Origin of the sequence: Pseudanabaena sp. CCNP1317, from assembly GCF_034931345.1 — a bacterium.
In the GTDB taxonomy this organism is placed as follows: Bacteria; Cyanobacteriota; Cyanobacteriia; order Pseudanabaenales; family Pseudanabaenaceae; genus Pseudanabaena; species Pseudanabaena galeata.
Window position 1 is genome coordinate 1 of record NZ_JAYGIF010000108.1, and the last position, 47,784, is coordinate 47,784.

The following is a 47,784-nucleotide window of genomic DNA, read 5'->3' on the forward strand; positions in this document are numbered from 1 at the left end:
TCACAGAAGATTCGCGTGATATCCAAGTGCGATACGATACTGTTCATATTGCTGAGGCTTTTAGTTTGTCAAACCTAGTCTCAGCTTTTCTTTTGCTTTTGTCTACTCCGTCGAACTGACGTTAATTATAGTGAGCTACTTAAACCAAAAACAGACCCTTATCTGCTAAAAAAAATCTGGTTGTGCTGTTAGTGATTTCGCTATAGCAATCAAAGGTTTACTTGAGACATAAAACCCAAAATATAAGTAGCGGCGCAAAGGTGATTTCGCTATAGCAATCAAAGGTTTACTTGAGACATAAAACCCAAAATATAAGTAGCGGCGCAAAGCGCCGCTACTTATATTTTGGGTTTTGTTTGTTCTATCTAACTGGAGAATTATTTAAGAGTGTCAGGATCGACTCCAATCGATCTTAAATAATTTGCTAGTTTTTCTTTTTGTTGACGTTCTTGATCGGCGATCGCCTCGGCTTGTTGTTGGGCTAAAGCTGCTTGCTCAGCGATCGCCTTTTGCTGATCGGCGATCGCTTCAGCATTTAATCGCGCCTGTTTTTCCGCGATCGCCCTTTCATCGCCTGTTAGTAATAAATTGCCAGACTCATCCCACCAGCGCAACCAAGATACACCATTCTCTAAGATCATCCCCAGTTCTACACCCATTGGCAAAATAGAGTAATGCCCGCGTTGATTAGGTTGCATCTTGGCATAGCGACCATTAATCAATTGATATGCCTCAATATTGTCTCTAAATCCGTCAAAAATCACATAAAAGGGAATCCGAATTGCTTGTTCGTAAACCCAGAATTTACCTGCTTTTTCAGTTTCACTGGGCGGTGTTGTATCTCTTTCTTCGGCTCCATTTCCAGACACAAATTCAATGGCAATCAATGGCGCGACATACTCTTTCCATAAAACATAAGAACGGCGATATTCACCATCCAACATCGGCAGCACATTCGGCACATAAAACCAGTCAGGGGCTTCGGCTCCCTTTTCAGGTGGTTCCATGAGCCGCCAATAAATGCCGCTATCTTGACCGATGCAATAGCGTCCATCGGGATGCAATTTTTCGAGAATTGGAGTGATCGAGCTAGTTAAAACAATACTTTGTGGGTGTTCCTGAAAGTTTTTCACAAAGGTTCCGTCTGAGTCTGGTAGTTGCTTATGATCGGGGAGGGTAAGGGTTGCAGGGGGGACTGTTGGGGAATCAGTGGCTTTAATCGGTGCTTCTATGATTTGCATAGTAACTCCCTAGAGATATGCTGGGTTGATTTTAGCATGAGGTGCTATGGGTAATAGGCGATCGCACACCTAGCAACCTGTTAAAATCGATATGGAATTGAAAGCAGCCTCATCCATCAGTCGGGAAAAACTGTTGGGATTTAATCACTTTACGCAAACTGCTAGTTATACCAATTCACAAAAGTGTTGCAATACTTTTGTGAATTAAAAACTAAACCCAGTAAGGTTTTTAAAAACAAAAAATGGCTACACGCCATTTTTTGTTTTGGTATTAGCCTACTTATTGACCTTAGATTATGTGAGATTATTAATTTTTCACGACTCAAAAAGCCTTGCAAAGCAAGGCTTTTTGAGTCGTGAAAAACAAAAATAAGCCGATGATGAGATTTGAACTCACGGCCTGCTGATTACGAATCAGCTGCACTACCCCTGTGCTACATCGGCGAGTTATTAAAAAAGCAAGTTAAACACAGGTTTTTTGCGAAACTTATTATACCATCATCACACACTTTGCTGAGCCTAAAAATTTGCTACACATAGTAGTAGCAATTCTCATTATAAGACTGATTTTAATGTTTCCAGCGCCAAAGGCACTGGAAACATTAAAATCAGTCCTTTGAAAAACCGCCAACGACGGACTTTTAAAAATTTTTCTGGTTTTTACAGCAATTGCTGATCAAACGAGCCACAAGAAAAAAATTGAAAGCGTTGCAAGACAACGCTTTCAATTTTTTTCTTGGTTTGGGTTTGAGCGCAAAGCGCTGTACTACAGATGCTATTTCTGCAATCGTTTTAGTTCATCCTGTAAAGCTTGAACTTTGCTCTTAAGAGAATCCACATCGTTGACAGGTTGGCTAGAATTAACTTCTTCCTCATCATCAATGGAAATTGTGCGGGGGGTATCTTTGCCACTAGGATTTGGTGAGTTTTGTGATTCGCTGATCGGCTTTTGAGAATTACGCACCAGATCATCTACAAATTTTCTTGCTTCTTCGGTAGTCATTTCACCGCGTTCAACTAGCTCATCGGCTAACTTGCTAGCCTGTGTGCGGAGTTCCCCCAGAGTTTCTCCTGCTTTCTCACCTGCGACAGTCGCCAAGCCTAGACCTAGATAAAATGCTTTTTGGACGATGCCACCAAATGGATTCATTGCCATTACTCCATAAAATTTTATAGTGTAGAAGTTTTAATTTTACCGTAAGCAGAATTAAAACTCAAAACCTTTACTGTGCTTGTTTTGTTGTTTTGCGAACGAGTATGTACGCATTTGCAAAACGCTATAGTTATACCAATTCATAAAAGAGTCTTCACGCTTTTATGAATTGAGAACCAAAACCAGTAAGGGTTTTAAAAACACAAAATGGCTAAACCATTTTGGTATGAGTATGCACTTGGTAAAGTGCTGCCTATGCTAACTATCATATCGCGATATTATGAAATTCCCCAATTGGCTATCACAACGCTCAGTGCAGAAAAAAAGTGAGATCGCCTTAATTTTTAAATCTACGATCAGCCAAAAATCAGAGTATTGGACTTACTCTCAACTAGAAGAGGATGTTAATTACTGGGTAGATTACTTGCAAACCTTGGGGATAAAAGCAGGCGATCGCGTTGGTTTGTTACTAACTAATCAACCTAGATATATCATGCTTGTTCATGCCTTAGTTAGGTGTGAAGCCATAGCTGTTTTTCTGAATATTCGCCTCACTACTGAGGAAATACGCTGGCAAATAGAAAATAGTCAGACCAAATATTTAGTTTGCGATGAATTTACTCAACTGACTGCTAATCATTTAGGAAGTCAACTCAAGGAGTTAGTAGTTGAGAATTGCCCTCACCCCCCAGCCCCCTCTCCCAGAGGGAGAGGGGGAAGAGACATGTTCCCCTCTCCCTCTGGGAGAGGGGTTAGGGGTGAGGGCTTAATTAATCTAGAAAAAATACAAGGTATCTTCTATACATCTGGAACAACGGGCAAGCCTAAGGGAGTGACCTTAACTTATAGCAATCACTTCCATAGCGCGATCGCCTCAGCTTTGCAGTTAGGTATTAATCCAGATGATAACTGGTTGCTGTGTATGCCTCTATTTCATGTAGGAGGTTTGGCGATCGCTTGGCGCAGTGTAATTAATGGAACGACGATTACGCTGTTGCCCAAATTTGAAGAGCAGGAAGTACTGGAGGCGATCGCTTTTGAGAAGGTGACAATCATTTCCCTTGTGCCAACGATGCTAACTCGTTTACTGCAACATCCCAACTGGCAAAATTTGCAGAAATTACGAGCAATCCTATTGGGGGGCGCACCTACGAGTTCAGAACTGATTGATCGCTGCTTGCAATCGAATTTGCCGATAATGCCGACCTATGGCATGACGGAGACAGCTTCCCAGATTACGACACTATTACCCCATGAAGTTGCTATAAAGCGAGGCTCATCGGGGTTACCACTTTTCGGAAATCGTCTGCGAATTGTGGATGAACATCAACAGGATCTTGAGGTTGGGGTGATCGGTCAAATTCTAGTTCAAGGATTAAGCGTGATGGGTGGCTATCTCCATCATGCTGATGATAAGGCAATTCGAGATGGTTGGTTTTATACAGGAGATTTGGGCTATCTCGATCGCGATGGATATCTGTATGTCGTCAGTCGTCGTTCTGATTTGATTATTAGTGGTGGTGAAAATGTTTATCCAACTGAAATTGAGTCGATTTTATTAGCACACCCTGCAATCGCCGAGGTCTGTGTGGTGGGCTTAGGCGATCGCGAATGGGGGGAAATAGTTGTGGCGGTAATTGTTACTGAATCTCAATTATCACTGGCAGAAATTAGAAGCTTTTGTGAGCAGAGGTCTCTAGCTAGATATAAGTTACCCAAATCAATCTACATTTGGGAATCTTTGCCAAAAGCAGCCTCTGGCAAGTTATTGCGCCAAGAAATTCGCGATCGCATAGCAAAATCATAACTGTTGTGCGATCCATTTGGTGTAACCTTCAAATGCGCCTTCCAAATCTCTAAAACCTTCTCTAATAAGTAGCTCACCATCATTAAAACCTAATACCAGAAGTTGCCCCGCCTGCATAGCGAGTGGGGTAGCTTCTGGTATTAGGTTTGAGCGCAAAGCGCTTTAGAAACCATTTAAGAATTGTCTAGATCCCCACCAGCCCCCCTTTTTAAGGGGGATTGAGGGGGATCTTTTAGAGCTTTTAACCGCAGAAAGTAATTCTTAAATGGGTTCTTAAACTAACGTCAGTTCGACGAAAGCGAAAAATGGTAAGAATCGCTAAGCGATTCTTACCATTTTTCGCCATTTGCGGCGTGCGAAGCACGCCGCAAATGGCTATATCGAACTCACGTTAAACTAAAAACCTACTTTGCTATACCAAACCCTATACTTTTTGATGGTATAGCAACGCAAAAGATAAATAGGACAAATCAAAACCAAAAAGACGAGTGGCGGCGCTTCGCGCCGCCACTCGTCTTTTTGGTTTTATGTCCTAAGCAAAACTTACATTGCTATATATAGAAAGCTTGGTCAGGGCTTAGTTATTAGCCATTGGATCACAGGTCTCATCGGCTTCCAACCTAGAAAAGAACCGATCGCTTCAGCACGACTGATCGAAATCTGGGTAAGTGTGCCACCATATTTTTGCTGCCACTGGAATAATTTCTGCTCACCCTCAAGGGTGACTACATTTGCTACCAAACGCCCCTGCGATCGCAGATTTTCCCAGCAAGTCTCAAACAATTCGGGAACAGTCGCACCACCACCGATAAAAATAGCGTCAGGAGTTGGTAAACCTTGTAAAACTTCAGGAGCTTTGCCCTTAATAATTTTGAGATTTGGCGTGCCGAGGGCAATCGCATTTTCAGCGATGAAATGGGTACGAGATTTTTCGATAGCGATCGCTTGACAACGAGGATGGCTTCGCATCCATTCAATCCCGATAGAACCGCACCCAGCACCGACATCCCAGAGTAATTCGCCAGCATTAGGCGCAAGCGTAGATAGGGTGATTGCTCTAACTTCCTGCTTAGTTAACTGTCCATCATGGTAAAAAGCATCATCGGAAAGCCCTACCATTCGCGATAGAATTTTTGCATTAGGACTAGGAATACATTCCACGGCGATCGCATTAAGATCGGCTAATTCAGGCAAGTTCTCAAATTGACTAGCGACTGTAGAAATAATGCGTTCTTTACTTCCGTTGAGATGTTCTAAGATCGTAATTTTGCTATTGCTGAAATGGCGATCGCAGAGTGTTTTTACTACAGTTTGAGGAGTTTCTTTATCTGAACTAAGGATTAGAAGTTTTGCATTTGGATAAATATAGGCTTGCAAAAGTGAGGCGCGACGACCGCACAGGCTCAGAGTTTCAACTTCATTTAGCGACCATCCTAATCGCGCACATATGAAACTAAAGGTGGAAGGGGAGGGAATAATTACAATTTCCTCAATGGGAATTCTTTTTAACAAAGTAGTGCCAATGCCAAACCAAAGGGGATCGCCACTGGCTAGGACACATACAGATTTACCGCGCAAATTAATAATTTGCTCAATGGTAGACTCAATGGGCGAAGACCAAACTATACGCGATCTCTGATCCTCTAGTAATTCAGGCAACATTGCTAAATGGCGATCGCCACCTACTAAAATCTCAGCAGCATCAATTAGCGATCGTGTCACGGAGCTTAGTCCTAATACACCATCTTCACCAATACCAATAACCGTAATCCATCTCTTGTAAGTCATGTGAATTATATTTCATTAAAGTCAGTTCGACGACAGCGAAAAATGGTAAGAATCGCTAAGCGATTCTTACCATTTTTCGCCATTTGCGGCGTGCGAAGCACGCCGCAAATGGCTATATCGAACTCACGTTTCATTAGGGTTAGGCAGAGCTAAATAGGTGGGGAAAAGAGCAATTTGAATGATGTTACGTGGAAAGCTGAAATTGGGGGTTGGAGACCAAGCCCCTACTTTTACATATATGTAGGGATTTGATCTCCAAAATCTCTTTTAAGATGTCATGGAAACATGATGACGATCTTTTCTACGTAATACCAAATCACAAAATAGCTACATCATTTTGTGATTCTATTTTTATTCTAAAGTCTTTACTGGGTCTAGCTTTTAATCCATAAAAGTGTTGCCACACTTTTACGGATTGGTATAACATCAGTATTTGAGTTTGACTTCTGATGATTGATGAAATGGTAATTGCGTGGTTACGGAAGTTCCATCGGTATTAAACAAGTCACAGGAAATGGGAAGGCGGCTAATGTTTTTGTTACTACCAATCACCACGATCGCCGATCCTTTGAAGAGCTTTTGGTTGGGATCGGGGTTAATTTCAAACTTTTGGTCATGACTAACCGCGATCACATTTACGCCATAGTGTCCACGTAGCTTGAGTTCGAGAATCGTTTTACCGTCAAATTCTTCAGGAACCATCACTTCGACAATACTATTATCTGGATCGAGTTCAAAGCGTTCTAGAATTCCTCGCTGCGTGAGCGATCGCGCCAAAGCCCTTCCCATTTCCGCTTCAGGATACACAACAAGATCGGCTCCCACTTTTTTGAGCAATGTACCATGAATTTCTGATGAAGCCTTGGCAATTACATGTTTTACCCCTGCTTCTTTGACATTGAGGGTAGTAATAATACTCTCTTCTAGAAAATTACCGATCGCTACAATTACCGTATCAATTTCAAGAATGCCCGATTCTTTGAGAGCAAGTGGATTAGTAGAATCTAACTGAATACAATGGGCTGCTAGGTTATTGGCTCGAACGTTACAAACACTCTCTTCATCTTTATCAGCAGCTAATACTTCATGCCCCAATCGATCAAGAGTAGAACATACCGATCTTCCAAATCGACCTAAGCCAATCACAGCAAATTGCTTATTCTCGTGGCGCAGACTGCGAAAAAAACTCAAAGAAGATATATCCACAAAATTTTCCTGTATTCTGCATTGTGATTTAAGTTTGGATTTTGTTAATAGCATTGCTACGCAATGCTATTAACAAAATCCAATTTTACATATTACTCAAGGGATTGCTTAGAGATTGTTTGAGAAGTCAATATAAAATTTTTGAGCTAGAGCCAATGTTTACGCCCCCTAAATCCCCAAATTCTGGGGAGCTTTAATCTGGTCTCCTCCAGAATTTGGGGGGCTAGGTGGGCTAAAGCAAAACTTCTCAAACGCGCTCTTAGCTAAGCTTTTTGCAAGTCAACCTACTAACATTGACTCTTGAGGATATTTGATCAGACTCGGACGAGTATCCGTAAAGATCGCCGCCATTAGCAACAATACGCCAACTCTCCCAATATACATGGTTGCAATTATTATCAGTTGCCCAGACCAAGACAAAGAGGATGTAATCCCTGTTGATAAGCCCACTGTCGCAAAAGCTGAAGTTGATTCAAACAGGATATTAATAAAGCTAATATTGCGATCGGTCAGCGATAGCAACCCTGTTGAACAGATCACGGTAAATAATGAACCTACAGCTACGCCCACAGCCTTTAAAATTAGACCATTAGGAACTTGGAGCTTGTACATCGTTACCTCGTCTCGCCCCTGCAAAGCCGCTCTTGTGCAGCTAGCTAAAATTCTTGCCGTCGTGGTTTTAATGCCGCCACCCGTACCACCGGGGCTTGCCCCAATAAACATCAGGGCGATCGTGATAAATAGCCCAGTGACTGTCATTTTGCCATTATCAATCGTATTAAACCCAGCCGTGCGCGTAGTTACCGACTGAAACCAAGCACCAATAATCTGATCAAATAATGGCAATTTACCTAAGGTTTCACTATTACTAAACTCCGTTAACCAGAAAAATAAAGTTCCAAACAACATCAAGGCGATCGTAGTAGTAGTAACTACACAAAAAGTTAGGCTAAAGGAGATATATTCGCGATCGCGTGAAAATTTGGGTCTTAACCATAGATATCCTTCTAAAATTACTTGATAGCCAATGCCACCAAAAATAATCAGCAGCCCGATAATAATGTTGACACTAGGGATGTTTACATAGCCCATGAGGCTATCGGAAAAGAGGCTAAATCCTGCATTGTTAAAAGCACTAACGCTATGAAAAAGCGCTTGCCAAACGCTCTCCTGAAAACTCATGCGCTGATTAAAAATGGGGATTAAGGCGATCGCACCCGTTAGTTCTAGGAGGAAGGTAACGGCAATAATTGACTTAACAAGTTGCCTTGCCCCACGAATTCCCTTTGTATCCAAAGACTGTTGTAAGGTAATTTTATCGCGCAAACTAAATTTGCGTCCGATTAGGATTAACAGAATTGAAGTAGCTGTCATATAGCCCAAGCCACCAATCTGAAATAACAGCATTAGGAATATCTGTCCCCATAGTGAATAAAATTTACCCACATCGACCACTGATAAACCTGTGACACAGACCGCCGAAGTGGATGTAAACAGGGAGGTTATGGGATTAGACCAAGTACCACTGCTAGAGGATATGGGCAACATCAATAAAAATGCCCCGAAAATGATTACAGCGACGAAGCCAAGACAAATTGTTCTAGCAGGGTTCACGTTGATTCCGCAAATAGATCCAGAATTTACAAAATTAATTCTATAGCGTTCAGACCTATGGCAATGCAAGTTTTCACAACCCAACTAAGAATGGCGACTCTAAGAGCCGCCATTCTTAGTTAACGTCAGTTCGACGAAAGCGAAAAATGGTAAGAATCGCTAAGCGATTCTTACCATTTTTCGCCATTTGCAGCGTGCAAAGCACGCCGCAAATGGCTATATCGAACTCACGCTTAGTTATAGCAATGTAAGAGATAGCTCGGACAAAAATCAAAACCCAAAAGATGAGTGGCGGCGCGAAGCGCCGCCACTCATCTTTTGGGTTTAATTTCCTAAGCAAAACTTACATTGCTATAGGTTGTGATTTTAGGGTTGTAAAAGCACAAAAGTGTACCCACACTTTTGTGAATTGGTATTAACCATACTCAGTAACCGAAGGGCAAGATCAGATAAGAGTGTTACGATCGCTACATGCAAATAAAGGGTAAATACAGGGACTGAAACTCATGAAATACTACACATTTGGCAATAATTTTCCCAATGGCGGTGGTGGAGGCGATCGCTGGTCAGGTGTGCGCTTTTGGCTGACAACTATGCTTGTTTTTTGGGCATTTAGTGCGATCGGGCTAGGCTGGTTGGTTAACTCCTTCTTCATCTTGATTGGTCTAGTTACAGTTGTCCCTATAGTTGCCTTTTTTGGTTTGCAATGGTGGATTAAGCGCAGCATCATTACCGCAGATTGTCCTGTATGTGCTGCAACTTTTAATGCATCGAAGTCCAGTCAGTTTCAATGCCCTAGCTGCGGCGAGCCCTTGCAAGAACAGCAAAATAAATTTGTGCGGCTTACCCCACCTGGCACGATTGATATTGATGTCCAAGTCATTGACTAATCAGTGTTTTACACTGAACAAATTTTTAAAAAGCAAAAGGATGCGCGAAGCGCATCCTTTTGCTTTCTATAGCGCTCGTTGTGAGAGTGCTATAGGTATGGATTAAAAACCAAACCCAGTAAGGGTTTTAAAAACACAAAATGGTGTAGTCATTTTGTGTTTTGGTATAAAATACTGTTAGCTGTATATTTAGCATTTAGCCTAGGATGTCACCATGCCCTTGATTGCAACCGATAAAATTGTAAAAGACCTAGAGAAAGCAGGTGCTTTAGCAATGCGCGTTCCTCCAGAAGGTGGTTATGAAGGTCGCTACCAACTGCGCTTGAAGAATGCAGGTTATGAAATTCTCTTTATTACGGCGCGTGGTTTAGGCGATATAAGTAGTTATCTGACGGATGTTCATGGTGTGCGTCCTTCTCACCTTGGCAAAACTGAAATACGCACATATTTCATCCCTCCTGCAATCCAATTTCGCCTCAATGCTTTACCCGCAAAATCTAAGGGGCTAGTTGTGTGGCTGATCGAAGGTAAGTATCTCTCCAAGGAAGAGCTAGAGACCCTCAGCCAGATTCCCGATCGCGATCCGCGTGTAAAAATCGTGATTGAAACCGCAAGCGATCGCCAAGTCACTTGGCAACCGCTTAAGCAAGCAGTTGCTGCCTAGCTTTTTAGTCAAAAAAACAATAGAGAGTTGCGGCGCTTTACGCCGCAACTCTCTATTAAGCGATTATCCAAAAATCATGAACTGGTTCACATCAATTAGCAAAGGTTTAAGGATTGATCGCTTAGCAAATGTCGTTACAGATTCCCTTTGGCAAGCCAATTGTCCATTATGCAAACGTCCCGCCGATCGCATTTTATGTAAAGACTGCGATCGGCAAATTACTGCTTATCAATCACCAGACTTCTTTCAAAAAGATCATCCTATCGCTCCAGAGATTCCACTTTATAGCTGGGGAATTTATGACGGCACATTGAAGCGGGGCATCGCTGCTAGCAAATATGAAAATCATCCTGAAATTATGGAACTGATCGCCGAAAAGATCGCCGAAAGATGGAAGCGATCTCCAGATGCTAGGAAATTTTCCCAAAACTTTAAAAACCTTGCAGTGATTCCGATTCCCCTGCATGACAACAAATTAAAATCGCGAGGATTTAACCAAGCTGAAATTCTTGCCCGTCGTTTTTGTGATCTGACTGCAATGCCATGCGCTCCCCAACTGTTGCAACGGGTCAAGGATACTAAGGCGCAGATGCAAACCAAGACTATCCAAGAGCGTGAGCAAAATTTATCTAAAGCCTTTACAGTTCCCTCAGCCCAAGTTTCTAAGCAGACAAACTCGCGATCGGTCATCCTATTTGATGATATTTACACCACTGGCGCAACTATCCGCGAAGCGATCGCCACCCTTGCCATCAGTAAAATGACAGTGCGCGGTGTAATAGTAATTGCACGCCCACAATTTAAAAGCTAAAAGCTAAAAGCTAAGCGCTAAAAGCTAAAAGCTAAGCGCTAAAAGCTAATTATGAAGTTCCAGTTCAGATTTCATCTTCTCAAGAGTGATGTTCATCTGATCAAACATCTGCTGAGGCGTAATCCCAAAATTACCTAACTGGTTTTCCAATTGCTTGAGGGTCATCTGCGCCATAAAGTCATCGGACAATTCAAACCTCTTCATGAAAATTTTATAGCGATCCATCATCTCTTCCATTTTTTCAATAAAGAGAATTTTGCCTTCGCGATCAAACTTGCCATAACTACCACCAAGCTGAGTTAAGGCTTGATAGTCTTGAAAGAGATTGCGGGCTTCATGTTGAACAATTTCAGAATCAAAAAATGCCATTTTAATGCTCTGCTTTATTTACATCTATTCTAATTTTACAAGCTAGGTCAACTTTACAGAAATTAACCAAAGTGGGGATATCACTATAAAAAGCCGAAAGAGTACGACAGTGCAAAGCAACGTCATACTCTTTCGGCTTTTTTGTTATGGTCAGCACCTGCGGCGCTGGGCATAAAGTTGTTGTTTTGCAAGAACTTTATGGCTCAAGTCATAATTGGCACTGCTCGCTCGCGTTTTCGCGGCAAAAATCTAACTGAAACTCGCTTTAAGTCAAATTTGTCTTCTAGCTCGTGAACATAGTCTACGGCTTCGCCCTCATGTTCGCGATTGTCAAGGGTTTCTAATAGGGTAAGAATTTCGTTGTCTAGTCCGGGTTTACCGATGAATAAGTGCATCAGAGTTTCGCAATTATCATCATCAGGGTAAATCGGAATGTAGTAAATGTAAGGGGTATCCATAAGCTCCATAATAATGCGTGGATTCAGTCACACTTTAATTTTTTGCAATCTAAACTTTTGTAAATCTTAGATCGTAGTTATGGCGGTTAAACCAACTGCAACAAAGATACAACATTGCATTAAGTAGCTGGGCATAATTAAAAACCAGAGTCAAAAACTATGGCACACGCGCAACGTGCGCCGTAGTTTTTGGGTTTTTATATTTAATTGCGCCTAGCTACTTAAAGCGTAAACTAGGAAACTACAATAGAAATACAAAAACACGCCAAATCAGCGTAGGCGATCGCTTACGCATTCAAAGTGCGATTTATTTAATCATGCTCAACCCAGACCCAAATTCGATTCAACTCACCCAAGATGACTATGAGCGCTACTCACGCCACCTGATCTTGCCTGAGGTTGGCGTAGAAGGACAAAAGCGCCTCAAGGCTGCCAGCGTACTGTGTATCGGTACGGGTGGCTTGGGTGCGCCCTTGTTGTTATACCTTGCTGCCGCAGGGATCGGACGTATTGGCATCGTGGACTTCGATGTGGTGGATACCTCCAATCTTCAGCGTCAAGTCATTCATGGCACTAGCTGGGTCGGTAAACCCAAGATCGAATCGGCAAAAGCGAGGATCTTGGAAATTAACCCCCATTGTCAAATTGATTTGTACAATACGCAGCTATCTTCAGCTAATGCATTGGAGATCATGGCTCCCTATGACATTGTTGTGGATGGTACGGATAACTTTCCGACGCGCTATCTCGTCAATGATGCCTGTGTATTGCTAAATAAGCCTAATGTCTACGGCTCAATTTTCCGCTTTGAAGGACAGGCTACTGTCTTCAATTATGAAGGTGGTCCCAACTATCGCGATCTCTATCCAGAACCACCTCCTCCCGGATTGGTTCCCTCCTGCGCTGAAGGTGGCGTTTTAGGGATTCTCCCTGGAATCATTGGGGTGATCCAAGCTACTGAAACTGTCAAGATCATTCTAAGACAAGGAAATACTCTGAGTGGGCGTTTGTTGCTTTACGATGCCTTAAAGATGACTTTCCGCGAACTCAAGCTGCGTCCTAACCCAGTCCGTCCTGTAATCGAAGAATTGATTGATTACCAGATGTTCTGTGGTATTCCTCAACAAAAAGAGACTGAAATGGAATCACAAAAAGCGATCGCTGAAATTACAGTTAAAGAACTCAAGGACATCATTGATGCTGGTGCATCAGATTATGTGATTATTGATGTCCGTAACCCTAATGAATGGGAAATTGGCAGAATTCCGAACACTGTATTAGTACCTTTGCCAGAAATCGAAAATGGTAATGGTGTAGAGAAGGTTAAGGCTCTGCTAAATGGTCATAAGCTGATTGCCCATTGCAAGATGGGTGGGCGATCGATGAAGGCTCTTGGCATTCTCAAGCAGGCTGGCATTGATGGTATCAATGTGCAGGGTGGTATTAATGCATGGAGTGAGCAGATCGATCCTTCCATTCCGAAATACTAACTGTCTAGGTAGATATAGCGCTCCTAAATGAGTTGTAAGATCTGGCTATGAGATTGCGCCCCAAAGGGACTCAATCTCATAGCCTATTGAGGATTGCTATAGGTGCAAGTAACTCATGTTACGTAGAAGTTTTTTTTATTGGGAGAAGAGAAAGGCTTATTGGGGCTTGGAGACCAAGCCCCTACCTTTCAAATATGTAGGGATTTGGTCTCCAAATCCTCTTTGACCCTACCTTTCAAATATGTAGGGATTTGGTCTCCAAATCCTCTTTTAGGGTGATGTTGTCAGGTTTAGGGCAAAGCATTACCGAATTAAAATGGTCTAAAAATTTCTAAATTGTTGCGGTAATGCTTTGCCCCTTCAGGATTTTGTCCATTCGCCAATTTATCAATATAGATATTTCTGGTAAAGGTGAGTCAGCCAACCTTTCGGCTTCCCTACTAAAATAGCTGACTCGGTTTGATATTTGGATGCTTCCGCACCACAGGCATAGATCTGGACTTCCATAACGTACACTTGATGCATTCCCACGTATAGCTAAATGTGGGTAAGTAAAAGGAAACTATAGCAATACAAGAGATGGCAGGACTAATCAAAACCCAAAAGATGAGTGGCGGCGCGAAGCGCCGCCACTCATCTTTTGGGTTTTATGTCCTAAGCAAAACTTACATTGCTATATAGGCTAAGATCTTCGACTTTTGTGTGACAAGCAAAACTAATTTATGATTACAAAGAAAAAGCAAAGGAGACTAACTGTTGCGTATTAATTTTGATGTTTAACTATTTAGGCTTCAGCCGCTAACTATGCCAAGTCGTTCCATAAATTTTGAACAAGGGCGTTATTACCATGTTTACAATCGGGGCAATAACTGCCAACCAATATTTTTTGACAAGGAAAACTACCTATATTTTTTGAGGTTGTCTCGTTACTATTTGGTTGATGAGCATATCTCAATTTTGGCTTATTGCCTGATGCCTAATCACTATCATTTCTTGGTGCAATGTAATGGAGGTAATCTATCGGAAGCCATGAAACTATTGTCCCTTACCTATACCAAGAGCATAAATAAGCGTTTTAATCGTGTTGGCTCACTCTTTCAGGGAAGGTTTAAGGCGATTTTGGTTGATTCTGATGAGTATTTGGTACATTTAGTTCGTTATATTCACCTTAATCCAGTTAAGGCTGATTTGGTGAAGTCTGCTTCGGAATGGGAGTTTTCTAGTTTTTGTGAATATGCAGGCATTAGAAGAGGAAGTTTGCCTTCAATAGAGTTCGTTCGTTCAATGATTGGTTCAGATGAGGAGTATTTTTCTTTCCTAAATGAATGTAATCTTCCTTCAATTCCTCAGTTGATGGCTTTGATGTTAGATGAATAAATAGGATATCGATAGATAACTGTGGGGGATTCAGATCCCCGACTTCTTTTGTAAACTTGCAAGCTATCTTTGATGATGTAGAAGAAGTCGGGGATCTTGGCTTTAGGTGGGCGCTTTGTGGATGGTAGTGGGGTTTCAGATCCCCGACTTCTTTTGTAAACTTGCAAGCTATCTTTGATGATGTAGAAGAAGTCGGGGATCTTGGCTTTAGGTGGGCGCTTTGTGGATGGTAGTGGGGGATTCAGATCCCCGACTTCTTTTGTGAACTTGAAAGCTATCTTTGATGATGTAGAAGAAGTCGGGGATCTTGGCTTTAGGTGGGCGCTTTGTGGATGGTAGTGGGGATTCAGATCCCCGACTTCTTTTGTGAACTTGAAAGGTGTTTGTGATAGCGTAGAAGAAGTCGGGGATCTTGGCTTTAGGTGGGCGCTTTGTAGATGGTAGTGGAGATTTAGATCCCCGACTTCTTTTGTAAACTTGCAAGCTATCTTTGGTGAAGTAGAAGAAGTCGGGGATCTTGGCTTTAGGTAGCCGATTTGTGGATGGTAGGGGAGATTTAGATCCCCGACTTCTTTTGTGAACTTGCAAGCTATCTTTGATGATGTAGAAGAAGTCGGGGATCTTGGCTTTAAATGAGAGCTTGGTGGATGGTAGTGGAGATTCAGATTCCCGACTTCTTTTGTAAACTTGCAAGCTATCTTTGATGATGTAGAAGAAGTCGGGGATCTTGGCTTTAGGTGGGCGCTTTGTGGATGGTAGTGGGGTTTCAGATCCCCGACTTCTTTTGTGAACTTGAAAGGTGTTTGTGAAAGCGTAGAAGAAGTCGGGGATCTTGGCTTTAGGTGGGCGCTTTGTAGATGGTAGTGGAGATTTAGATCCCCGACTTCTTTTGTGAACTTGAAAGGTGTTTGTGAAAGCGTAGAAGAAGTCGGGGATCTTGGCTTTAGGTGGGCGCTTTGTGGATGGTAGGGGGGATTCAGATCCCCGACTTCTTTTGTAAACTTGCAAGCTATCTTTGATGATGTAGAAGAAGTCGGGGATCTTGGCTTTAAATGGGAGCTTGGTGGATGGTAGTGGAGATTCAGATCCCCGACTTCTTTTGTAATTTTGAAAGTTGTCTGTGATAGCGTAGAAGAAGTCGGGGATCTTGGCTTTAGGTAGCCGATTTGTGGATGGTAGGGGGGATTCAGATCCCCGACTTCTTTTGTAAACTTGCAAGCTATCTTTGATGATGTAGAAGAAGTCGGGGATCTTGGCTTTAGGTGGGCGCTTTGTAGATGGTAGTGGGGGATTCAGATCCCCGACTTCTTTTGTGAACTTGAAAGGTGTTTGTGAAAGCGTAGAAGAAGTCGGGGATCTTGGACTCAAAGGGCAAAAAAACAAAGGAGAAGTCCTCACGAACGCGAGAAAGAAAAGAACGGAACTCAAGCAACAACAACCCGAAAACCGATATTGAAGTCGCTATAGTCCGCATTGACCCCGCTGCGATACGCTGAACGACAAATGAAAGCATTGCCGTCCCACGAGCCACCCCGCAGAGCGCGTTTATTTTGTTCGCCGCCAGTTAGCCATACAGAGCCATCAGTGGGCGCACCGTTATAGTTTTCATGCCATATATCTTCGCACCATTCCCAAACATTGCCATGCATTTGATATAAGCCCCATGCATTCGGGCTAAAACTCTGCACATCAACTGTCTTTTCGCGATATTCTCCCTTTGGTGCATCACCGTATGGATAATTACCGTCATAGTTGACAAGTTCGGGGGTAATGGTTTCTCCAAAATGAAAGGCGGTAGTGGTTCCAGCGCGACAAGCATACTCCCATTCTGCTTCGCTAGGCAACCTGACATTCTTTTTTATTTTCTCAGACAGCTTTTTACAAAACTCCTTAGCATCATCCCACGAAACTTTGATTACTGGTTGGTTTTCGCCTTGAAACTTAACATCAGAACTTTCCGAAGGCTTTGTTCCCATTATGGCTTTCCACTGAGCATTGGTTACAGCATATTTCCCCAATAAAAAAGCAGGAACTTTTACTTCATGTTGGGGCGTTGACCAATCCAAATATTCTTCTAACCCAGTCCAATTATATTTCTTGGCATTCTCAAGAGCAATTTTGCGCTCCGATGCTGGCATTCCCATCATAAATCCCCCCGCAGGAATCCTCACCAAATCGAGATTTACCCCATTGCCTAAATCAAGTCTTTCTTGCTGCAATTCTTGTTTTTGTGATTCTCTTACTTGTACTTCTTTAACTCGCAAATTTCGTTCGTATTCATCTAGTTTTGGCTTAATAATTCGAGGGACAATTGCGTCTATATCTTCTTCTCTCAATCCTAAATGATTTTCATATTCTCGTAATTCTTCCTGCGTAATTTCGCTAAAAGGAAACTCTTCTGCAATCATTTCTATTAATGTAGTTTCATACTCTTCAATTTTTTTAGCATATTCGACATAGGGAAGCAAAACCTGATTAATAATTTCTTCAGCCTCTAATGAAGCAATTTGTAGCTCTCGACTTTTTCCACGTAATAAATTCTTAGCAATAACAGAAATCCTGCCATTACTCCGCTTAACAAACTTCTCAACCTCCTTCCGAAACCTCAACTTAGGATCATCCTGCGCCGCCCTTGCCAACACAATCCGATGCCCCTCCTTTTGCCCAAAAAACTTCGGCGACATACTGTTATTAACACTCTTAACCTTCCCCTCCACATAGAGATGCAACTCATCCACCGACACATCCCCATCCTCATCACGATCCGCCGCCCCCGTCTTCAGCCCCTCCACCAAGAAATGCGTATAAAGCGACAACTCAAACCCCTCCTGCTCAAAGGCATATTGACTCGAATCAGCCGCCGTCAAAATCGCCTGACCCTCCCCACCCAACTTAATATCCACCGTACCGACATCCTTCGCCATCATCCCCTTCGGAAATGCCCCACTATGACAACAATCCAAAATCGCCACCTGACGCTTTGACCTACTGTTATACATTTGCGACTGCACATAGGACGAAGAAACCGCAGTGGGCGGCAAAGCCTCCCTACTTGTCGAAAGCCCAGTGAAATAAAAATCACGGCGATCATCAGTCACCCCATGACCTGAAAAATAAAATAGCAATAGGTCATCGGGCTTGCGATTAGCAAACAAATGATAGATCGCCGTCTCGATCGCCCCCTTCTCCGCATCCTTCAAAACCGTCACATTCCCATCCGCAAAGCCACCAATCTCCGCATTTAGCAAAACTTCCTGCAAAGCATCCACATCCTTCACCGCACTGGGCAAAGGATTCAAACCCGCATTGTAATTACTGATGCCAATTAGCAGCGCATATCGCCCCATCTCTAGCCCCTACGCCTACGCGACCTTGTGCTTTTCGATAAATTCATTAATTTCATCGATCCCAAACTTCACCTCTTCTTGGCTATAGGCAGTGATCTTCATTTTGATACCATTTACCTCAGCCTCTAAAGCAATTGGTTTATTGCCAAAGCGATCGCCTAGAAATTTCAATACCTTCAAAGCATTTGCAGGATTAGCCTCAGCCTTTAACAAATCCAATAAACCACCACCACTCTTACTTCCATCGGGAGGATTGGGATCGCGCAAGCGTTCAACCGATTCGATATCAGAGTTAGCATTTAAGTCTTCAAACAAGCTTACTAACTCATCATCACGCTCTGAATTTGTCAATTCTGGATCAATAAAGGCGATCGTCAGAGCAAACTGGGTTGGATTTTCAGAAGACATAAACTTGGCAAATTTCGGCAGCTTTTCCACATTGTATCGCATTGTTCAGGCGATCGCCCCTAATTTTCTGAGAACTAAAATAACCGAAGATTGCCGCGATCTTACTCTACAGCCTGATCGCGTTGGTATGCCCAACTAGCAAGCAAACCAAAAGCACAACTCGTCCATAGCAACCAAACCACATGCAGCCAAAAATAGCCGTCATTGGTCTGTCCTGCTGACCACAGCACCAGTTGCCCATAGTGATAGAAAGGCGAATAGGCGATCGCATCTTGGACAACCTGCGAAACAGGTAAAGGCAACCCACAGGTAAACAGGGCGATCGGAATGGCTAAACCAGCAATGGAATCCACACTTTTGGGATTGACCAGATAGCCTAATGCCAAGCCGAAAATCGTAAATGGAATACTGCCAAGCAACAAACTCATAAATTCTAGCGATCGCTGTACCAAAGATTGATCGATACCCAGTTTCCAAGCCCCTAGCCCTAAAATTAGCAGCAGACTAATCGCCGAGATCGCCAACGACATCACCACCTTTGCGGATAGATAGACAAAGGGATGCAAAGGCGTAACACGCAATAACTTCAGCCAACCCTCGACCCGTTCGACTGCAACCCGCTTGCCCGTGCGCTCAAAGGCGATCGTCAACAAACTAAGTCCCGCAAAGAATATTGCTCCCAACATACCCAAGCGCTCATCTGGTGGGAACAAAGCGATCGCACTGGAAAAGAGCAAGATACCGATCCCATAGATGGGAGTTCGCCATAATTGTAATGATTCCGCCCATAGTTGAGGCAAAAAACCTCGCATCAGACTGTCATTTCCATAGGACAGAGTTGGGGAATTCTTTGCTGGTGTGTTGTCAGCCATAAGGATTGTGTTCTCTGAGCTTGTCTTGGGCGAGGAATAGAACAATGGCACTCCACCTTTTGACATCCCTACTTGTTTTCTCTCTGTAATGGGATTGACTGGTTTTTTGGCGATCGCACTCTGGCGATCTTCATGAATACGACCATGCTCCAAAGTAATTGTTCGCGTTGCGAGGCTGACTAGCTCCTTCCAATCGGCTTGATTGTTTGTCACCATCAAAACGGTCTTGCCTTGGGACACACAGAGACGCAGTTGCTTCCAAAAGTCAGCATACCCCTCTGGATCAAGATTGCGTGTTGGTTCGTCTAACACCAGCAGATCGGGCTTCCCAGCCAAGGCTAAGGCAAACAACAGTCGCTGTTCTTGTCCACCTGAGAGATTTGCAGCCCAGTCGTTATGCTTTCCCGCTAAGTTCACGGTATTGAGAATTTCTTCAGTAGAAAGCGCATCGGGGTAATAACTACGCACCAGATCGATCAACTCTTTAACCGTGAGATTCTTGGGAGGACTCACCTTCTGTAACACCACACCTACGCGTGTCTTTGCCGATGGAAGCAGTGGCGATCGCCCCAGCAGCATCGCTGTTCCCGTATCTGGATGTAGTAATCCGAGGATGACGTTGAGCAAGGTGGTTTTACCCGCCCCATTCGTGCCACGCAGAACGATAAATTCTCCTTGGCGAACAGTCAAACTGATCTCTTGGAGAATGGATTTCTTTCCAAAGCGTTTAGAAACATTTTGAAGTTCGATAAAGTGCATGATTTCCGAGTTTGCCTTGTCAAAAACTGTAGCGGGGTTGATTTTGCCTAGAGCTAAATCAACCGAATCAATGCATGAATTGACTAACGATCCAACCAACTACAAAGCCTGCGCCAACTGCCACCATCACGGAAGTTCCAAACGCTGTAGTTAGAACGAGTACAGTGGCAGCGCTAGCTCCTAGAGCTAATACCACAGGTACAGTCGCCACTGGCGCGATCGGATTGCAGCTACTAAAACTCAAGATGCAGTTGTTACTTCCTTTATTCGCAAACAAAAACATGGTCAGCACCAATACGCCGATTAACCCAGCCACAAGGAGACGATTGCCAGACAGAGCCGCCCAACGCGCCGACAGTTCTGATAGGAGAGAAGTGCTTGGGGAATCACCAGACTCAGCAACATCCTTTGCCTGTAGTTCGGGGGATGGGGCTGTAACTTGGGCGGGTTGAGTTGGCTGGACAGCTTTACTGGCTGATTTACTGGCTCCAGCAATGCTGCTATTCGGTTTAGAGGAAGACTGCATAGAAATACCTCGTGAGGTCGAAGTGATAACTTTTACACTTTACGAGACACTTGACGCTTTGATAAAAAATTTAACGAAAAACCACACTGCTACACCAATACCAACCGTGACGATCGCAGGTGCTCCTGCTACAGCAGAGACGATCGCTATGGCTGTGCCAGATGCAACGCCGATGGTATTGGGATTGATGATGTCGCTAGTTGGGCGATCGCTGCTAGCAGGAATGCGAGGATCTTGCGGTTTAGAACTGGTGCGATCATTGTGATCGCTATGGGTCAACCAATTGGCAATGGGCGATCGCGCCGCGATATCTTGCTCTTTTTTCGGTTGGCACTTGGCAGGTAATGTGTCGTTCCAAGCGATAATCGGCGCACAGGAATGTTGAATTTCCCAAGTAATGCCACTCAGTAAGATCGTCCACAGTAAAAATAGAACCCAGACAATAGCTTTTGTAGCGATGGCATTTGAAGCGATCAGTTGTCTAGATAAAGATTGTGGTGCTTCTACAACAGGTTGCATGGCTTGGGGCAATGGTTGAGTTGACCTAAATCATATCAATTCTTGAGAGTTGCGATCGCTAGTTTTTTAAGCCAAAAGAGAGATGCGGCGCGAAGTGCCACCTCTCTCTTTTGGGTTTTGATTGCGTCTTTAAGATGAATCTATCTTGATTTTGAGCTAGAATACGATTTTGTTGGTCAGGTCTAGTCAGGCAATGAGCGAGATAACGAGTAATTCAATAAATTCAGCCAATCAAGTACCCAATCAAGTGCCCAATCAAGTACCCAATCAAGTGCAATTCCTTGATGAATTTGAAGTCGTCGTCGTTGGTGCAGGTCATGCAGGCTGTGAAGCCGCCCTCGCCTCGGCACGCATGGGCTGCAAAACCTTACTCCTCACCCTCAACCTTGATCGCATTGCATGGCAACCCTGTAACCCCGCCGTTGGTGGTCCCGCCAAATCACAACTTGTCCATGAAGTCGATGCCCTCGGCGGCGAAATTGCCAAAATCACCGATCGCACCTATTTACAAAAACGCATCCTCAACAGTTCACGGGGACCCGCAGTCTGGGCATTGCGAGCGCAAACCGACAAGCGCGAATATGCTGCGGAAATGAAAGCTGTAGTTGAGAATGAACCGAATCTCTCCGTGCGTGAAGGCACAGTAATTAACGTTTTGCTAGACCCTAACCAAGCAATTATTGGTGTCGAAACTCAATTTGGCGTTGGTTATGCTTGCAAAGCCGTCATCCTGACCACAGGTACATTTCTCAATGGCAAAATCTGGGTGGGCAATCGCTCCATGTCCGCAGGTCGGGCTGGAGAATTTGCAGTCTCAGGACTTACAGAAACTCTCAATGCCTTGGGCTTTGTCACCGATCGCCTCAAAACAGGTACACCTGCACGAGTTGATCGCCGCAGCGTGGACTACAGCAAAATGGAAGTGCAACCTTCGGATACAGAGCATAATTGGTTCAGCTTCGATCCGAGTGCATGGGTGGAACGTGAGCAAATGAATTGCTATTTAACTCGTACTACCGCCGAAACCCATCGCATCATTCGCGAAAATCTGCACCTTACGCCCGTTTATGGTGGCTTTATCGATGCGAAGGGGCCGCGCTATTGTCCGAGCATCGAAGATAAAATTGTACGTTTTGCCGATAAAGAGAGTCATCAGATTTTCATCGAGCCAGAAGGTCGGACGATTCCTGAGCTTTATATTCAAGGCTTCTCAACGGGAATGCCTGAGAATATTCAATTACAAATGTTGAGAACTCTCCCTGGACTCGAAAATTGTCATATGCTCCGCGCTGCCTATGCCGTCGAATATGACTATATTCCTGCGACTCAGTGCTATCCCACTTTGATGACGAAATTGATTGAAGGGCTATTTTGTGCGGGTCAAATTAATGGAACTACTGGCTATGAAGAAGCTGCCGCACAAGGGTTGATTGCGGGAATGAATGCGGCTCTATTTGCGAAGGGCAAAGAGATGGTAGTGTTACCTCGTGCTAGTAGCTACATCGGTACGCTGATCGATGATCTCTGCACTAAGGAATTGCGCGAACCCTATCGCATGTTGACCAGCCGTTCAGAATATCGCTTGATTTTGCGATCGGACAATGCCGATCGCCGACTTACGCCGATTGGACGCGAGATTGGTTTAGTCGATGATCGTCGTTGGCAATTGTTCTGTGATAAACAGGAGCGTGTTTATGCAGAAGTGGAGCGTCTGAATGGAACTCGCGTTAAGGAAAAGGATGAACTTGGTCAAAGGATTACTGCCGAAACAGGGGAAATAATTCGTGGTGCAATTACGCTTTCTGATCTGTTGCGTCGTCCTAAGTTTAACTATGCGGAATTAATTCACTATGGTTTAGCCGATCCTAACTTGAATCGCTTTGAACGTCTGGCTGCGGAAATTGAAGTGAAGTATGTGGGCTATATCCAACGTCAAGAACATCAGATTGAGGAGGTTGCTAAGCATAGCGATCGCAAGTTACCAATGGATATTGATTACAATGCGATCGAGACTCTTTCTAAGGAATCAAGAGAGAAGTTGAGCAAGATTCGTCCGATGACGATTGGACAGGCTAGCCGTATCGGTGGGGTGAATCCTGCGGATGTGAATGCTTTACTGGTGTATTTAGAAATTCAGCATCGGATTGCAGCGAAGACAAGATAATTAGTTTTAGCGATCGCCCTAAGCACCATGACTCAAGAGCTAAAGTGGAAAATCTAGTACAGGGTCAACAGTCCTAGAGATTCCGTGTTGATTAGATCTTGAATATCGAGATAGTGCATTCTCAAAATATTCTCAATTTCATTGGTTGAGCAATTGCCACGCCGAATCCAAATTATTTTTGGCGGAAAATCCAACAAAATTAGCAACTCATTGTAATCACTGTCTTTTGTGACAATTGTAAAACCGTTTGCTTTTGCGTATTGCCACACTTGCCGATCTTCCACTTGATCTAATCCTAATTGAAAAACATGATTGGAATTAGGAAATAATTCTGCTAAGCGATAAATCAATTTTGGCGAAAGGTTGTGATCGAATAGTAGCTTCATGCTTGAATCAGGAGCGTTTGTTGTTCACGGTCAGCGGCATAGCTTAGACAGGCAAAGATATCTTCTTGAGTGAGGTAGGGGAAGTCTTCAAGAACTTCTTGATAGGTCATACCAGAGGCAAGATAAGACAGAACGTCATAAACGGTAATTCGCATTCCTCTAATACAGGGTTTGCCACTGCGTTTTCCTGATTCAATGGTGATGCGATCGCGATAGTTCATATTTTTTAGATCTTTTTTGATTGCTCACTTTTCATCATACCAATTTATTTTATCGGTTTATAATGCGTGAAATGCGATCGCCCTAAGCACCATGACTCAAGAACCAGAAAAGCATTCTAACTCTAGTCCTGAAAAGAGATTTGTACAGCGATCACTTGCTGCAATTGCGCGATGGTCGCCTTTGGGTGGGACAAGTGTTGCATTTGGCGGCTTTTTGCTAAAGCAAGAATGGGCAACAGCTTTGATGCTGTTTCCTGTGACAGCCGTTTCGGGCGTTTGGGCTGCCTATAGCAAGCATTTTATTGAGCGCTTGAGTGAGATATATGCTGAGCGTGGGAAGAAAGATGCTGAAGGTTTTGTTGAAAATATAGATCAAGCTAATCAATTTTTGACCAAAAAGTTAAATTGGCAAGCACTTGGATTTGATGCGAAATATCTCAAATGTCAGATGTGGGACTGTTATGAAGATTATGCGGTGGGAGTGAGGGAAAATGAAAATTTGCCCGTGAATAATCCTTTGTTGCGTGAGGTGTTTGTGCCTTTGGAATTATCTTCAGATTCCATTGTGGCGGGTCAGAAATTTCGAGATCGCGGTGAAGATTGTCCGCAGATGCAGATTTGGGAATTGCTGGAAAGGGTGAAGCAGGATAACCGTTTGCGTCAGATTGCGATTAGGGCTTGGGGCGGCTATGGCAAATCAACTTTGTTAAAGCATCTTACTTACATCTACAGCACTGGTGAATACAACAAGGGAGATTTTCGTAGATATAAGGTTCCTAAGTTTGTGCCATTTCTGCTCTATCTATCAGGATGCTGGAAAGAGATCACCAAAGAGAATCCGCCAGATTTACTTGAATTGTTGACCACTTTTCATATTGGACGGTTATCCAAGATTAAAGAATTAGAAACAGTTCCACCGAATTGGGCACTCAATTTGCTGCGAAAAGGTGATGCTTTGGTGATGTTTGATGGATTTGATGAAGTACCGCCTGCGGAGAGGACAAAGGTGAGTGAGTGGCTGAGTGGGGAGATGCAGAAATATCATGAGGCAGTTTTTATTGTGACTTCGCGCCCAACGGCTTATCGGGAAGACTATGTAGCAAGGAAACCAACGGCGAGTTTTTGGATTCAAGATTTTAATCAGGAACAGCGCAAACAGTTTGTGGAGCAGTGGTATTTTTGCCAAGAGCGTTATGCGAGGGGTGGGCGAAGTACTCCTGATGTGGAGGCTAAGGCGAAGGAAAGGGCGGAGTCTCTATTGGAACAAATTCAGTCGCGTCCTGAGTTGAATGATATTGCTGGGAATGTGTTGCTATTAAACATGATGGCGCGGTTTCATCGGGAGAATAAGCAGGGGGCGGAGTTGCCACAGCGCAAAGTAGAGCTATATCAAGATATTTGTGAGTTGCAATTAGGACGGAGAGCCAGTGCTAGGGGTATTCCCTTGTTATTTAAGTCAATCAATCAGCGTCAGGAGGTGCTGCAAGTTGTGGCGTTGGCAATGATGATGGAGGCGGCAAAAAGTATTGACGATGGTGAAGAGGAAGGATTTAAGCAAATTAAAGTCGATCAGTTATTGAAACTGCTGAATGAGTCTTTGGTAAAGATCGATCCTGATGTGGATGCAAAAGAATTTTTAGGGCAGATGGTGCAGGTAAGTGAGTTATTAGTGGAAAGAGATGGAGGTATCTATCAATTTTCGCATCTGAGCTTTCAGGAATTTTTAGCGGCGATGGAAGTCTTGAAATTGCAGCAAGAAAGCTTGCTCTATGAGCATTTGGGATTGAGTGCTTGGAAAGATATGATTTTGTTTTATGCGAGTTTAGTCAATCCGACTAAGCTCATCCAAAAGGCGCTAAACCGTCATCAGGTCGATTTAGCCTATCTGATCTATCAACAATCCGATAAGAGACTAAATTTGTCATCATCTGAGCGCAAAGCTTTAGATGGTTTAAAAGAATACGTCAAAACTTCACGCTATCAACAGCTAGAAGATTACCTGACAGCAAAGCAATGGTACGAGGCGGATCAAGAAACCTATAGATTGATGATTACGGCGGTGGGCAAAGATGTTGGACAAAGATTTAGCACAAAAGATATAAAAGAGTTCCCCTGTGATGAGTTATTGGCGATTGATAATCTATGGGGAAAACTTAGCAATGGGCTGTATGGCTTTAGCGTCCAGAAGCAAATTTATGTAGAGTGTGGTGGTAAGCTAGATTTTAGTAATCCGAGTTCTAAGACTTGGGATAAATTTTGCGATCAAACTGCATGGAAAAAAGATGGTAAATATGTGCTCTATCCCGAACCATTTTTTGAGAATAATTTTATGTATGTAAAGGGGCACCTCCCATATTTGGGTTTGGAGTTGTCGAGAAATGGGTGGGAATGTAGGAGTATCTTTTCTCGTATCGAGACTTGTGAAGTGTAAGACATAAAAGTTTCACACTTCTATATCAAGGAAAAAGTAGAAAGGAAAAAGGAAAAAATAAGATGCAGATAGATTTGTTTTTTTGCAATGTTATTCGTTAATATCAAAAGAAATTTTTACTTTTTACTTTTCCTCTTTTCCTTGAAATGCAAAGCATTCCCGATCGCACCTTCCAATTCGCCGTAAGAATTGTCAAACTTTGCCAACATCTCGAAGAATCAGGCGGCGTGGCGCGAACAATCGGCAAACAACTACTGCGATCTGGAACATCCATTGGTGCAAATGTCCAAGAAGGACAGGCAGGACAAAGTAAAGCCGACTTTATTAACAAAAATTACATCGCGCTCAAAGAAGCAAGAGAAACCCTCTACTGGCTAAAACTTCTCGCCGCCACCGAAATTCTCCCCGAAAGCCGCCTCACACCAATCGCCCAAGAAGCCCAAGAAATCACCCGAATCCTAGGAGCAACGATTGTCAAGGCAAAAGGCAAAAGTGAAAAGTGAAAAACAGATTGAAATTTTTACTTTTTACTTTCTACTTTTTCCTTCTGACATTAATTATGGTGAACTGCTTATGCAATAGAAAGGGTTTAGGGTTGCTATATATAATGGGAGATGCAAATTAACGCCACAAGCGCAACATTAGATAGCTAAAGTACTTCTAATATTGAATGAGTTTAATTTTGTAAAATTGGACTCACAGTAAAATAAAAATCAGTTTTTTGGCGCATGACCATGCACCAAAAAACGGGGCAATGATCGTGACGGAGGATAGTTTTGTGAAAAAAAGATTAATTAAATTTTTGGCAACAAGCCTAATAATATGCGGTGGTATCAGTACGATCGCTACTCTTCCTTTGGTCGCACCGTCACCCGTACAAGCCCAAGACGAAGATACAAATATTCGTGTCTATAAACAAGCTAGCCCTGCCGTCGTCTCAATTCAGTCGCGTAGTGGTAATGGCAGTGGCTCAATCATTGATCCCAAGGGTTTAGTTTTAACTAATGCCCATGTGGTGCGTGGTGCAACTACAGTAAATGTCATCCTCAGTGATAAGCGTCAATTTCGCGGTGTGGTAATTGCTAGTAGTCGCAATCCTGATCTGGCGGTGATCAGACTGGAGGGAGTAACCACCAATCTACCCACAATTCAGATTGCATCTTCTAGCGGCATTCAAGTGGGGCAGAGAGCTTTTGCGATCGGTAATCCCTTCGGACGGTTTGCGGGGACATTGACCACAGGGATCATTAGTCGCATCGATCGCGATCGCAAATTATTACAAACCGATGCTGCCTTAAATCCCGGAAATTCGGGAGGACCATTATTGAATAGCCGTGCCGAACTGGTGGGAGTAAATACGGCGATTTTTACAACTAGTTCTGCCAATAGTGGCATTGGATTAGCGATCGAAGCGGATACGGTTAAGCAATTTATTGCCGCAGTTCGTCAAGGGGCGATCGCCAATAATCCCACGCAGGCGATCGCTGCGCCTAATGTGCTTACCCTAGATGGCAGGGTAATCTCTGCGGTCTTAACGACTTCAGATCGCACCTTGCCCGATGGTAGCTATTTCAAAGCCTATCAATTTCAAGGTCAAGCAGGACAATCAGTGGTGATCGAGATGCGTGCTAACGGGATCGATCCCTATCTAGTTTTATTTGATGCTGCTGGGCGTAAAATTGCTGAAGATGATGATAGCGGTGGGGGTAAAAATGCGCGTATTGCTGTTACTTTGCCAACTACGGGTAGGTATACTCTCTATGCCAACTCCTATGAAGTAGGACAAACAGGCTCTTTTACGATCGCGGGGACGATCGCAGATCGTCTGAGCAATAACTTTACTTCTCAATCCCCAACTGAACCAAGAGATCGGCGAATCATCTTGCAAAAAAATGGAGTTCTGGGAACACAGAGTCGAGTTTTTGCTAGAGATGGCAGTCGGTTTGACGCTTTTAGTTTTAATGGTCGAGCAGGGCAAGTAGTCCAGATTGAACTTGTCAGTTCCGATTTTCATCCCTATTTAGTCTTATTCTCACCCGACAGCAGGGTATTGCAAGAAAACAACGGTTTACCGAGCCGTAAGAATGCATCAATGACGCTTGAATTGCCAATTACAGGAACCTACCGCACGATTGTCAATGCTTTTGATCGCACAGGCAAAGGCGCATACAAGCTAGTTGTCAAAAGAATTGATTAAAAAAATTGGTGCTGCGCCGCAGCACCAATTTTTTGGTTTAACTTCTAAAACTTTTCGATAATCCCTTGCGAACCACCGAGAAAATCTGCCAAGATGTAATAAATGTCGTTTGCTTTAAGGGAAGATTTGCGTGACTGTTGCTGTTTCTGTTTCTTCGCCTAATGTCCAGATTCCGACCGATTCGGGAATTTATATTACGATCCACGGTCACTTTTATCAGCCTCCGCGTGAAAATCCTTACCTGAATGCGATCGAGCGGCAAGAAAGCGCGGCTCCTTTTCATGACTGGAATGCACGGATTCACCATGAATGTTATCGACCCAATGCCTTCTCACGGATCGAGCGTTATGACGGCAAGATCGTGAAGATTGTCAATAACTATGAGTACATGAGTTTCAACATGGGGCCAACTTTGCTCTCATGGATGGAATTTCACGATCGCGATACCTATCAAGCCATTTTAGATGCCGATAAACGCAGTGCCGATCGCCTTAATGGTCATGGTAATGCGATCGCCCAAGTGTACAACCACATCATCATGCCCTTGGCAAATTGGCGAGACAAATTGACGCAGATTCGGTGGGGCAAGGAAGATTTCAAGGCAAGGTTTGGGCGCGAAACTGAAGGGATGTGGCTTGCCGAAACTGCCGTTGACTATGAGACCCTTGAAGCTTTGGTTTTAGAAGGGATCAAATTTATCATTCTTGCACCATCACAGGCTCAGCGATGTCGTCCAATGCCCACCAAAGACAATCCCAATCCTGCATGGGAAGAGGTGGGTGGAGCGCAGATTGATCCCAATCGTCCCTATCGTTGCTATTTACGTCGCCATAATACCAATAGCAGTAATGTGTCGGAACTGGGGCAGTTCCATTTACCTGCGGATACGGATGCTTATATCGATGTGTTCTTCTATGATGGCCCCATTTCTCGCGATATGGGATTTGGCGATCTTCTAGGAAGTTCTCATAATTTTGCTAAGCGTCTTAGTCAAGCAGTGCGTGGGGATCATCGTCCACATCAGCTTGTTTCTGTGGCAACCGATGGGGAAACCTTTGGACATCATAAACACTTTACAGAAAAAACTCTTTCCTATGCCTTCGTCGAAGAATTTCCTAGACGTGGCTGGAATGTTACTAATTACGCTCATTATTTGAGTCTGTTTCCACCACAATGGGAAGCAGAACTAAAATCCGTAACCGCTTGGAGTTGCGCCCACGGTGTCGATCGCTGGCAAGGCGGTTGTGCCTGTGGCGGTGAAGGTACAAACTATCAACTACTATGGCGGCGACCACTCAGGGATAGTCTCAACTGGTTGCGCGATCGTATGGCAGCCGTATATGTGGATATCGGGCGCAAATATTTTAATGATCCTTGGGAAGCCCGCGATCGCTATATTGATGTGCTGAAATATTCATTACGCGATGGACTTGCTGAGCATTCACCCGTGTTAGAGAAGTTTTTTGAGGAGCAATGTGGCAATAAAGTATCGACATCGGCTCAAAAAATCGATGCTCTACGATTGCTAGAAATGCAGCGTCATGCATTACTCATGTTTACCAGTTGCGGTTGGTTCTTTGAAGAATTGTCTCGTCCTGAAACTGTACAGATTTTACGCTATGCCGCTAGGGCGATCGAACTAGCCGCCGATGTTGCAGGTGTCTTGCTTGAGGATGAATTTATTCATCGCATGGCAAAAGCACCCAGTAATCTGCCTGAATTTAAGGATGGCGAAGGTGTATTTCGGCATCAAGTGGCGACTAATCGGATTACCCTAGCTCAAGTGGCGGCTCAATATGCCCTGAGTTCAACTTTTGGCAATTATGCGCGATCGCAGCAAATTTATTGCTATCAAATCCAACAGCAGGATTATCAACTGCAACGAATTGGCTCCATGTCCCTAGCGATCGGGCAAATTCAACTAGTCTCTGGAATTACCCAAGAATCTGTAAATTATATTTTTGCAGTGCTGCACCTCGGTGGTGATGACTTCCATTGCTGCATCCAACCCTTTACAGGAAGGCGCGAATATGAGGAGATCAAGGCAACCTTGTTTAAGGTTCTCAAACAAGCGAATACGGCGGCGGTAATTCTGGCGATGGCTAGTAACTTCAGTGGCGAGCAGTTTAATCTGCATCATCTCTTTGCAGAGGAGCGTCATCGGATTTTGCGAATGCTTGCTGACGAGACTCTAACCAGACTCGATCAACTATATGAGCAAGTTTATCGCGACAACTATGGAATTCTGATCTCCTTCCGTCGAGATGATTTACCAGTACCGCGTGAACTGCAAGTCGCTGCGGATATTGTCTTGAATAATCGTCTTACAGAGGAACTCAAACGCTTAGAAACAGGTGTATCCCTTCCAAATGTGGGATTAGATGCCGTCGCGATCGAGGCAATCAATTTGGGCTGTAAGTTTACCCATGAGGAAGATGCCAAAATTCTTGAAAATTATATTTTGAGACAAATTCAGCAACTTTCTCAACTTCAAGATATTGACGAAAAGTCACTCTTTAACTATCTCAATCAGATTGAGCAGTCCTTAGTGATTAGCGATCGCCTAAATCTCAAGCTAAATCTCAATCTCTCTCAAGAGGCTTTTCTCAACTATCTATCATCACGGATTGCTCCTAAATGTGTGCTTGCTAGACAGATTCTCGATTTGGAATCTGTCCAGAAGCAACCAATTCACATTGAGGTAAATCTTTGTGAAAGCATTTCTAATTTGGAGCTACATCAGTTAATTGATACCGCCAGCAAATTAGGAATTGCCACTGAAGCTTGGCTTCATGACTAACTGATGTTACGTGGAAGTTTCTAAGACCCTCACCCCTAGCCCCTCTCCCGCAGGAGAGGGGAACAAGAAAAAATATGGGTTTTGCTCCCCTTCTCCTGCGGGAGAAGGGGTTGGGGGATGAGGGTTCCACGTAACATCAGTGACTAAGTAACCATTTAAGAATTGTCTAGATCCCCCCCAGCCCCCCTTAAAAAGGGGGGAGAATTAAATTCTTCCCCCTTTTTAAGGGGGATTGAGGGGGATCTCTTAGAGCTTTTGACCTCAGAAAGTAATTCTTGAATATGTTCTAAATCATACTTTCTAAACTTTAGTAGCCTTTCATAAATAGTTTCTACAAGTTTAGGAACCTTTTCTCAATCATTTAACAAATATCTAGATAATGCTCCCTCCTTTTATTGTTTTAGATCCGATCCTCGAAGACTGGTTGCGTGAAGATATTGGACGTGGCGATCGCAGTACCAGTGGTTTATTCCCCGATGGTCAGTCGCCCCTTGGCAAAGCAGTATGGATTGCGAAGGCTGATGGTGTGATTGCAGGGTTACCAATTGCCGCCAGAGTATTTCAATTGTTGGAGCAATCAGTAAATTTTGTGGCGATCGCGCAGGATGGTAAGCCTGTAAAATCTGGTGACTTGATTGCGGAAATTAATGGGAGCCTTGCCACATTGCTAATGGGTGAACGAGTTGCTTTAAATCTAGTCATGCGATTATCGGGAATTGCGAGTGCGACTGCGGAATATGTCAAGGCAATTTCTGGTACGAAAGCTCGTCTAGTCGATACTCGTAAAACCATTCCTGGGATGAGATTATTAGAAAAATATGCCACATTTATCGGTGGAGCCATCAATCATCGCTATGGTTTAGATGATGCGGTGATGCTTAAGGATAATCACATTGCGGCGGCGGGAGGTATCACCGAAGCAGTGCAGCGTGTGCGTGGGAACATTCCATTTACAACATCAATTGAAGTGGAAACTGAGTCAATTAATCAAGTCAAAGAAGCAATGCAGCTAAATTTAGATGTGATTATGCTGGACAATATGCCATTGTCGATGATGAGCGAGGCGATCGCTTTAATTCGTCAGCATAGTCCCCAATCTAAAACCGAAGCTTCGGGAAATATTACCCTTGATACGATCGCTCAGGTTGCAGAGCTAGGCGTAGATTATATTTCCACTTCGGCAATGGTGACGCGATCGCATTGGCTCGATATTAGTATGCGAATTAGCTCCTACAGCGCTTTGCGCTAATGTAAAACCCAGAAAGGCTCTTGAAAGCAGTACGATGTGCTGCTTTCAAGAGCCTTTCTGGACTAATCAAAGCCTCAAGAGGCTGTAACAAATTATGCAAGAAAGTATTTTTACAACTTTAATCTTACCCATTGCTTTAGCCTTAATCATGCTAGGGATGGGGCTATCGCTAAAGTTTGAGGATTTCCAACGGATCACCAAATATCCTAAGGCTGTGGCTGTGGGATTATTTAGTCAAATCGTTTTGTTACCAATCATCGGCTTTGTAATTACCAAAATTGTGTCAATGCCGCCAGCGATCGCAGTAGGTCTGATGATCATTGCTATTTCTCCTGGTGGTGTGTCATCAAACATGATTACTTACCTCGCAGGTGGAGATGTTGCACTATCAGTAACACTGACAGTATTTAGTAGCATTATCACCATCGTGACAATTCCACTATTAGCGAATCTAGCCTTGAACCACTTTATGAGTCAGAGTGCGTCTATCGCCTTGCCAATTGGAACGACAATGGGACAGATCTTTTTAATCACAATTATTCCCATTGTGATAGGAATGTATATACAGTATAAGTTTCCTGAACTTTCCCGTAGCTTAGAGAAAGTTACTAGTCGCCTAGCGATCGGCTTTCTCGCTTTAATTATTCTGATTCTAGTTATCCGCGAATGGAGTCGTTTACCTGAGTTTATTTTGCAGGCGGGAGTAGGGGTGGTTTTGCTAAATTTGTTCTCAATGGCAGCAGGTTTTGCAATCAGTAAACTACTGAAGCTCAGTCCACCACAGCAAATTTGTGTAGCGATCGAAGTTGGTATTCAAAATGGAACTTTAGCGATCGCGATTACGGCAGGAATGTTGGGTAATCAAGATATGGCAATTCCTGCGGCGATTTATAGTCTGTTCATGTATATGACTGGATTTGGGGCAATTCTCTATGGCAAGAGCTTATCGAAAACTGCTTGAGTTCAAAACCCCAAATACAAGTAGCGGCGCTACTTGTATTTTGATAGAGTGCGTTGCACTCTATCAAATGCCTTAGGATTGATATACTAGGAATATTATCTACAGGAATGCAAGCTATGAGCGTTACATTCACCAATGAAGTCTTACAAACATTACCCTCAGACAATGAGGATATCTATAATCGTGACTACTGTTTGTGGGTTGAGTTGATGATGCAGCTTTTGCAAGAAGGTAAATTAACGCAACTAGATATTCCTCATCTAATAGAAGAACTTGATGATATGAGTGGGAGTCAAAGAGATGCCCTTGAAAGTAATTTAGAAATAATCTTGATGCATCTATTAAAATATTGCTTCCAGCCACAGTTGCGATCGCGTAGTTGGCTATTAACTATTTTTGAACATCGCAATCGCTTAAAAAAAGCTTTCAAGCGTAGTCCTAGTCTATACCGCTATTATCAAGAAGTATTTCCAGAATGTTATCAAACCGCAAGAAAGTTTGCTTCACTCGAAACGGGTTTACTAATGTCTGATTTTCCTGAAACTAGCCCTTTTACACCAGAACAGGTTATAGATATAGACTATTTTCCCTTAGAATTAAGCAAAGGAGCAGAGAGTCCAAAATTATGACATTAACTATTGTTGATATTGGTACACTTATTGTTTGCTCTCCTGATATTTGTGGCAATCGCCCTCGTATTGCAAGAACTCGTATGACTGTTGGGCGGATAGCAACTTTGTGGCAACAGGGTTTGAATGCAGAACAAATTCAGGATGAGTATCCCCATTTGAAATTAGAGCAAATTTATGCGGCTCTGGCTTACTATCATGCAAATAAAGCAGAGATTGATGCATCTTTAGCTAAAGATTTGATGGATTACGAAAACTATCGAAAAGTCTTTTCTCAAAAGCAAGAGGTTGATGCGTGACCAAAATCAGGCTTTATATGGATGAAGACATGATGGCTCATTCTTTGGTTAATGCTTTGCGAAGTCGTGGAATTGATGTCACTACTGTCTTGGAAGAAAACCGTGAGGGATTTAGCGATGAGGCTCAACTTAGATGGGCAACTCATGAAAGTCGCACAATTTGCACTGCTAATATTGCTGATTTCGTGCAGTTGCATATTCAGTTTATGGAGACAAATGAAGTCCATTCAGGAATTATTCTGATTACCCAACAGCAGTATTCTATAGGTGATTATTTGAGGGGTTTGATGAAAATCATATCTTCTAGAAGAGCTGAAGATATGGTTAATCAAATTCAATTTCTTGGAGACTATTTGAGAAACTTATAATTATGGAATATGCGATTGATTTTGGAACGAGTAATACTGTTGTTGCGAGAATTAATGAGAATGGAGAGATTGAAACTGTCAAGTTAGATGCTTATAGTAGTTTTATTACCGACAATCCACCATTAATTCCTAGTTTTGTATATGTACAGGATGCTGTCAAAGAGCAGGTGTTAATTGGTCAGGAAGTCAGCGATCGCGGTTTAGACAACAAAAGCATCAAAGGTGAGCCGCGATTTTATAAAGCTTTTAAACGAGCGATCGGCTCTAATGTGTCGATGTTTGTGCCAGAAATTGATGGGCGCGAAGTGGAATTTGAACTAGTGGGAGAATGGTTCTTAAAACACATCATTGATCGCCTGCCTGATATGAACTCACTGATTTTTACGGTTCCTGTCGATAGCTTTGAGTCCTATCGAAACTGGTTAGGCAAAGTTTGCGAAAAGTTAACCGTTGATCAAGTACGAATCCTTGATGAACCAACGGCTGCGGCTTTGGGCTATGGGCTTAATGATGGTGGTGAAACTCTATTAGTAGTGGATTTTGGTGGTGGAACTTTAGATTTATCCTTAGTGAAATTATCATCAGGACAGGCTCAAACGGCGGTCAATCAACCTAAATCACCTCTAGGATTTTTGTTGAAATGGGGCGATCGCACGATCAAAAATACATCTACATCCAATAATCAAAGTTCACAAACAGCAAAGGTTTTCGCAAAAATAGGTCAAAATCTCGGCGGGATTGATATCGATAACTGGATTGTTGATTATTTCCATAAAGAGCTAGGATTACCCAAAAATTCTATCGTAACGCGCTTAGCTGAACGCATTAAAATCTCTCTTTCGAGCAATGAATCAGTAACGGAAGTTTATTTTAACGATCAAACTTTTGAATCCTATGAATTGACATTAACGCGATCGCAGTTAAATCAAATTCTCGAACACCAGAATTTTTTTGCTAATCTCGATCAAGCTCTTGATCGCATTCGACAGCAAGCAACACGCCAAAATATTGACCTAGACAAGGTTGATGCAGTTCTCCTTGTAGGTGGCACATCCCAAATCCCATCGGTGAAAGAATGGGCGTTAAAACATTTCCCATCGGAAAAAGTAAAAGCCAATAAACCATTTGAGGCGATCGCCCATGGAGCAGTTTCCCAAGGCTGGGAATTGCAGGACTTTCTCTATCACAGTTATGGTGTGCGCTATTGGGATAAAAGATACAAAAAACATAACTGGCATACTATTGTTAAATCTGGCACGACCTATCCCTTAGAAAAGCCAGTAGAACTTACTCTCGGCGCGTCGATTGCCGATCAGCCTAGCATTGAGCTAGTCATTGGTGAGTTAGGCGAAACCAATGTGGAAGTGTATTTTGAAGATGAGAGGCTAGTAACCCGTGTCTTAGATGGTAAACAAGTTGCTGTGCAGATTCTTAATGAAAACAGCAAAGCGATCGCTCAACTCGATCCACTTGGTCAAACGGGTAGCGATCGCCTTAAAGTCCTCTTTCAGGTAGATGAAAAGCGAACACTGCGAATTTCCGTGCAAGACTTGTTAATAAAGCAGAAACTTTTAGATGATGTGGCTGTGGTTCAACTCGTATGAACTTTATGATGCAGCGCTTTATGCTCAAACCCCAAATGCTGGGTCGTTCGTATAGCAGAAGGCAACCCAGAATTTTGGGGCTTGTTGATCACTGGATCTACATTAAATAACGTGAGTTAGATATAGCCATTTGCGTTGTGCGAAGCACGCCGCAAATGGCGAAAAATGGTAAGAATCGCTTAGCGATTCTTACCATTTTTCGCTTTCGTCGAACTGACGTTAAATACACCTTTCTATAGCAAAGTGCCTTTTTAATAAGTGACACAAGCAACAAAAAATGAAAAAAGTTGGGTTAAATAGCCCGTAATAAAGTAAAAACTATCCCTAAGACATAGCTTTAAGTTTTGGTTAAAAGGAGTGAGATCCGTACACACAGAATGCTGTTAAGGCTGTGCTAGTATTAACTTTAACCAGAACGCAGCAAAGTATGGGGAAACGCCATGTTTGAACGCTTTACAGAAAAAGCAATTAAAGTCATCATGCTGGCTCAAGAGGAAGCTCGCCGCCTCGGTCATAACTTTGTCGGCACAGAGCAAATCCTATTGGGTCTAATCGGAGAAGGAACTGGCGTTGCCGCCAAAGTACTTAAGTCCATGGGTGTAAACCTCAAAGATGCACGCATCGAGGTTGAGAAAATCATCGGACGCGGCTCTGGTTTTGTCGCAGTTGAAATACCTTTCACGCCTCGCGCCAAAAGAGTCCTAGAGTTGTCCTTAGAAGAAGCCCGCCAGTTGGGACACAACTATATTGGTACTGAGCATTTATTGCTAGGACTAATTCGCGAAGGCGAAGGTGTTGCCGCTAGAGTTTTAGAAAATCTCGGTGTGGATCTCTCTAAGGTTCGCACACAAGTAATCAGAATGCTCGGTGAGACTGCCGAAGTATCCGCAGGCGGCGGTAGCGGTGGACGCACCAAAACGCCTACCCTTGACGAATTTGGCTCGAATCTGACTCAACTAGCCCAAGATGGCAAGCTTGATCCTGTTGTCGGTCGTGAAAAAGAAATTGAGCGCGTGATTCAGATCCTCGGTCGCCGCACCAAAAACAATCCAGTCCTAATTGGTGAACCAGGTGTTGGTAAAACCGCGATCGCTGAAGGTTTAGCGCAACGCATTTCCAATAGTGACATCCCTGACATTTTGCAAGAAAAGCGGGTTGTTACGCTTGATATCGGCTTACTAGTTGCGGGGACGAAATACCGTGGTGAATTTGAGGAACGCCTCAAAAAGATCATGGAGGAAATCCGTACCGCAGGCAATGTGATCTTGGTCATTGATGAAGTTCATACCCTGATCGGCGCTGGCGCTGCTGAAGGTGCGATCGATGCCGCCAATATTCTTAAGCCAGCCCTTGCCCGTGGCGAATTGCAATGCATCGGTGCTACTACCCTTGATGAGTACCGCAAGCACATTGAACGTGATGCAGCCTTAGAGCGGCGCTTCCAACCTGTGATGGTTGGTGAACCTAGTGTCGAAGAAACCATCGAAATCTTGATCGGTTTACGTCAACGCTATGAAGAACACCATAAGCTGAAGATTGATGATGAAGCCCTCGTTGCTGCCGCGAAGTTATCCGATCGCTATATCAGCGATCGCTTCTTACCCGACAAAGCGATCGACTTGATCGATGAAGCTGGTTCGCGTGTACGTCTGATTAACTCACAGTTGCCTCCTGCTGCCAAAGAACTCGATAAGGAATTGCGACAAACCCTTAAAGATAAAGATGATGCAGTTCGTAAGCAAGACTTTGATAAGGCTGCGGAATTGCGTGACAAGGAAATCGATCTTAAACAACAAATTCGCGCTCTCAGCCAAACCAAAAAGGCAGAAACTCCAGCCGAAGATGTACCTGAAATTCATGTAACTGAAGAGGACATCGCCTACATCGTCAGTTCTTGGACTGGTGTACCTGTCCTTAAGATTACCGAATCCGAGTCCGTCAAGCTGATGCAGATGGAAGAAACCCTGCATAGCCGCGTAATCGGTCAGGATGAAGCAGTTAAAGCCATTTCCCGCGCCATCCGTCGCGCCCGTGTGGGTCTGAAGAGTCCTAACCGTCCGATCGCCAGCTTTATTTTCTCAGGGCCTACAGGTGTTGGTAAAACTGAGTTAACCAAAGCACTCGCCGCTTACTTCTTCGGTTCTGAAGATGCGATGATTCGTCTGGACATGTCGGAATACATGGAGCGTCACACCGTATCTAAGCTGATCGGTTCACCTCCTGGCTATGTCGGCTACAACGAAGGTGGTCAGCTTACCGAAGCTGTCCGTCGTCGCCCTTACACCGTCGTCCTATTCGACGAAATCGAGAAAGCTCACCCCGATGTCTTTAACTTGCTATTGCAAGTGCTTGAAGATGGGCGCTTGACTGACTCTAAGGGTCGCACCGTTGATTTCAAGAACACCTTGCTGATCATGACCTCTAACGTTGGTTCAAAGGTTATTGAAAAAGGTGGCGGTGGACTTGGCTTTGATTTCGCAGCTAGTCAAGAAGATGCGCTTTATACCCGCATTCGATCGCTAGTTAACGAAGAGCTCAAGCAATACTTCCGTCCAGAGTTCCTCAACCGTCTTGATGAAATCATTGTCTTCCGTCAGTTGACTAAACCCGAAGTCAAGGAGATCGCCGATCTCATGCTCAACGAGTTCTTCAGACGGATGCTCGATAAGCATATCGTGCTTACGGTGACCGAGCGCTTCAAGGATTTGCTTGTTCAAGAAGGATATAACCCTAGCTACGGTGCGCGTCCACTGCGTCGGGCAATCATGCGCTTACTCGAAGATTCTCTTGCTGAAGAGATCTTGACGGGTAAAGTCCGTGAAGGTGCATCGGTGCAAGTAGATGTCGATGACGATGGCAAAGTTAAAGTGATCGAACAAGAAGCTCTGAGCGGCTCTGAAAATAATCTTCAGTTGCTGCCATCAGCTTAATTAGATAAATGCAAGCCCTACGCTCAGCGCAGGGCTTGCATTTATTTGGATGTAGGTAACTTGCATAGCGCTAAATTTAAAACAAGCTTCATGAATGCCAACCAGCGTAATATTGCCGTGAAATCTAATCCTCTGCCTCCAACAAAATTACAGTCGGGTGCAGGGGATTTGTCATCTGCGGAGATGCCTGAAGTCATTATCGTGGCTGAGCAGAATGAGGAGTATGCTGGGAATATTCCCGCTCCTCTGACGATCGCAGATGTTGAGGGTGGTGAACTGAAACCAATTACGACTTCACTTACCAAAAAAACTCAGCCCGCTCCAGAACCTGATCCTGAAATCTCGCAAGTTCGTTTTAAAACCCTTGATGGCAAGCTGAATCTGTTGTTACCAACTGACAAAAAGATCAAGTTGCCATTCAATAAATCAAACGATAATGGCGAAATTCCTCCGATCGGTCTGGAGAGCAATCAGTTCAATAATTCTGAGACTTCGCTGTTAACCTTGACTTGGGAAGAAATACTGTCTCAGCTAGAGCATCGCATGGCGGCGAGTGGTCATGACTGGAAGCCACGTACACAAGTATATTTGCAATCAGGCGATCGCCTATTGGACACGCGCCAACTCCAAGAAATATCCGAGGCATTGCAAAACTATCAACTTTTGCTGCATTGTATAGTCACCAATCGCCGTCAAACTGCGGTTAATGCTGCTAGTATGGGCTTCTGCGTAGAGCAAGGGACAATCTTTCGCGAGTTGTTAGGATTTAATCCAATTCCTAATGCACCGACAGATGATCCGCTATACATTAAGATGACCGTAAGATCTGGTACAGAAATTAGGCACTCTGGCAGTATTATTGTCTTCGGTGATGTCAATGCTGGTGCAGAACTAATTTCTGAAGGTGATATTATTGTGTGCGGCAAGCTCAAAGGTATGGCTCATGCAGGTGCTAAAGGCAATGCTCAAGCAGTAGTTATGGCTTTACACCTCAATGCAACCCAAGTTAGGATTGCGAGTTTTATCGCCCGTGTTGAGAGTCCGAGTACATCTTTCTGTCCAGAAGTCGCATTTGTAAGTACGCAAGGTACACCTGCGATTAAAATTGTCCAAGTTGTTGATTTTTCAGCATTCAATCATTCTTCGCTAAACTATCCCTCGCTAATCAGTAATTCGTAAACATGAGTCGCATTATCGTTGTTACCTCTGGTAAAGGTGGTGTCGGCAAGACCACATCTTCAGCAAATCTCGGCATGGCGCTCGCCAAACTAGGACGCAAAGTGGTTTTGGTGGATGCTGACTTTGGCTTACGCAATCTCGATCTTTTATTGGGATTAGAAAATCGCATTGTATATACAGCTTTAGAAGTGATTGCGCGAGAATGTAAACTCGACCAAGCCCTAGTTAAAGATAAGCGTCAGCCCAATCTGTCTTTATTAGCAGCTCCCCAAACGCGCAATAAAACTGCAATTACGGCTGCACATATGAAAGCTTTAGTTGAAGTTTTGGGGCGATATTTTGATTATGTTTTAATTGATTGTCCTGCTGGTATTGAGTCGGGATTTCAAAATGCGATCGCTGGGGCAAAAGAAGCGATCGTCGTGACAACTCCCGAAATTTCGGCGGTACGGGATGCCGATCGCGTGGTTGGTTTACTAGAAGCAAATCGAATTACGGATATTAAATTAATTTTGAACCGTATTCGCCCAGCGATGGTAAAAAACAACGACATGATGAGTGTCGAAGATGTGCTAGATATTTTGTCAGTTAAATTAATTGGCGTAATTCCTGATGACGAACAGGTGATCGTTTCTACTAATAAAGGGGAACCATTGGTGTTGTCAGATAAACCATCGCTGGCTGGCACAGCCTATGAAAATGTGGCAAAACGTCTTGAGGGAAAAAATATTGAGTTTTTACAACTCGAAGCTCCTCCTAAAGGATTTTTGGCACGTCTGTCAAGCTGGATTAGTGGGAACTCCTGAGGTTTGAGATGATTTCAACACTGCTCGATCGCCTATTTCAAAGAAGTAACGTCCCTAGCGGGGCTAAAGTCAAGCAGCGTTTGAAATTCATCCTTGCCCATGATCGCGCTGCGATCGAGCCACAGGTATTTGAAAATATGCGCCATGAGATTATGCGCGTAGTTTCTAAGTATGTAGAACTTGATGAAAATACATTAGATATTCGCTTAGAGTCTGATAAGCGGATGACAGCCTTAATAGCAAATTTACCAATCAGGATGGTGCGTGAAGAGCTACCCGATTTGGTAAGTCTTTTTGATGAGCCTACTGAAGAAGTCAATACATCAAATAATTCTGCATCCTTATCTCTAGAAATGGATCAGTCAGCTGAAGATGCCCTTGATGCGATCGCCGCTCAAGAAACCACAAAATCAACAACAGAAGATATTTCTCCTGAGAGTCTTGCGGTAATTGCAGAACGGACTATCGAAGTTACTAGCAAAATCAGAACTGCTGCAAATAAGTCACAAAATGAGGAAATCAGCGATCGCGCCATTATAGAAATAGAAGCTGATACACCCCAAAATGAAAATGTCATTACGGATATTGCTAAAAGTTCTGAGTCAGCTACTTCTGATGTTGTATTAGAAAACTCAGTTAATGATCAGCATGAAGAATTAGAAGAACTTAATGAGCAGTCAAGCGATCAGTTGGAGTTGTCTTTAGGTTTACCTGATTCTCTAGAATCTCAAGAAGTAGTAGTTGAAGAATCTCCCAAACTTTATAACCAAGAGCAAGAGTGTAAAGATCGCGAAACATGATTTTTGCATCAGCTCTGTTTCTATTTCTATTTTTGCCGCTCACCTTAGTAGGATATTTCCTGATTAGCTCAAAGTTACTGTATCTACGGAATATTTTTCTGTTGATCATGAGCTTGATCTTTTATGCATGGGGAGAACCAGTTTATGTGTTTCTCATGGCTGCTTCTATATTGCTGAACTATGGAGCAGGGTTACTACTACATTTTCAACGCCAAAAACTGCTCAAATTCCTTAACGAAAGGCAGATCCTTTTTAGCTCAATTGTGATTAATTTAGGGTTGTTATTCTATTTTAAATATGCCAATTTTTTTATTAACAATCTCAACTTAGTTCTACACAATCTTTCAATTCCAGCGATCTCCTATTCTCAAGTTCCACTACCGATTGGGATCTCCTTTTTTACGTTTCAAGCAATGTCTTATGTGATTGATGTTTATCGTCAAGAAACCGATGTGCAGTTAAATCCGATTAATTGTGGACTATACGTGAGTCTATTTCCCCAACTCATTGCGGGACCGATAGTCCGTTACCATGATGTTGCTAAGCAAATTGTGTCGCGAACTGTCACTAGACCACAATTTTCGGCAGGAATTCAGCGATTTATTTTTGGGTTAGCAAAAAAGACGATGCTTGCCAATCCATTAGGGGAAGTTGCTGACAAAATCTTTGCTGTCCCAGTCGGTGAAGTTACAACAGGTATGGCTTGGTTAGGGATTGTCTGCTATACATTGCAGGTTTATTTTGATTTCTCAGGATATTCCGACATGGCGATCGGGTTAGGGCGACTTTTTGGGTTTGAATTTCTAGAGAATTTTAATTATCCATATGCGGCTCAATCTATGCGGGATTTTTGGCGCAGATGGCATATCTCCCTCTCAACTTGGTTTCGTGATTATCTATATATTCCTTTGGGCGGCAATCGTGGCTCCGCACTGAGGACATATTTAAATTTGTGGATAGTGTTTCTACTATGTGGGCTATGGCATGGCGCGAGTTGGAATTTTGTCATTTGGGGAGCCTTGCACGGAGCCTATTTGGTAATTGAGAGAATGGGATGGCATAAATATCTCGATCGCTTGTGGCGACCACTTAGGCATTTATACACGTTATTACTGGTCATGATTGGATGGGTATTCTTTCGTTCAGAATCTGTGAGCCAAGCAATTCAATACTTGGGAAGTATGATTGGTATTACTAATGCCGATGGGGTCGAATACTTTACATCGCTCTATTTTGATCTCAAAACTCTATTCAACTTAATCATCGGCTGTATATTGGCAACACCAATAGCTATTTGGGTTGCGAAACAACTACAAGAGAGAATTATTTCTTCTCAATTTAGTCAACTTCAGCCTGCTCTGTACGGTGGGTATTATTCTCTTTTATTGAGTCTATTTCTGCTTTCCACCGCTAGTTTAGCCGCAGGAACTTATAATCCATTTATCTATTATCGCTTTTAATAGATGTTACGTGGAACGCTGAGATTGCGGCTTGGAGACCAAGCCCCTACTTTTACAAAGATGTAGGGATTTGGTATCCAAATCCTCTTTTAATTTATAAATTTCTAGACAAATTGCTTGCTCTATGCAGACAGAACATCACAGAAACAAAGTATCTCGGACATTTGACAATCTATTGATTGCAACTTTTATCATTGGTCTGTTTTTACCTTTAGTTTTAACCCATAACCGTAAAGAATCGGCTACAGAAAAACGTAAGCTTGCCGATTTTCCTAAATTAGAATGGAGTCAAAAAGCATTAACTAAATTTCCATCACAGTTTGAATTATTCTTTAATGACCATTTCGGATTACGCGATCAACTAACTCAGATTTATTCTCTTTATAGCATCCTATTGAAGAGTTCCTCTAATCCTAAAGTGTTGATTGGGTTAGAGGATTGGTTATTTTATGTTAACCCTGTGGAGGGTAATAGTCTTGAGGATTATCGGCGAAATGATCCATTGACACTAGAGGAACTTAGAGTCTGGAAAATTGGATTAGAAGAAAAACATGCATGGTTAAAGCAACAGGGTATTCCCTATCTTTTTATAGTAATTCCTGACAAATATTCTATTTATCCAGAATATATGCCTAAACATATTCGTCAAGTCGGTAAGCAAACCCGCCTCGATCAACTGATAGATTATATGAAGAATTCAGAAGTACCAGTTCTAGATTTAAGACCTGCATTGCTCCAAGCTAAGCAACAAGGACAACTATTTTATAAAACTGATACCCACTGGAATGACTTTGGCGCAGCGATCGCCCAGTATGAAATTCTCCGAGTGATCCAAAAGTTTTATCCAAATCTTACTCCCATGAATTACTCTTGGCAGAATTTTAAGTTGACAGAGTATAACTCAGGGGATATTGCCAATATGTTGAATATTTCTTACTTCCTCAAGGAAATAGTTCCTGAGTTACACAAACCATTACTCATATGTGACAAACATATTGTAGAGAAGCATCCTGAAGATCAGATAAAAGCTACCTTTTTTACGGATTGTCGCTCCAATGCACCAAAAGCATTAATTTTTAGAGATTCATTTTTTATTGCTTTGCAACCCTATATTTCTCAGCATTTTGCTAAGACCGTGTATGTTTGGGAATGGCCAGATCTCAATTTAATCAAGAAATATCAGCAATCCAATCAACCAAATATTGTGATCGAAGCCCGCGTAGAAAGACATTTAAAGTTTATTAAATAAGAAGTCGGCGCAAAGCTCCAACTTCTTACTGAAGTTACGAGGAAGGAATTCTTGCGATGGCGTAAGTCTAGGGCTGGCACGGGGGCGCAGCCCCTACAAGTCCTGAAATTTGCAGGTAGGAGCAATCCCCCTGTGGTTGCCCTGTTGCTCTATCAGCAAGAGATTCACCATCTACGTTCCACATGAAATCAATTCTTATTTAGTGTCTTCATACTTTTGGGAACTGGTACTAGGCTCACACAAAACTAGAATCGCAGTAAGGTTGTCGTGACCATTGACGTTGTTTCCTAACTCAATGAGATTATCTAAACCTGTTTGTAAATCAGTTTCCTTATTTAAAATTGGTAGTAAATGCGATCGCCAATTATCCTCGATCGCATCGTTATCACACAAACCATCGGAACATAATAAAAATAAAGTGGGTTCAGTTAATGTAAAAAACTCAATGGCAGGCTCAAGGCGATCGCTAGGATTCGGTCCAAGCGCTTGAGTAAGCTGATGAGCATCAGGTCTAGCCCTTGCGACTTCAATCTCCACACCGAGATCGATTAACTGATTGAGAACCTCATGATCGCGAGTAATTTGCTCTAATTTTGGTTCTAATTTGAGTTCCTGATGAGAATTTGTAACTTTGTAAATACGGCTATCACCAACATGGGCTATGACCAAATCTAGATCGTGAATTGCTAAAACAACCAAAGTTGTTCCCATTCGCCCCAGTGATTGCCTCTTTTCACTTTCATTTTTAGCAAAAATCTGCTGATTTGCCTTGCAGATAATTTCATTGATTTTTTTCTCGCCTGGTAAGGTATCGATCCAAAATGGACGAAACTGCTCCGTAATAGAATTAACCGCGATCGCACTCGCCACCTCGCCACCTTCATGTCCACCCATGCCATCACACAACACAAATAATCCTCGATGACTGCGATCGCTGATTTGGCTTTTTCCGTTAATGCTACGAGTTTGCAAAATGGTGACAAAATCATCCTCATTGCGATCGCGCTGCATTCCCACATCAGTTTTGCCAGCATAGGTTAGATCCTGTAAGTGCATGGTGGAAGATAAAACCATCGTCATTTCTGACTCCACATCGGCAAAGTCTTCTAAATTAAATTCTAGTGGTAATTCTTCTTCTGGAGCAAATTTCTCTGTATCGCTCACTACTTGAGAAGATGCCAAATCTTCTACCTGAATTTTGATTTCTTCTAGCACAGACTCTAAATTTAATGGTCGTGTTGGAATGGAAGAAGGTTGGATAGCAACATCTCCAAGAATATTGAAAGTCGAATCTATAGTAATTTCTACAGTAATTTTAGTGCCGCAGAATTGGCAAAATTGGTGACTATCAGGATTTACAGCTTTACAACTAGGACAGATGCTCATAATTATTCTTATGTTGGCACAATACTATAGATTTAGACAGATAATAGAGAAGAAGAACTAAGGTAATCGCACCCATGACTGATTCTACCAGACTCAATCCCGCCAATGAGATCGTCCTTGGACGTGACTTTATGACCCTTTCTCAGCATGTTCTTTCGCAATTTGGGACATTTTCGGCTGAGGCCTATGATCTGAGTGCATTGATGGGACGCATTAGTTTAGCAGGCAAAACGATCGCTCGCCATCTTAGTCGTGCAGGTTTAGTGGAAAATGTGCTTGGGGTTACAGGTGAAGTCAATGTTCAGGGTGAAGCAGTCAAAAATATGGATCACTATGCTAATCGTGTTTTTCTTCGAGCTTTTGAGCAGAGTGGCTTAGTCTGTCGGCTTGCTTCTGAAGAAATGGAGAAACCCTATTATATTCCCGAAAACTGCCCTATTGGCCGCTATACTCTGCTCTATGATCCCATTGATGGCTCTAGCAATATTGACGTAAATTTAGCGATCGGTTCTATCTTTTCGATTCGGCAACAAGAAGGGAATGATGAATCTGGAGAAGCTCTGGATTTATTACAATCGGGACGTAAACAAATTGGTGCAGGCTATATTCTCTATGGCACAAGCACAATGCTGGTTTATTCTCTAGGGAATGGGGTTCACGCATTTACCCTCGATCCTAGTATTGGAGAATTTATTCTCTTTCAAGAGAATATCCATATTCCTGCTAAGGGTTCTATTTATAGTGTTAATGAAGGAAACTTCTGGCAGTGGGAAGAGCCAATGCGCAAATATGTACGCTACATTCATCGCCAAGAAGGAAATACAGCACGTTATTCAGGAGCTTTAGTTGCGGATATTCATCGCATTCTTTTTCAAGGTGGGGTGTTTCTCTATCCCGGTACAGTTGGTCAAGCAGATGGAAAACTGCGCTTGCTTTACGAATCTGCTCCTTTAGCATTTCTAGTTGAGCAAGCAGGTGGTCGTGCGACCACAGGAACTGAAGAAATTCTTGATGTAATCCCTAAGAAATTACACAGCCGCACGCCTTTAATTATCGGTAGTTTTGAGAATGTCAAAGTGGTAGAGTCTTTTTTAAAGCCTTAACAGAAACAAATTATTATTGATTTGCGCCCAAATCCAAACTAGCAAAGGCTCTGAAAGCAACGCTAAGCAGCGCTTTCAGAACCTTTATTATGGCTCGTGTGATCGGCAATTAATGTAATAGCGATCGCTACAAAACCGCCAATTCAAGGATGAAATGCAACACCTAGAGATCTTTGCGTAAAGGGACTCATAAGGATATTCTGATATTAATCACAATAATTAGGATACCCTCATGAGCTTTGTCCATCTTACCACCACAGAAA

At 43.0% G+C, this 47,784-nt stretch carries 41 protein-coding genes and 1 tRNA gene; 25 read left to right on the forward strand and 17 right to left on the reverse strand.

The annotated features are described in order from the left end of the window. Window positions 1–377 precede the first annotated feature (377 nt). From VB775_RS19780 to VB775_RS19790, 3 genes are all read right to left on the reverse strand, one after another. Complete coding sequence (locus VB775_RS19780) at window positions 378–1,241, reverse strand: Uma2 family endonuclease (protein WP_281007967.1); 864 nt, start codon at window positions 1,239–1,241, stop codon at window positions 378–380. Between the two features lie 372 nt (window positions 1,242–1,613). Next, window positions 1,614–1,685, reverse strand: a tRNA-Thr gene (locus VB775_RS19785). 331 nt (window positions 1,686–2,016) lie between these two features. After that, window positions 2,017–2,391 carry a phasin family protein gene (locus tag VB775_RS19790; RefSeq protein ID WP_281007966.1) on the reverse strand — a complete coding sequence of 125 codons (375 nt, stop codon included), beginning with the start codon at window positions 2,389–2,391 and terminating at the stop codon, window positions 2,017–2,019. A gap of 283 nt (window positions 2,392–2,674) precedes the next feature. Between VB775_RS19790 and menE the strand changes: the two genes are divergently transcribed. Further along, window positions 2,675–4,201 (forward strand): o-succinylbenzoate--CoA ligase, encoded by a 1,527-nt coding sequence (menE, locus tag VB775_RS19795; protein ID WP_281007965.1) that lies wholly within the window; start codon window positions 2,675–2,677, stop codon window positions 4,199–4,201. A 570-nt stretch (window positions 4,202–4,771) separates the two neighbouring features. Here menE and cbiE read toward each other — a convergent pair. From cbiE to VB775_RS19810, 3 genes are all read right to left on the reverse strand, one after another. Continuing rightward, window positions 4,772–5,989, reverse strand: a complete 1,218-nt coding sequence (cbiE, locus tag VB775_RS19800; protein WP_281007964.1) for a precorrin-6y C5,15-methyltransferase (decarboxylating) subunit CbiE — start codon at window positions 5,987–5,989, stop codon at window positions 4,772–4,774. 426 nt (window positions 5,990–6,415) lie between these two features. Then, window positions 6,416–7,195 carry a potassium channel family protein gene (locus tag VB775_RS19805; protein ID WP_281007963.1) on the reverse strand — a complete coding sequence of 260 codons (780 nt, stop codon included), beginning with the start codon at window positions 7,193–7,195 and terminating at the stop codon, window positions 6,416–6,418. A gap of 279 nt (window positions 7,196–7,474) precedes the next feature. Further along, the gene (locus tag VB775_RS19810) at window positions 7,475–8,809 is read right to left on the reverse strand and encodes a TrkH family potassium uptake protein (RefSeq protein WP_281007962.1); all 1,335 of its coding nucleotides are present in this window, start codon (window positions 8,807–8,809) and stop codon (window positions 7,475–7,477) included. Between the two features lie 506 nt (window positions 8,810–9,315). Here VB775_RS19810 and VB775_RS19815 point away from each other — a divergent pair. The 3 genes from VB775_RS19815 to VB775_RS19825 all read left to right on the forward strand — a co-directional run bounded on the left by VB775_RS19815 (window position 9,316) and on the right by VB775_RS19825 (window position 11,174). Next, window positions 9,316–9,699 (forward strand): hypothetical protein, encoded by a 384-nt coding sequence (locus VB775_RS19815; RefSeq protein ID WP_281007961.1) that lies wholly within the window; start codon window positions 9,316–9,318, stop codon window positions 9,697–9,699. Between the two features lie 214 nt (window positions 9,700–9,913). Further along, window positions 9,914–10,363: an NAD(P)H-quinone oxidoreductase subunit N gene (locus VB775_RS19820; protein WP_281007960.1), complete on the forward strand. Its 450-nt coding sequence runs from the start codon at window positions 9,914–9,916 to the stop codon at window positions 10,361–10,363. Window positions 10,364–10,439: 76 nt separating this feature from the next. Next, window positions 10,440–11,174 (forward strand): ComF family protein, encoded by a 735-nt coding sequence (locus tag VB775_RS19825; protein WP_281007959.1) that lies wholly within the window; start codon window positions 10,440–10,442, stop codon window positions 11,172–11,174. Between the two features lie 45 nt (window positions 11,175–11,219). Here VB775_RS19825 and VB775_RS19830 read toward each other — a convergent pair whose 3' ends face one another. Then, window positions 11,220–11,543 (reverse strand): DUF1825 family protein, encoded by a 324-nt coding sequence (locus VB775_RS19830; RefSeq protein ID WP_094529010.1) that lies wholly within the window; start codon window positions 11,541–11,543, stop codon window positions 11,220–11,222. A gap of 203 nt (window positions 11,544–11,746) precedes the next feature. Then, window positions 11,747–12,001: a hypothetical protein gene (locus tag VB775_RS19835; RefSeq protein ID WP_281007958.1), complete on the reverse strand. Its 255-nt coding sequence runs from the start codon at window positions 11,999–12,001 to the stop codon at window positions 11,747–11,749. Between the two features lie 317 nt (window positions 12,002–12,318). On the opposite strand from VB775_RS19835, the gene moeB reads away from it, so the two are divergent. Continuing rightward, window positions 12,319–13,491, forward strand: coding sequence for a molybdopterin-synthase adenylyltransferase MoeB (moeB, locus tag VB775_RS19840; protein ID WP_281007957.1), 1,173 nt, complete (start codon window positions 12,319–12,321; stop codon window positions 13,489–13,491). A gap of 387 nt (window positions 13,492–13,878) precedes the next feature. Here the strand turns inward: moeB and VB775_RS19845 are convergent, their stop codons facing one another. After that, window positions 13,879–14,016: a hypothetical protein gene (locus VB775_RS19845; RefSeq protein WP_281007956.1), complete on the reverse strand. Its 138-nt coding sequence runs from the start codon at window positions 14,014–14,016 to the stop codon at window positions 13,879–13,881. Window positions 14,017–14,295: 279 nt separating this feature from the next. On the opposite strand from VB775_RS19845, the gene VB775_RS19850 reads away from it, so the two are divergent. Then, complete coding sequence (locus VB775_RS19850) at window positions 14,296–14,868, forward strand: REP-associated tyrosine transposase (RefSeq protein WP_281007955.1); 573 nt, start codon at window positions 14,296–14,298, stop codon at window positions 14,866–14,868. Between the two features lie 1,424 nt (window positions 14,869–16,292). On the opposite strand, the gene VB775_RS19855 is transcribed toward VB775_RS19850, so the two are convergent. The 5 genes from VB775_RS19855 to VB775_RS19875 all read right to left on the reverse strand — a co-directional run bounded on the left by VB775_RS19855 (window position 16,293) and on the right by VB775_RS19875 (window position 21,311). Further along, window positions 16,293–18,215 carry a caspase, EACC1-associated type gene (locus VB775_RS19855; RefSeq protein WP_281007954.1) on the reverse strand — a complete coding sequence of 641 codons (1,923 nt, stop codon included), beginning with the start codon at window positions 18,213–18,215 and terminating at the stop codon, window positions 16,293–16,295. A 15-nt stretch (window positions 18,216–18,230) separates the two neighbouring features. After that, a complete protein-coding gene (locus VB775_RS19860) occupies window positions 18,231–18,623 on the reverse strand; it encodes a hypothetical protein (protein WP_281007953.1) in 393 nt (130 codons plus the stop codon). A gap of 101 nt (window positions 18,624–18,724) precedes the next feature. Next, window positions 18,725–20,353, reverse strand: coding sequence for an ABC transporter ATP-binding protein/permease (locus VB775_RS19865; protein WP_281007952.1), 1,629 nt, complete (start codon window positions 20,351–20,353; stop codon window positions 18,725–18,727). Then, window positions 20,322–20,780 (reverse strand): hypothetical protein, encoded by a 459-nt coding sequence (locus VB775_RS19870; RefSeq protein ID WP_281007951.1) that lies wholly within the window; start codon window positions 20,778–20,780, stop codon window positions 20,322–20,324. The genes VB775_RS19865 and VB775_RS19870 overlap by 32 nt, the downstream gene beginning before the upstream one ends. Before the next feature lie 39 nt (window positions 20,781–20,819). Continuing rightward, window positions 20,820–21,311: a hypothetical protein gene (locus VB775_RS19875; RefSeq protein ID WP_323216914.1), complete on the reverse strand. Its 492-nt coding sequence runs from the start codon at window positions 21,309–21,311 to the stop codon at window positions 20,820–20,822. Between the two features lie 181 nt (window positions 21,312–21,492). On the opposite strand from VB775_RS19875, the gene mnmG reads away from it, so the two are divergent. Further along, window positions 21,493–23,463: a tRNA uridine-5-carboxymethylaminomethyl(34) synthesis enzyme MnmG gene (gene mnmG, locus VB775_RS19880; protein ID WP_281007949.1), complete on the forward strand. Its 1,971-nt coding sequence runs from the start codon at window positions 21,493–21,495 to the stop codon at window positions 23,461–23,463. A gap of 53 nt (window positions 23,464–23,516) precedes the next feature. Here the strand turns inward: mnmG and VB775_RS19885 are convergent, their stop codons facing one another. Continuing rightward, the gene (locus tag VB775_RS19885) at window positions 23,517–23,849 is read right to left on the reverse strand and encodes a DUF5615 family PIN-like protein (protein ID WP_281007948.1); all 333 of its coding nucleotides are present in this window, start codon (window positions 23,847–23,849) and stop codon (window positions 23,517–23,519) included. Next, window positions 23,846–24,070: a DUF433 domain-containing protein gene (locus VB775_RS19890; protein ID WP_142655204.1), complete on the reverse strand. Its 225-nt coding sequence runs from the start codon at window positions 24,068–24,070 to the stop codon at window positions 23,846–23,848. Before VB775_RS19890 ends, VB775_RS19885 begins: the two co-directional genes overlap by 4 nt. 91 nt (window positions 24,071–24,161) lie before the next feature. Between VB775_RS19890 and VB775_RS19895 the strand changes: the two genes are divergently transcribed. The 17 genes from VB775_RS19895 (at window position 24,162) to VB775_RS19975 (ending at window position 45,218) form a co-directional block, all read left to right on the forward strand. Continuing rightward, window positions 24,162–26,501 (forward strand): GUN4 domain-containing protein, encoded by a 2,340-nt coding sequence (locus tag VB775_RS19895; RefSeq protein WP_281007947.1) that lies wholly within the window; start codon window positions 24,162–24,164, stop codon window positions 26,499–26,501. 146 nt (window positions 26,502–26,647) lie between these two features. Beyond that, window positions 26,648–27,004: a four helix bundle protein gene (locus VB775_RS19900; protein WP_281007946.1), complete on the forward strand. Its 357-nt coding sequence runs from the start codon at window positions 26,648–26,650 to the stop codon at window positions 27,002–27,004. Window positions 27,005–27,279: 275 nt separating this feature from the next. Next, window positions 27,280–28,698 (forward strand): trypsin-like peptidase domain-containing protein, encoded by a 1,419-nt coding sequence (locus tag VB775_RS19905; RefSeq protein ID WP_281007945.1) that lies wholly within the window; start codon window positions 27,280–27,282, stop codon window positions 28,696–28,698. A gap of 130 nt (window positions 28,699–28,828) precedes the next feature. Further along, window positions 28,829–31,498: a DUF3536 domain-containing protein gene (locus VB775_RS19910; protein WP_281007944.1), complete on the forward strand. Its 2,670-nt coding sequence runs from the start codon at window positions 28,829–28,831 to the stop codon at window positions 31,496–31,498. 379 nt (window positions 31,499–31,877) lie between these two features. Next, the gene (gene nadC, locus VB775_RS19915) at window positions 31,878–32,747 is read left to right on the forward strand and encodes a carboxylating nicotinate-nucleotide diphosphorylase (protein ID WP_281007943.1); all 870 of its coding nucleotides are present in this window, start codon (window positions 31,878–31,880) and stop codon (window positions 32,745–32,747) included. A 94-nt stretch (window positions 32,748–32,841) separates the two neighbouring features. After that, window positions 32,842–33,708, forward strand: coding sequence for a bile acid:sodium symporter family protein (locus tag VB775_RS19920; protein WP_281007942.1), 867 nt, complete (start codon window positions 32,842–32,844; stop codon window positions 33,706–33,708). Window positions 33,709–33,824: 116 nt separating this feature from the next. Next, entirely contained in the window at window positions 33,825–34,337 is a 513-nt protein-coding gene (locus VB775_RS19925) for a DUF29 domain-containing protein (protein ID WP_281007941.1), read from the forward strand. Next, window positions 34,334–34,636: a DUF433 domain-containing protein gene (locus VB775_RS19930; RefSeq protein WP_281007940.1), complete on the forward strand. Its 303-nt coding sequence runs from the start codon at window positions 34,334–34,336 to the stop codon at window positions 34,634–34,636. Before VB775_RS19925 ends, VB775_RS19930 begins: the two co-directional genes overlap by 4 nt. Beyond that, on the forward strand, window positions 34,633–35,004 hold the full coding sequence (locus VB775_RS19935) for a DUF5615 family PIN-like protein (protein WP_281007939.1): 372 nt from the start codon (window positions 34,633–34,635) through the stop codon (window positions 35,002–35,004). Before VB775_RS19930 ends, VB775_RS19935 begins: the two co-directional genes overlap by 4 nt. 2 nt (window positions 35,005–35,006) lie before the next feature. Next, a complete protein-coding gene (locus VB775_RS19940; RefSeq protein ID WP_281007938.1) occupies window positions 35,007–36,608 on the forward strand; it encodes an Hsp70 family protein in 1,602 nt (533 codons plus the stop codon). Window positions 36,609–37,048: 440 nt separating this feature from the next. Continuing rightward, complete coding sequence (locus tag VB775_RS19945) at window positions 37,049–39,538, forward strand: ATP-dependent Clp protease ATP-binding subunit (protein ID WP_281007937.1); 2,490 nt, start codon at window positions 37,049–37,051, stop codon at window positions 39,536–39,538. 90 nt (window positions 39,539–39,628) lie between these two features. Next, entirely contained in the window at window positions 39,629–40,717 is a 1,089-nt protein-coding gene (minC, locus tag VB775_RS19950; protein ID WP_281007936.1) for a septum site-determining protein MinC, read from the forward strand. Between the two features lie 2 nt (window positions 40,718–40,719). Continuing rightward, a complete protein-coding gene (minD, locus tag VB775_RS19955) occupies window positions 40,720–41,523 on the forward strand; it encodes a septum site-determining protein MinD (RefSeq protein WP_094536334.1) in 804 nt (267 codons plus the stop codon). 8 nt (window positions 41,524–41,531) lie between these two features. After that, window positions 41,532–42,323 carry a cell division topological specificity factor MinE gene (gene minE, locus VB775_RS19960; protein WP_281007935.1) on the forward strand — a complete coding sequence of 264 codons (792 nt, stop codon included), beginning with the start codon at window positions 41,532–41,534 and terminating at the stop codon, window positions 42,321–42,323. Beyond that, entirely contained in the window at window positions 42,320–43,783 is a 1,464-nt protein-coding gene (locus VB775_RS19965) for an MBOAT family O-acyltransferase (protein ID WP_281007934.1), read from the forward strand. The genes minE and VB775_RS19965 overlap by 4 nt, the downstream gene beginning before the upstream one ends. A 175-nt stretch (window positions 43,784–43,958) precedes the next feature. Then, on the forward strand, window positions 43,959–45,032 hold the full coding sequence (locus VB775_RS19970; protein WP_323216916.1) for an alginate O-acetyltransferase AlgX-related protein: 1,074 nt from the start codon (window positions 43,959–43,961) through the stop codon (window positions 45,030–45,032). 51 nt (window positions 45,033–45,083) lie between these two features. Next, window positions 45,084–45,218 (forward strand): hypothetical protein, encoded by a 135-nt coding sequence (locus VB775_RS19975; RefSeq protein WP_281007932.1) that lies wholly within the window; start codon window positions 45,084–45,086, stop codon window positions 45,216–45,218. 9 nt (window positions 45,219–45,227) lie between these two features. Here the strand turns inward: VB775_RS19975 and VB775_RS19980 are convergent, their stop codons facing one another. Further along, a complete protein-coding gene (locus VB775_RS19980) occupies window positions 45,228–46,418 on the reverse strand; it encodes a protein phosphatase 2C domain-containing protein (protein ID WP_281007931.1) in 1,191 nt (396 codons plus the stop codon). A 74-nt stretch (window positions 46,419–46,492) separates the two neighbouring features. On the opposite strand from VB775_RS19980, the gene fbp reads away from it, so the two are divergent. Beyond that, a complete protein-coding gene (gene fbp, locus VB775_RS19985) occupies window positions 46,493–47,521 on the forward strand; it encodes a class 1 fructose-bisphosphatase (RefSeq protein ID WP_281007930.1) in 1,029 nt (342 codons plus the stop codon). Window positions 47,522–47,784 lie beyond the last annotated feature (263 nt).

Excerpts from the sequence above, each read along its gene's own strand:
- minC (WP_281007936.1), top strand. The coding sequence starts at position 39,629 with ATGAATGCCAACCAGCGTAATATTGCCGTGAAATCTAATCCTCTGCCT.
- VB775_RS19930 (WP_281007940.1), top strand. The coding sequence starts at position 34,334 with ATGACATTAACTATTGTTGATATTGGTACACTTATTGTTTGCTCTCCT.
- minD (WP_094536334.1), top strand. The coding sequence starts at position 40,720 with ATGAGTCGCATTATCGTTGTTACCTCTGGTAAAGGTGGTGTCGGCAAG.
- nadC (WP_281007943.1), top strand. The coding sequence starts at position 31,878 with ATGCTCCCTCCTTTTATTGTTTTAGATCCGATCCTCGAAGACTGGTTG.
- VB775_RS19965 (WP_281007934.1), top strand. The coding sequence starts at position 42,320 with ATGATTTTTGCATCAGCTCTGTTTCTATTTCTATTTTTGCCGCTCACC.
- VB775_RS19835 (WP_281007958.1), bottom strand. The coding sequence starts at position 12,001 with ATGGATACCCCTTACATTTACTACATTCCGATTTACCCTGATGATGAT.
- mnmG (WP_281007949.1), top strand. The coding sequence starts at position 21,493 with ATGAGCGAGATAACGAGTAATTCAATAAATTCAGCCAATCAAGTACCC.
- VB775_RS19860 (WP_281007953.1), bottom strand. The coding sequence starts at position 18,623 with ATGTCTTCTGAAAATCCAACCCAGTTTGCTCTGACGATCGCCTTTATT.
- VB775_RS19945 (WP_281007937.1), top strand. The coding sequence starts at position 37,049 with ATGTTTGAACGCTTTACAGAAAAAGCAATTAAAGTCATCATGCTGGCT.
- VB775_RS19825 (WP_281007959.1), top strand. The coding sequence starts at position 10,440 with ATGAACTGGTTCACATCAATTAGCAAAGGTTTAAGGATTGATCGCTTA.
- VB775_RS19845 (WP_281007956.1), bottom strand. The coding sequence starts at position 14,016 with ATGCATCAAGTGTACGTTATGGAAGTCCAGATCTATGCCTGTGGTGCG.
- fbp (WP_281007930.1), top strand. The coding sequence starts at position 46,493 with ATGACTGATTCTACCAGACTCAATCCCGCCAATGAGATCGTCCTTGGA.
- VB775_RS19855 (WP_281007954.1), bottom strand. The coding sequence starts at position 18,215 with ATGGGGCGATATGCGCTGCTAATTGGCATCAGTAATTACAATGCGGGT.
- VB775_RS19920 (WP_281007942.1), top strand. The coding sequence starts at position 32,842 with ATGCAAGAAAGTATTTTTACAACTTTAATCTTACCCATTGCTTTAGCC.
- VB775_RS19820 (WP_281007960.1), top strand. The coding sequence starts at position 9,914 with ATGCCCTTGATTGCAACCGATAAAATTGTAAAAGACCTAGAGAAAGCA.
- VB775_RS19885 (WP_281007948.1), bottom strand. The coding sequence starts at position 23,849 with ATGAAGCTACTATTCGATCACAACCTTTCGCCAAAATTGATTTATCGC.
- VB775_RS19940 (WP_281007938.1), top strand. The coding sequence starts at position 35,007 with ATGGAATATGCGATTGATTTTGGAACGAGTAATACTGTTGTTGCGAGA.
- VB775_RS19780 (WP_281007967.1), bottom strand. The coding sequence starts at position 1,241 with ATGCAAATCATAGAAGCACCGATTAAAGCCACTGATTCCCCAACAGTC.
- VB775_RS19870 (WP_281007951.1), bottom strand. The coding sequence starts at position 20,780 with ATGCAGTCTTCCTCTAAACCGAATAGCAGCATTGCTGGAGCCAGTAAA.
- VB775_RS19830 (WP_094529010.1), bottom strand. The coding sequence starts at position 11,543 with ATGGCATTTTTTGATTCTGAAATTGTTCAACATGAAGCCCGCAATCTC.
- VB775_RS19895 (WP_281007947.1), top strand. The coding sequence starts at position 24,162 with ATGACTCAAGAACCAGAAAAGCATTCTAACTCTAGTCCTGAAAAGAGA.
- VB775_RS19980 (WP_281007931.1), bottom strand. The coding sequence starts at position 46,418 with ATGAGCATCTGTCCTAGTTGTAAAGCTGTAAATCCTGATAGTCACCAA.
- VB775_RS19890 (WP_142655204.1), bottom strand. The coding sequence starts at position 24,070 with ATGAACTATCGCGATCGCATCACCATTGAATCAGGAAAACGCAGTGGC.
- moeB (WP_281007957.1), top strand. The coding sequence starts at position 12,319 with ATGCTCAACCCAGACCCAAATTCGATTCAACTCACCCAAGATGACTAT.
- VB775_RS19900 (WP_281007946.1), top strand. The coding sequence starts at position 26,648 with ATGCAAAGCATTCCCGATCGCACCTTCCAATTCGCCGTAAGAATTGTC.
- VB775_RS19815 (WP_281007961.1), top strand. The coding sequence starts at position 9,316 with ATGAAATACTACACATTTGGCAATAATTTTCCCAATGGCGGTGGTGGA.
- menE (WP_281007965.1), top strand. The coding sequence starts at position 2,675 with ATGAAATTCCCCAATTGGCTATCACAACGCTCAGTGCAGAAAAAAAGT.
- cbiE (WP_281007964.1), bottom strand. The coding sequence starts at position 5,989 with ATGACTTACAAGAGATGGATTACGGTTATTGGTATTGGTGAAGATGGT.
- minE (WP_281007935.1), top strand. The coding sequence starts at position 41,532 with ATGATTTCAACACTGCTCGATCGCCTATTTCAAAGAAGTAACGTCCCT.
- VB775_RS19850 (WP_281007955.1), top strand. The coding sequence starts at position 14,296 with ATGCCAAGTCGTTCCATAAATTTTGAACAAGGGCGTTATTACCATGTT.
- VB775_RS19925 (WP_281007941.1), top strand. The coding sequence starts at position 33,825 with ATGAGCGTTACATTCACCAATGAAGTCTTACAAACATTACCCTCAGAC.
- VB775_RS19790 (WP_281007966.1), bottom strand. The coding sequence starts at position 2,391 with ATGAATCCATTTGGTGGCATCGTCCAAAAAGCATTTTATCTAGGTCTA.